This is a genomic window from Jezberella sp. (assembly GCF_964834465.1).
On the sequence record NZ_CBAZRM010000002.1, the window covers coordinates 1 to 57440 of the forward strand.

Here is a 57440-nt window from a genome sequence, read left to right on the forward strand (position 1 = left end):
ACTCGATAACCGTCGTGAAATCATGCTACGGCGCCCTTGTTGAACGTCTAACAGAGCGCTACTGCCAGTGACTGGTTTTTTACTTCGTACGGGCAGGGCAAGCAATACTTGACTATAAATCAAGTCCAAGTGCTGCTGTGGGATTGACCCGATATATGTCGTTCTTAACGCTATTCGCGTTTGTCTTTGAAAACGGCTTACCAGACAGCCTTGTCATAATCAGCAGAATGCCTGCTCGCGGTGTTGGACTGTCTGATCATCTGTTTTGAAATACCCTGTCAAGAGATGGGGGCAATCATCACAATCGTTGTCGAGTTAGTTGAACAGACTGTCAACTTAACTAAAACTCCACAAAGGATTTGCAAGTTAAGTGAACAAAGTTGCAAGTTAAGTGAAACTCTACAAATCGACAACAACAACTACAGAAACTCTACACAATCCCCCCCCTTGCAATCCTCAAAACCGACCTTATAATTAGCACTCGTAGTAGATGAGTGCTAGCAATGCTCTTGCGATCCTTACTACTAACCTTATCTTTAACCTTTTACAGGAGTTCCCTATGGCCCTGCGTCCCCTGCACGATCGCGTGATCGTCAAACGCCTGGATAATGAGCGTAAGACTGCGTCAGGCATCGTCATCCCAGAAAGCGCTGCTGAGAAGCCCGATCAAGGCGAAATTCTCGCTGTTGGTCCCGGCAAACAAACTGAAGATGGCAAAGTATTGCCGATGGATGTCAAAGTTGGCGACAAAGTTTTGTTCGGCAAATATGCTGGTCAGACTGTAAAAGTTGACGGCGAAGAAGTGCTCGTGATCCGCGAAGAAGAAATTCTCGCCGTGGTCCTGTAATACACCCCAGACAGACACGAAGGAAATTAAATGGCTGCTAAACAAGTTCTATTCGGTGATGATGCACGCGTTCGCATCGTCCGTGGCGTAAATATTCTCGCCAATGCAGTAAAAACCACCTTGGGCCCAAAAGGTCGTAACGTGGTCCTCGAGCGTTCTTTTGGCGCGCCAACCGTCACCAAAGACGGCGTATCGGTTGCTAAAGAAATCGAACTCAAAGACAAATTCGAAAACATCGGCGCACAATTGGTCAAAGAAGTTGCTTCTAAGACTTCTGACAACGCCGGTGACGGTACCACCACAGCAACAGTATTGGCTCAGTCAATTGTTGTTGAAGGCCTGAAATACGTGGCCGCTGGTATCAATCCAATGGATCTGAAGCGCGGTATCGACAAAGCGGTCATCTGCGCCGTCGAAGAGCTCAAGAAGCTCTCGAAGCCTTGCACAACCAGCAAAGAAATCGCTCAAGTTGGTTCGATCTCGGCAAACAGCGATGCTTCAATCGGCCAAATCATTGCTGACGCAATGGAAAAAGTCGGTAAAGAAGGCGTCATCACCGTTGAAGATGGCAAATCACTCGAAAACGAGCTCGATGTCGTTGAAGGGATGCAGTTTGACCGTGGCTATCTGTCACCTTACTTCATCAACAACCCTGACAAGCAAGTGTCAGCGATGGAAGATCCTTTCATCCTGATTTACGACAAAAAGATCAGTAACATCCGTGATCTGTTGCCCGTACTCGAACAAGTGGCTAAGTCAAGCCGTCCCTTGTTGATCGTTGCTGAAGATGTCGAAGGCGAAGCCTTGGCAACTTTGGTTGTGAACAACATTCGTGGCATCCTCAAAACCACTGCCGTTAAAGCACCTGGTTTCGGTGACCGCCGCAAAGCCATGCTCGAAGACATCGCCATCCTGACCGGTGGTACTGTGATCTCTGAAGAGACCGGCATGTCACTCGAGAAAGCAACCTTGGCCGAACTCGGCCAGGCCAAGCGCATCGAAGTTGGCAAAGAAAACACCACGATTATTGACGGTGCTGGCGACCACAAGTCGATCGAAGCTCGCGTCAAGCAAGTTCGTGTTCAGATCGAAGAAGCAAGCTCAGACTACGACCGTGAAAAACTACAAGAGCGCGTGGCTAAATTGGCCGGCGGTGTTGCCGTGATTCGTGTCGGCGCTGCGACTGAAGTCGAAATGAAAGAAAAGAAAGCACGCGTCGAAGATGCCCTGCACGCCACGCGCGCTGCTGTGGAAGAAGGCATTGTTCCTGGCGGTGGCGTTGCGTTGATCCGCACACGCGCTGCTGTGTCACAAGTCAAAGGCGACAACGCTGACCAAGACGCTGGTATCAAGCTGGTTCTGCGCGCAATCGAAGAGCCACTGCGTACCATTGTTGCCAACGCTGGTGACGAGCCAAGCGTTGTGGTTAACAACGTTGCTAACGGCAAAGGTAACTACGGCTTTAACGCAGCCACCGGCGAGTACGGTGATCTGGTTGAGCAAGGTGTGCTGGATCCAACCAAAGTAACCCGCACTGCATTGCAAAACGCAGCATCTGTTGCCAGCTTGTTGCTGACAACCGAAGCCGCTGTTTGCGAAGCACCTGAAGACAAGCCAGCTGCTGGTGGCATGCCTGGTGGTGATATGGGCGGCATGGGTGGTATGGGCGGCATGGGTGGTATGGGCTTCTAAGAAGTCAACACCGTAAACAATCCCGATTCGTCGGGTTTGTTGCCCTGCTACTAACGAAGACCTCGAACCCCGTTCGAGGTCTTTTACTATGTGAGTCGCTATTTGTGCAAGCGACAATTGCCGTAGACTATCAACAAAGAAGTCCAGTGACAACGCGAGGCAATTGAGCCAACTTCGGCCCAGGCAAGGATGCAACGATGCACTTATCTGATTTAACGTTTCTTGCTTGGATGCCGATGGATGGCATTCAAATCTTTGCCGTTTTGTTCCTTACCTTTCTCATCGGCCTTCAACGCGAAGGACACAAAGGCAGCACTCAGCCGTTTTCGTTTGGGGGGATCAGAATCTACCCTATTATTGGTCTCGTTGGGTTTGGCGTATCCGTGCTCGCTGACCACGAGTTGATGCCGGTGTTTATTGGTTTTGCTGTGGTGGCTGCATTTTTGCTGATGGCCTACTGGCGCAAAGTATCTGCCTCTGAATACACAGGTGCTACCTCTGAACTGACGGGCTTAGTCACTTATTTGATTGGCCCTCTCGTCTACCACGACCAGTTATGGGTAGCGACTGCTATCACCGTGGCCAGTGTGATGTTGCTTGAGCTCAAAGACTTTCTCGAAAGTCTGGCAAAAAAAGTAGCCGCCTCGGATATCTTGGCGTTCACCAAATTTTTGCTCTTGTGTGCCGTCATTCTGCCCGTGTTACCGAACAAAGCTTACACAGAATTTCAGATCAATCCGTTCAAGACTTGGTTGGTCGTCGTTGCCGTCAGTGGGGTGTCCTACGCCAGTTATGTTCTACAACGGGCCACCAAGGGGCAAGGGGGTACTTTACTGACTGCTCTGCTGGGCGGTGCCTACTCATCCACCATTACCACCGTTGTGTTGGCTCGCAAATCAAAGGCCGTGGCACAAGACAGGGTTTTCTCAGGTGGGATACTGATGGCGTCTGGCATGATGTATGCGCGCGTCGCGATTCTGTTAGCGATCTTTAACCACGACTTGATGGCTCGACTTGCACCCTCTTTCGCGGCGTTGGCTGGCGTTGCCATTATATTTGGGGCGGTATGGGCACGCACTGACTTGAACGTCAACAGTGCCCCACCTGATGACAATAGTATAAAAAACCCGCTCGAAATGCGCACCGCCTTCGTCTTTGCGGGCATTTTTCTCGCCATGATCATCTTGACTTATTTTGCGGTCAGATATCTCGGCACAGCAGGCATGTACGTTCTTGCGGCGGTGATGGGCGTCACCGATGTAGATCCCTTCATCATGAGCTTGACACAATCGGCATCGACCACCGTTGCACTGGGGCTCACCGCAAATGCCATCTTGATTGCGACCGCCAGCAACAACCTGGTGAAAGGGATATATGCCTATACGCTCTCGTCACGCAAAACAGGTCGACAGAGTTTGACCTTTTTACTTGTCCTGTCGGCACTTGGCTTGATACCCTTGCTATTTGGCTAAGCTGTCGGTACCCTAGCTTACATGGTTGATATCTAGACTCAACTGGCACTATTTGCCGACGCACACTAACCTCAGAGGTAGCGCAATGGCCACGATTCTGGTTGTTGAAGATAACGAACTTAACCTCAAGCTCATGGTAGATATTTTGACCATACAGGGCCATCAGACCTTATCTGCAGGGTCAGGTGAGTTAGCGCTCGAGTTGCTCGAAACACTGACGCCAGATCTCATTTTGATGGATATTCGGATGCCAGGGATCAGCGGCATCGAAGCATTGGGGTTAATCAAACTCAACAGCCGCTTTGAAAAGATCCCGGTGATTGCGGTAACAGCCTCGGTGATGAAACACGACAAACAGCAAATCTTCGAAGCTGGATTCACAGACTTTCTGCAAAAACCCATTGAAATCCCGCTGTTTATCGAGACCGTCCGTCAACATCTGGATAATCAGAGCGCCAACTAAGTCGTCGTCAAAGCGATGGGGATAGAAAAGTAAAACTTCGAACCAACACCGACTTGTGATTCAACCTTAAGCTGTCCACCATGACTCTCGACTAGCCGTCGCGAGATCGACAAGCCCAAGCCCGTGCCCTGAAACAATCGATTGGGCACATTGTCGATTTGCCTGAACTCATCAAAAATGCCTTTTAAGTCGGTTTCGTCCATCCCGATACCGGTGTCGATGATGGCAAATTGCATCCATTCATCGTGAGACGTTACTTCGAGGGTGACACTACCGTAGGATCTGGTGTACTTGATCGCGTTTGAGAGCAAATTGATCAACACCTGACGAAGTTTGGTTTTGTCTGCTCGGCACAGACTTTGCGTCTGAATGCTCACACGTAACTCAACGTCTTCTTTGTCAGCACGATCTTGAACCATGATCATGGTGTTCTCGACGAAATCATCCAGCGCAAATTCCGTCATATCCAGTTCAAGATGGCCTGCCTCGATTTTGGCGAGATCCAGGATATCGTTAATCAGAGTCAGTAAATGTTTACCAGACATATGAATATCGCCAACATACTCAGCCTGTTTTTCGTTTAATGCCCCAAAGAACTTTTGCTGCAAAATTTCTGAAAACCCAATAATCGCGTTGAGCGGGGTACGCAATTCATGCGACATGTTGGCCAAAAATTCTGACTTGGAGCGGTTGGCAGACTCAAGTTGATGATGACTCCAGAGCAACTGTTCATGTTTCTCGGCAATTTCTTCGGTTCGCGCGATCACCTTGGCTTCAAGCTCTTTATTCTGCCTTTCAACCTGTTCTTTGGTCTGTAATAGCTCGATCTGTATCAGCGCTCTCTGATAATAGTTATTACTGATTTGAGTGTCTTTTCTCAAAAAAGATTTAATCGCGAACAGCAATAAACAGACGATAAAAAAGGCAACTAAGAAGATAGGCGTCAGCAAGCGGTAGTAGGCGTCAAGGTAAATATCACTACCAAGCGACACTTCAATATAAAACGGATAGTCGGCAATTTTAGTGATCGCGACCAGCTTCTTTGCCTTTGACGTAGCCTGAGCCGATTTATCTGTTGTCGCAACAAATACAGACACGTCATTAAAACCTCGAATACTGGCGTTTTCATCAACCTCACTCTGTTTCATGTGTGCAATGAGCGCCTCGTTGTGCGGCCAAGAGGTCACGATAGCGCCGTCGCTGCGATAAAGCAGAATTTGAGCCGAAGGCCCCATATTCGAAAAAATCGTTCGATAAAAGTCTGAAAAGTTATCAATTGATATACCCACCGACAGGATACCAAGAAATTGTCCAGTCGATCCCTTCAACGGCTGAGTCAGGTAAAACGTCCATTTGCCCAAGCTATTGCGAACGGGTTCGCTGAAGAAAACGCTGCTGTCCTCAGTGGCCTTCCACCGTTCGAACAACTCTCTGCCCCTGATATTGATTGGATTCGGTGGATAAAAGCGCGAGAAATTAATGATGTTTCCGTCAGCATCAGCGATAGCAGCAACATCAATCAGCGGATTACTGTTTGTTTTTCGTGTCAATGAGTCGAAGACGCCGCGACTTCTCAGCTCAGCTTGAAAGCTGGCTTGAGAGTCAAAACGACGCGTATCTAACTCTTCAGACAACGCATTCAATAACACCGTTGCAGAAAAAAGAGATTGACTGGCGTGAGCAGAAATCGACAAGGATAAATTCTTGATATTTCGTTTCCACTCAATCTCAGCCTGATTATGTTCAACATAGGCCAAGAGAAATGCCAGCACCGTGACGATGAAGGCACCAAGCACCCCGCCGCTCAGAATCACCCCTCGATTACTAATCGATAGGGGCTTTTCTTCGGCGGCAATGGCTGGCATGGTTTACTTCCGGTCCGCCTGACGAGCGGCCTTCTTGGCCATGAAGTCGTTGACAATGACGGCGTGTTCTTCGGTTTTGTGAACAATGGCTTGATAGGCTGCTGATAACTCAAGCAGATTCGCCAACGAACTCGTTTGGCCTTCGCGCAACAGACGCTTGGTCATCCGAACCGCATGCGGCGAATTCACGGCCATCTTTCTCGCCAAGGTTTGTGCGGTGGCCAGCAAATCATCCTGGCTCACGACGCGTGACACCATGCCCCACTCGAGCGCCGTTTTGGCGTCGATTGGCTCGCCGGTAAACGACATTTCAGCGGCGCGCGCCATCCCAATCACGCGTGGCAAAAACCAAGCCCCGCCGTCGCCTGGGACAATACCGACTTTAACAAAACTCTCGGCGAACGTCGCTTTTTCTGACGCCACCCTAACGTCACACATGCACGCGAGATCGCATCCAGCGCCGACCGCAGGGCCATTGACAGCAGCGATCACTGGCACCTCGATTTGATGGATAGCCAGCGGCAAGCGCTGAATGCCATGACGATATTCTTGACGCAACACGGCACTGCTGAAACCGGGGCCAATCTGGCGTTGCATCTCGTCGATTTTGCCCCCCGAAGAAAACACCGTCCCTGTGGCGGTAATGATGACTGCCCGCACGCTTGGATCGTGCTCAATCCGTTCACAAGCGGCTAACAAACCCTCTGTAATGCCAGTGCCAGTCAGGGCATTACGTGTTTCAGGGTGATTGAGTGTCAAGGTCACGACACCCAAGTCGTCCTGCTCATAGTTAACAACTTCAGTCATTGCTGTTCATCCTAAAAATGTGTCTTCTGCTGCGACCTGATTGGATAAATTCAATGCATGCCGCGCGCGCGTTTAAAATAGGTAAGATCTCTTGCCTTACCGCCCCCTTTCTTATCATTTAACCCTGTTCACGTCCATAATCCAAGTTCTATCTGGTATCAGACTCAATCCACATGTCATTCATTCAAAAACTCACTCGCGCTTGGTCCGAATCAAATTCACTTTTGATGGTTGGCTTAGACCCAGACACAACAAGATTGCCCGTTGAAATCAAAGAGCGGCCTGATGCCATTTTTGAATTTTGTCGGCGCATTGTGGATGCAACTGCGCCTTATGTGTGCGGTTTCAAGCCGCAAATCGCCTATTTCGCTGCGGCAAGAGCGGAGGGTCAGCTCGAAGATATTTGCGCCTATATCCGTGAAAATCATCCCAAATTGCCCATTGTGCTGGATGCCAAACGCGGCGACATTGGCGCAACCGCGGTGCAGTACGCCAAAGAGGTCTTCGGTCGCTACGGTGCAGATGCGGTGACGGTCAGTCCTTATCTGGGTGCTGACTCTGTCGAGCCTTATCTCGATTGGGAAGGCAAGGGGGTCATCGTCTTGTGCCGTACCTCAAACGCTGGGGGATCGGATTTGCAATTTCTAGAGACAGACGGTATCCCTTTGTATATGCGTGTGGCTGACTTGGTCGCCAACAAATGGAATCGCGACGGTCAATGCGGTTTGGTGGTCGGTGCGACCTACCCCAATGAACTGGCCGCGGTTCGTCAGGCGATTGGCGATGAGGTACCTCTCTTGGTACCAGGCATAGGCGCACAGGGCGGCGATATTGCGGCAACGTGCGCTGCAGGGTGCAACTCAAACAAGCAGGGGATGATGATTAACTCGTCTCGTGCCATTTTGTATGCTCAAGGCCCCGGTCACTGGACGGAAGCTGCCTCGCTTGCTGCTCGCGAAACGCGAGATTCAATCAACGCCCACCGTTAATAGCGCTGAGCACCTCAAAGACGGTATCAAGTGCAAATTTGACGGATGCCTCGCGCACCGCTTGGCGATCACCTGCAAACACCCGTGACTCGGTGCCTACCTGCACTTCACCCGTTGGGTATCGTTGAGCGAAACCAAAGCATACAAAACCAACAGGCTTGCCAGGTGAGCTGCCGCCCGGGCCTGCAATCCCGGTGATGGCGAGGGCCAAGGTGGCTCGGGGTGCGTGGTTGAGAACACCCTTTGCCATTTCTGCTGCAGTCTCTAGGCTCACTGCGCCGTGCGCGCTCAGCGTCTCGGCGGCTACCCCAAGCTGTGCCTGCTTAGCGGCATTGCTGTAGGTGATCCACCCTTGATCGAACCAGCGACTTGATCCTGCAATAGCCGTCGCGGCGGCCGCAACCAGCCCACCTGTGCAAGACTCTGCGGTGGCCAGCCAGCCCTTGCGCTCGAGCAAGGCGTAACTCAATCGGATAACCGAAGTTTCGATCGCCGATCGTTCGTTCATTGGTTGACCGATCATGTCGTTGGCCTTTTCATTCACCGTTTCACCCATCATTTCGCCCCAAACTGTACCAACACCGCAATGACTATTAGGGTATAGGCTGCCGCGACAAGATCATCGACCATGACACCGAGACCACCTTTAATTCGTGCGTCAATCTGTTTGATGCCTCCGGGTTTGACGATATCAAAAAAACGAAATACCCCGAACGCGATTAACTGCAACCACCACGTGCTTGGCGTCAGCCACAGGACCAGCCAAAATGCCACGATTTCATCCCAGACAATCCCGACATGGTCGTGCACCTTGAGTGACCGGCAGACGCGACCAGCAGCCCAAGAACCATAAACAAACCCCAGTATCAACACGAGGATCACTCGTTGATCGGTCAGATAGGGGGTCGCGATGCTCCAGATAAGCCAGGCGGTTAAAGTGCCCCACGTGCCTGCACCGGGTCGCAATAAGCCCGAGCCAAAGCCAAACATCAGCCATCGCTCGGGAGAACTCAGGACCCATTTCAGGCTCGGCCAAACGGTGCGATGTCGCACTGAAACACCAACCACTTGGTGATCATCGGGGCTAGGGTTCACAGGCGTCCCTTAAAGTGATCGAAACTCTCGGGCAATTCAGTCAAGGCCTGTCCAGTGTCATCGAGTACGGAAAGCGACGAACCTTCCGTGATTCGGCCAATCCTCGTCAGCCGCACACTGAGTGACGTTGAGAGTCGTTCAATGGCCTCGCGTTGGGTGGTCGCTGCGGTAAAGCAAAGTTCATACAAGTCACCGCCCGCCAGACTTGCTTGTCTTTGGGCGCATCGCGAAAGATGTTTTACGACAGGGTGGACCGGTAAGCGCGCTTCTTCAAGCACTGCACCCACTTGGCTTTGTTCGAGGATATGACCTAGGTCTTGCAGCAGACCGTCTGACACGTCGATGGCGCTATTGGCCTTGCCCAGTAAGCCCTGACCAAGCGCAATGCGTGGGGTAGGTAGCTCAAGCGCTTCGCGCGTGGCGACAAGCCAATCGGTTTGCTGCGGCAGATCGCCACTGAGCATACGACACGCCATATCTGCCGCACCCAATTCACCCGATATCCAGATATCGTCACCGACCTGCGCACCACTGCGCTTGAGCACAACGGTTTCGTCCACTTCGCCAAAGACCGTGATACTCAGCATGATGTCCTGTCGACTGCGGGTCGTGTCGCCACCGATCAAGGGGCATTGGTAACGATCCGACACGTCATAAAACCCACGAGCAAAGGCTTCAAGCCACGAATCAGACCAGCTTGGCAGACCCAAGCCGAGTAAGCAGGCGATGGGCTTGGCCCCCATGGCAGCGAGATCAGAGAGATTAACCGCCAGGGCCTTGTGCCCAAGTGCGAAGGGATCAACGTCAGAAAAAAAGTGCCGCCCTTCAAGTAACAAATCTTTACTAACGGCAAGCCTTTTACCTGGTGCCACTGACAACAAAGCGCAGTCGTCCCCGCCCCCTAACAGAGTGGGGTCGACTGGCCGTTTGAAATACCGACTGATGAGATCAAATTCAGAGGCCATCTCGAAGCCAATCCACGCTATCGACGGGCCGAATAGGCCGCCACCTCGACAGACCTGACTTGTGCTGCCAATTTATCCAACACGCCATTGACGAATTTAAACCCGTCAGTGCCACCAAATGATTTGGCGAGCTCGACCGCCTCGTTGATGGCCACTTTGTAAGGCACATCGATCTGATGAACCAGTTCAAAACTACCAATCAACAAAATCCCGTGCTCGATCGGCGACAGCTCGTCGAGCGGGCGATCAATGAAAGGGACGAACTGTTCACGAAGTGACGCAGCATCTCTGATTGAGCCATGCAAGATCGTTCTAAACCAACGCGCATCCGCTTGATCAAACTCTTCTTCGTCGCGCATGTGCGCTTCGATTTCACCGGCATTTACCTGACTATCGGTCTTGCTCAGCAGCCACGCATAGACGCCTTGCAAGGCGAGTTCGCGCGCGCGACGACGAGCGCTGCGCGGTGGCCCACTGGCGGATTGCTCTTGACTCATTCTTCGTCTTCTTCGTCTTCATCTGACTCGGGTTCAAGTGCAGAAATCAAATTAGCCATTTCAACGGCACAACGCGCGCAATCGCGACCTTTGTCGCCTGCGCGTTCTTCTGCTTGCTCATCGGTATCGGTCGTCAATACGCCATTGGCAATCGGGATGCCTGTCTCGAGGGCAATACGGCTGATCGCCGCAGCGCTTTCGTTGCTGACGATTTCGAAGTGATACGTCTCACCACGAATGACGGCGCCAAGCGCGATCAACGCGTCAAACTCTAGTGTTTCGGCCATCCGAGCCAAGGTGACACCTAGTTCAAGCGCGCCTGGCACGCTGATGACCATGATGTCGCGTTCATCAACACCTAGATCTGACAGTTCTTGCAAGCAAGTGTCGAGCTCCATCATGCCGATGTCTTCGTTAAAGCGGGCGCGAACAATCCCGATATGCAGGCCTTCACCGTTCATATCAGTGGGAAGCGTAAATGGGCTCATGGGGCGTATCCTTGGGGTGAGAGGTTATTGAGTGTCAGGCTCGGCATAGCCGTTAATGGTCAGGCCGAACCCGGGCAGAATGCTTGGGATCTTGCGCGGTCGAGCGAGCAGGCGCATCTGACCGACGTTGAGATCTCTCAGTATTTGGGCACCAATGCCGTAGGTACGTAAATCCATCCTGCCGGCTGGCTTGCGGCCTTCTGGCATATTACTCGCATCCCAGGCTTCAATCTGCTCAAACAGCCGATCTTTGGGGCTATTGCAATGCAAAAAAACCATGACACCTGCAGGTGCTGACTTCAATGCGGCGAGTGCACGACCAACCGGCCAAGTGTGGCCGGGACCTTCAAGGTCGAATAAGTCAAGCACGGTCGTAGGCTCATGCACTCTGACCAGCGTTTCACGGGCGGGATCAATCTCACCCGAGATGAGTGCGAGGTGGGGTTGCCCCGCGACGGTGTCTTCATAAGCCACCATCTCGAAATCACCCCAGGCGGTTTTGATTGACCGTTGACCCAGTCGTTTCAGGATGGATTCATGCTGACTACGATAGTGAATCAAGTCGGCGATGGTGCCAATTTTCAACTGGTGTGTTTTGGCGTATTCGATCAGATCGGGTAGCCGCGCCATCGTGCCATCGGCTTTGAGAATCTCGCAAATAACAGCGGCAGGGGTCAAACCAGCCATTTGCGTTAAATCGCAACCCGCTTCGGTGTGCCCAGCTCGAACCAGCACCCCACCGGGGACCGCCCGCAACGGGAAAATGTGCCCAGGTTGAACAAGGTCGGTCGGCTTTGCGTTTTTGGCCACAGCAACCTGAATGGTGCGCGCCCGATCGGCCACCGAAATGCCCGTATCTACGCCTTCGGCCGCTTCGATGGTTACGGTGAAATTGGTCCCGAACTGAGTCCCGTTGCGGGCAGCCATGAGCGGCAGATTGAGCTGCTGACAACGCGCTTCTGTCAGCGTCAGACAGACTAAACCACGCCCATGGGTCACCATGAAATTGATTGCCTCTGGGGTGACAAATTCGGCCGCCATCACGAGATCGCCTTCATTTTCACGATCTTCTTCATCGACCAAAACAACCATACGCCCTGCTTTGAGCTCGTCAACAATCTCGGCAATGGGCGATATGGCAGATACAGCGTGACCAGCACTATCAACAGACATGAGCTCAGCGTCTCTTTAGATCTTAAAACCCCATTATAGGTTCGAAGCCAATCGCTCAAGACCGAATGTTGCATTGGAAGTAAATATCATCATGCACAAATTGTTAAATATTTATGACATGTCATCAAATCAACGGGGGTTTGCACCTACACTCGGCGCAGGCAACAAAAAATATGAGAGAGGCTTCATGGCAGAGCAAGAGCTAAAACTAAGTATTCCTAGACGCTCGAAAAGCTCCGTTGAAAAAGAGTTAGCCCGAGGCACCGTCACCCGCATCCCCTTGCGTGCCATGTATTTTGATACCGAGAACCGCGCCTTAGTCAAAGCCAAGGTTAGTCTGCGTCTTCGACAAGAGGGTCGCCATTGGGTGCAAACCCTCAAAATGCCTGGCGAACATGCATTATCACGCCTTGAACTCAATCACGACCGCTCGGGGCCCATCCTCGACTTAAGCGTCTATGTGGGCACCCCTGCAGAGCCTGCCTTAGCCAGCCTGACAGAGCCGCTGAAAGTTTGTTATGAGACGGATATCAAGCGCAGCCTGCGTAAAATCCGAACAAAACAAGGTTTAGTTGAAGTCGCCTACGACGTGGGCCGGATCCGTGCAGGCCAGCTCGAGTTGCCCGTCTCGGAAATCGAGTTCGAATTGATGTCAGGCGACTTAGCCGCGATCTTTCATCTAGGTAAAAAATGGCAAACGGCGTTTGGCCTGATTTACGACGCTCGCAGCAAAGCCGAGCGTGGTGACCGATTAGCGACGCTAGCTGGCAAATTAGCGGCGACCGCGAACACACCGACCGATGCGTCGGTGCCTGCCCCTGTGATCGATTCGAGTCGCGACATTGCCTGGTTTTGGGCGCAACGTGGCATCAACCCCATCGAACTAAAGCCCGAGATGAGCACCGCGACCGCGCTCTCAAAGGTCATGACAGAATGTCTCGATCAAATTGCCCGCAATGCGGCGATGTTGGCGGAAGTCGATACCGCAAACGTTTGCCGTGCGGGTACACCCGATCATGTACATCAATTGCGCGTGGGGATTAGACGCCTGCGTTCGGCATGGTCGCTCTTTAATGGCCTGACTACCCTGCCACCGCTGGCATTAAGAGAAGAGATCAAAAAGCATTTTGCGCAACTCGGCGGCACGCGCGACGACGATGTTTTACGAGACACTTGGCTGCCAGTGCTCGAAGCGAGCGGGCAACCCCCGATCAGGCTCGATAGCGAAATCACAGCAGACAATGCCGCAGAACTGTGCGCCAGCCGAAGTTTTCAAACCTGGCTGCTAGACATGCTGGCCTGGACGATTGGGGTCGATTTGTCTGCGGCACCAGCAGCCGGGATTAACGTCACAGAGCCTTCGACGAAAACCCATCTTGAACCTGGCGCGACAGCCCCTCACGTCACTAGCGCGAAACCGCTCGATAGTCAGTCGAAGAACCGAGCGACCAGCCAAGTGAACAATCCAGTGAACGCTCACGCCAGCCCTAACACCAGCGCTAACACCAACCCTCACAACAGCCATCACAACAGCGACTACCACGGCGATGACGCCAACGAAAGCGTGCAAGCTCAGATTATCCCGCTGACACCAACAATTGCCGTCGAGTTAACCCTCACACAGACGCTGTCGAACAAGCTAAAAAAATGGCATCGACAAGTCACCCGTGAAGGTCTGATGTTTGACAAACTCGATATCGAGTCTCGGCATGAGCTTCGCAAACGAGCCAAGCGGCTTCGTTACTGCTTGCAGTTTTGTGAATCGCTGCTACCCGTTAACCGTCTCAAACAATACCGCAAGAGCCTCGCGGTGGTCCAAGACGTGCTGGGAGAAATGAATGATCTGGCCGTGGCGAGCGAGCGTTTTGAGGGCTTAAAAACAACACAACCGCACGCCTGGTTTGCCGTAGGTTGGATTGCGGCGAGACTAGAGGTGCTAAAACTGGATGCCATGAAAGCGTTTAAAGCTTTGTCACAGGCCGAACACTTCTGGCGCTAACTTAGGTCGGGCTCAGCCCGACCAGCGCTTGAGCAAACTCGCTCGCCACGAAAGGTTGCAGATCTTCGATCGCCTCACCAACACCTATCCAGTAGACAGGGATTGGCCTCACCCCTTGGCTAGACGCTGCGACGGCTGCCAGCGTACCGCCCTTAGCGGTACCGTCAAGCTTGGTCACAATCAACCCAGTCAGCCCAATCGCCTCATCGAACGCTTTGATCTGCGACAGCACGTTCTGGCCAGTGTTGCCATCGACCACCAGCAGTACTTCATGGGGTGCCTGTGCATCCGCCTTACCGATTACCCGACGAATCTTCTTCAGTTCATCCATCAGATGCAATTGAGTCGGCAGGCGGCCCGCCGTATCCACCAACACGACGTCCATCCCGCGTGCACGACCCGCATTAACAGCATCAAACGCAACAGCGGCGGGGTCACCCCCCTCTTGAGCGATTACGGTGACTTGATTGCGGTCACCCCATTCAACGAGTTGTTGCCGAGCCGCCGCCCGAAAGGTATCGCCAGCGGCGAGCAGCACTTTCGCCCCTTGCTTTTGCAGGGTAAAAGCTAACTTACCGATCGAGGTCGTTTTGCCCGCCCCGTTGACACCCGCAATCATGATGACCATTGGCGCGACTTGACCAACCACGAACGGCTTTTCAAGCACCCTGAGATGATCCGCGAGAATTTGTGCAAGGGCTTGTCTGACCTGACCCGAATCTTCAATTTTGTCTTGCTTGACACGGGCACGCAGCAGCTCAAGTAACCGGGCCGTTGCAAGTGTGCCTGCATCTGCCATGAGCAATGCGGCTTCGAGTTCTTCGAACAAGGCCTCATCGACACGCACACCGACAAATATCCCGCCAATCGTCTGGCCGGTTCGAGAAAGCCCTTGGCGCAAACGCCCCAGCCACGAGGACTTTGTTTCTGGCAAGACGCTCTGATCGTCAGTGGCCTCTGCCGCTGTCGGGCTATCATCCAACCGTTCGTGCGACAGTTGGTCAACGGGCGTCTGAGATTTTTTCTTAAAGAAGCTAAACATGGGTAAGAAGTATATTCGCATCGTGGCCGGACAGTATCGGCGCACACCCATCGAAGTGGTCGATGCTGAGGGGTTGCGCCCCACCCCGGATCGTGTCAGAGAAACATTATTCAATTGGCTGACCTATTTCTGGGGGGGCGAATTCGACGGCAAACGAGCGCTCGACTTGTTCGCCGGCAGTGGTGCTTTGGGTTTTGAGGCAGCCTCAAGAGGCGTCGCGCGCGTGCAGCTTGTCGAACAAGATCGCCACGCACTTGCCGCACTTCGAGCCCTAAAAACAAAACTACGAGCGGATAACGTCGATATTCACGCCGGCGACGCCTTGGCGTTTGCCGACAAAGTACCCGCCTCACGTTTTGACCTGGTTATGCTAGACCCACCTTTTAACGGCGATTGGCTCGATAAACTCTGGCCCATCGTGCCAAAGTTGCTTGCAACCGACGCTTTGGTCTATGTGGAATCGGGAAAACCCTTGGAAATCCCCGACAGCTTCAAGATATTGCGCCAAGACCGCGCAGGAGTCGTACACTACCAACTTATCCAGTTTGTTGCACTGCAAAAATGATCACTGCTATTTATCCTGGTACTTTCGACCCCCTTACCCGTGGCCATGAAGATCTTGTCCGGCGAGCGGCCAGTTTGTTTGATCAAGTGGTGGTGGGGATTGCTCACAGCCGCGCAAAAAAACCGTTTTTCTCGGTGGAAGAGCGCGTCGAGATTGCGTCAGAAGTACTTAGCCACTATCCGAACGTTCGGGTTGCCAGCTTTGCAGGGTTGCTCAAAGACTTTGTACGCGAGCAAGATGGGCGAGTGATCGTGCGCGGCCTGCGCGCCGTATCGGATTTTGAATTCGAATTTCAAATGGCCGGGATGAACCGTCATCTGCTGCCAGAAGTCGAAACCTTGTTCATGACCCCTTCTGATCAATATCAGTTCATCTCAGGCACCATCGTGCGAGAAATTGCCATGCTGGGCGGTGATGTCGGCAAGTTTGTGTTCCCGTCGGTTGAACGGTGGCTGCAAGCCAAGGCGAAAGAACGCAAAGAGCAAAGCTGGCCGCAATAAAGCGGTCATCGCTTCAAGAGGGTAGTCATGGCGCTTCGCATCACGGACGAATGCATCAACTGCGATGTGTGCGAACCGCCTTGCCCCAACCAAGCGATATCAATGGGCGAGTCGATCTACGAGATTGACCCCCTCAAATGCACTGAGTGTGTGGGCCACTTTGATGAGCCACAGTGCAAAGTGGTGTGCCCAGTCGACTGTATTGAGATTCACCCTGACTGGAAAGAAGGCCAAGACGTATTAATGGCGAGATACAAACGCCTGACCGGTCAAGCCTGAGCGTGATCTGTTCAGTCAGCGGTTGTTGAACGGTCTAAGCATTTGACAAAGCGGCAAGGCTCGCCCAACACGTTTTCAAACCAGGCGGCCGCTAGCTCGCCTTCATCGACGACCTTAATCGGTGAACCATTCAGATAAGCGATGGTTTGCACACTTTCGTCGTCTTCGATGACGTCAAGCATGATATCGAGGCGCAACATGCCCTTGGCCGTGAGTGCCAGAAACCCAAATTTAATGTCGGCCGTCACGGTTTGTAACGCTGCGTGATCAGCACTGGTGAGTGCGTTGCCTTCAACATCAGTCAAAAACCAGCGGGCATCGTACGGACGAGCGGCGTCGCGTGTGGTGCCTTGACAGCCGATGACAGGGTAGTAAGTTGTCGTGGTCATAGTCGGGGGATGGCAGTGATGCTCGAAACATGGTGACAAGGATCGAAGGATAACGCACAATCGACTTCGTTGACTTATCGTCGTTGAGAACGATAAGATCCACCCATAAAAAATTAAAAATCATCCTCAGGAGACATCACATGACCCTAAAGACGAAAGGCACGCCCTCGCACCTCTCGCGCCGAAAAATGATTCAAGGCGTTGGTGCTGCCGCAGGTCTTGCCACGATTGGATTGCCCGCCATTTCTTTTGCCGACGACAAACCCATCAAGATCGGTATGCCGACGATTTTGTCGGGCCGCGTTGCCACGCTCGGTATCTCTTCGCGCAATGCGGTTTTAATGGAAGTTGAGAAATTCAATGCCGCTGGCGGTTTTGGTGGCCGCAAGATCGAAATGATCGTGCGCGATTCGAAAGGGGCGCCACAAGAGGCCGCACGCATCGCACGCGAGCTGGTCAACAGCGAAGGCTGTGAACTGCTGATCGATGGAGAAGCATCAACAGGCTCATTCGCCGTACAAGAAGTCGCCCGCGATCTGGGGGTGTTTTGTATTCACACCTGTTCAGAAACCTCTTCACTCAGTGCAGATCCAAAGATTCGTGCACCTTATAGCTTTAGATGTGCGCGTCAGGGCATTCATGATGCCGTGATCGGGGGGTCATACGCGGCAGGGATTGCCAAAGCGAAAGGATTGAAGCGCTGGATGACGATCTCTCCAGACTACGCCTATGGTCGCGATACCACCGCCGAGTTCATGGAATACCTGAAACACTTTAATCCCGATATTGAAGTCATCGGCGAAGTCTGGCCCAAGCTCTTTCAGCCCGACTACACCGAATCGATTACCCGCCTGCAACAGGGCAAACCACAGGCGGTGTATTCCTGCTTATGGGGTGGTGACTTGAGCGCCTTCATTGATCAAGCCAGCATCTACGCCTTGTTCAAAGACATGCCATTCTTTGCCGTTGCGATGGCTGACTACACCGTGTTGACTGCCATCAAGGCCGTACCGCAAAACCTCTACTCATGTAACCGGTATTTAAAGAGCTATCCCAACACGGCAGCTAATACGAATTGGGGTAATGAGTATTTTGCTAAATACAAAGAATACCCAACCAACTGGTCCTGGCAAAATGCAGCAGCGGTGAGCTTTGTGACCACCGCCATGAAGAAAGCCAACAGTGTTGACAGCAAAAAACTGTCTGAAGCCTTGCGTGGCATGACGATCGACTCGCCTTTTGGTGCGAACGGCAAAATCACGATGCGCGCTGAAGATCAAACGATTGTTGAATATGCAGATGGTTGGGGTGCGCTCACGAACAAAGAGCCATACATGCCCACCCCACTCTCTGGCGATTGGAAAGTCGTCTACGAGCTAGAAACAGAGTGGAAAAAACGCAAAGGCTATCTCTGATTGCATTGAGTTTGTCGTGGGTCGGTGATTGCATCACCGACCTCAACCGGAGAAGTGCTTGGATCCCAACGCGTTAATTGAATGCTTTAGTTCGATGTCCTGCATCGTGACTCAAACGAGTGCTGGCCTGATTGTCGGGTCATTGCTTTTTTTAGTTGCTGCTGGGCTGACCTTGATTTTTGGCGTCTTGAAAATCGTTAATTTTGCGCACGGCTCGCTTTATATGCTGGGTGCCTATTTCGCCCTGAGTGCGTTTCGAGTAACCGACAATTTCTTCCTTGCCGTGATCGTCGCAGGCCTGGGCGTCGCCATTTTCGGCGTCTTGTTCGAACGATTTCTCATGCGCCGTGTCTACAACGCCGACGTGTTGATGCAATTACTGGTCTGCTATGCCGTTGTGCTCATCATGGATGATGCGGTCAAGATTATCTGGGGGGCAGAATTTCAATCCATGGGGATGCCCGCCGACTTTCAGTTACCCCCCTTCTTTATCGCGGGCGGCGTCGTGCCCGTGTTTTACCTTTTCCTCATCTCTGCAGCTGCAGTGATTGCGCTAGCGCTCTGGTATGTATTGACGCGCACTCGGATGGGCAAAATTGTGCGCGCTGCCGCCCACAATCCATCGATGACGTCTGTCCTGGGGTTGAATACCAGCTTAATTTATGCGGGCGTTTTCGCGATTGGCGGGTTGCTGGCGGGTCTTGCGGGTGGTCTAGCCGCGCCGGTGCGATCGATGTCCGCGGGGATGGGCTTTTCAATTTTGATCGAATCCTTCATCGTGACGGTGATCGGCGGCATGGGCTCGGTGATGGGCGCACTGGTGGGTGCGCTGATGATCGGGTTGGTGAGGTCTTTTGGCTCTATTGGTTTCCCGCTGTTTGTCGAGGGGTTGATGTTCTTGGCGATGGTATTGATTCTGGTCTTCAAACCAAGTGGCTTGCTCGGCAAGGAGACCCGTTTATGACGCAGCGTGTCAAGTTCAAACGCGAATGGTCGCTTGCCATCATCACACTGCTGGTGCTGGTTGCCTTTCCCTATTTCACGGGCTCCCGGACCGCGCAGGATTTTGTCATCCGGCTGGCTGCCTACGGCGTTTTCGCCTCTTCACTGAATATTTTGGTGGGCTATGGGGGCATGGTGTCTTTTGGTCATGCCATGTTCTTTGGCGGCGGCGCTTATGCATTTTCACTCTTGATGCAAAAAGCTGGCACTTCCATCCCCGTCGGCATTCTCGGTGCGATCGCCTTTTGCGCACTGTTAGGGCTCGTGGTCGGATCGATCTGTGTCCGACTGAAAGAAATTTATTTCTCTTTCATTACCCTTGCCTTTCAAATGCTGGTTCACAGCGTGATCCTGACTTGGACATCGCTGACGGGCGGCGACCAGGGCCTCATGGGTGGTGTACCACGCCCCGTCTTTTTAGGCATGAATTTGGCCAACAACACGACGCTTTACTTTTTTGCGGTGAGTGCCGGTGTCGTTTGTCTGTTGTTGATGAGGTATATCTTGCAGTCCCCTTATGGTTACACCTTGCGCATGGTGCGTGACAATGCAGATCGAGCAAGATTTTTGGGGATTGATGTCTGGCGGGTCAAACTTTACGCCTTCATGCTGGCAGGGGTCTTTGCCGGAATCGGCGGGATCATCATGGCCTTGTTTGTTTCTGGCGCTTACCCCGACTTCAGCTATTGGACAGTTTCGGGCGAAGCAGTCTTCATGATCATGATGGGTGGTCTACATGTGTTTATTGGCCCCTTGGTCGGTGCTGCGTTGTTGCTCTTGTTCAACGACGTGATCTCACGCAACACTGAGTTTCACGGGATGGCTTTAGGGATCATCGTGTTGCTGTTTGCGCTGGGCTTCAAGCGTGGCATCACCGATTTCGTCCTTCAGGCCCTCGCCAGACTTAAACACAAAAACAAGCACAAGCAGGCACCCTCATGCTAAGTGTTGAGCACCTTTGCAAATCCTTCGGCGGCGTGGTTGCAACTGCCGATGTGAGCATTCACTTTCCCACAGGGTCTTTAAGTGCCGTGATTGGCCCGAATGGTGCCGGCAAGACGACATTCTTTAATCTGATTTCCGGGGCCATCCCACCAAGCGCTGGTCGCATTTTGCTCGACGGGATGGATATCGTCGGAAAATCAAGCAGTGAGATCGTCAGACTCGGGATTGGTCGGGCCTTTCAAGTCGCCAAACTGTTTAAAACCTTGACAGTCGAGCAGTCACTGCGCGGCGCCTTGCAGTCCCCCTTGGGTCAATCGTTACAGATGCGCGGTCGGTTTCCACTTCACCACACCAGAGATCGCGCGCATCAGGTCATGGAGCAACTCGGTTTGCAATCCAAGGCTGATGTAGTCAGTGGCAACTTATCGCATGGCGATCAGAAGTTACTCGACATCGCGCTGGCCTTAGTCTTGGACCCAAAGGTTTTACTGCTCGACGAACCCGTCGCAGGCATGGGGCCGGAAGAGCGCGAACAGATGATCGAGACCGTCTATGGCCTTTGGCAGCAAGGTGGTCTGACGGTCGTGTTGATCGAGCATGACATGGATATTGTTTTCAGGATTTCGCAGCACATTCATGTGTTGTCCTACGGCAAAGTGCTAGCACAAGGGAGCGCCGAAGAAATACGCAACAACCCTGCCGTTATCGAGGCCTATCTTGGCACACCACAGGGGGCCCACGCATGATCAAGCCCGTGCTCAATGTCGATAGAATCAATGTGTTCTACGGCACGAGTCAAGTGCTCTTTAATCTATCCTTCGACGTGCAGCCCGGTGAAACGCTTGCCTTACTCGGGCGTAACGGTGCCGGCAAAAGCACCACCATGAAAACCATCGCTGGGGTGCTAAAGGCCAAGAGCGGTGACATCACCCTTAACGACGCCTCGATTACGCAACGTCCATCGCATCTGATTGCGCGTGCAGGTATCGGTTTCGTCCCAGAAGATCGTCAAATTTTTCCTGATCTTACCGTTCAGGACAATCTCGATATTGCGATCAAACGAGGGGCTAAGGGTCAGGACGACTGGAGCCTAGATCGGGTCTACAGCATGCTGCCGTTACTTGAGCCATTGAAAGATCGCTTGGGTGGCCAGTTATCGGGCGGTGAACAACAGATGCTGACCGTCGGTCGCGCCCTGATGGGTAACCCGGATGTACTGCTGCTGGATGAACCGAGCGAAGGGCTTGCGCCCATCATGGTTCAAAAAATTGGCGATTTGATCCACGCATTGAAACAACTCGGTAAAACCATTGTGCTGGCCGAACAAAATTTGCACTTCTGTTTAGGCTTGGCCGATCGGGCAGTGGTCATCGACAAAGGCATGGATGTCTTTTGCGGCACCATCGCAGAACTGAACACCAACGCTGACATCAAACAACGTTATCTGTCAGTGTAGAATCCGCGCATAGATCCTGCTGACAGTAGCAGCAGGTCGTGTGCGACGAGTCAGAGGCGGCAGATGACATCGGGATTGTTCATGTTTGTGGTGGGCCCCAGCGGCGCAGGCAAAGACAGCTTGATCGACGGTGCCAAAGCCGTGCTTGATCCTGACAGATTTGTCTTTGCGCGCCGCGTCATCACTCGACCGAAAGACTCGGTCGGTGAAGACCATGAACCGAGCTCTGTGGATGCCTTTCATGCACGGGTGAGCGCTGGTCAATTTCTCGTGTCATGGCAGGCTCACGGCTTGAGCTACGGACTACCCTTGAATCTGCTCGATGTTGTGCAACAAGGCCAACACGTGATTGCCAACGGTTCACGCAATCTGGTCACTGAATTGGCAAACAAAATTCAGTCATTCGTTGTCATCGAGATCTCGGCACCACCCGCCGTGTTGGCACAGCGCCTTTCTCTGCGAGGCCGTGAAACCCAAGACGATATTGCCAAACGATTAAACCGTATCGTGACCCCCTACCCCCCTGGCGTCAAGGTCTGTCATGTCACGAATGACCAAACACTCGAGATCGGTATCGAGCGTTTTTTAGCAACAATCAGAACGTTGACAAAGGCCTAGTCGCCGAACCCATTGGCGACGATGACCTCAACCAGATTGGGTTGACCACTTTGAACAGCACGTTTGAGCACCAAAGCCAATTGGGTCGGATCCGTGACTCGCTCAGCCGCCATGCCCAACCCATTGGCCACACCAACGAAATCGATCGCGGGATCATTCATATCCATCGCGGTGAAGTGATCCGTGCCGCGCATCGCCAACAAACGCTCTTTAATGATTCGATAACTGCGATTGTTGATGATGACGTAAGTGATAGGCAGCTTGAAATGCGCGGCTGTCCACAGCGCCTGAATGCTGTACATGGCGCTGCCATCGCCAATCGTAGCGACGACAGGCCTGTCAGGCTGGGCCATGCTCACCCCAATCGCCCCTGGCATGCCGAAGCCCAACCCGCCGCTGGCCAAGCTATAAAACGAGCGTCGATCATCGGCCGCAAACATCATCGCGATGCCAGCCGAGGCGGTCAAGGTTTCATCCACCAGAATGACATTATCTGGCAGCACATCAATCAATTCAGACGCCAAGTAGCGTTGATCGATCGGCGTCGTGTGTGCAGCGGTAGCAACCTCTTTTTTAGCAAGCGCCCGTTTGGCTGACCAGTTCGATGTTGACAGCGATTGAAGACGCTCGGCGGCTGCTTGCGCATAGGCTTGAGTGCGCAAGCTTTTAATAACGGGCAATAAGGCTTTGATGGTTTCGGCGACATCGGCCCGCACGGCGATATGGGTAGGATAGTTTTTGCCAAGTTCCCAATCGCGTTCGCTGATATGCATGACGGGCATCCCGTCGGGCAAAGGCTCAACATCATTGCGCGGCGACATACGCAGCAGATCAGCCCCAAGACATAACAAGTGATCGTACTGCGAGAGCGTCTGGCGGATCTTGACTTGGTTGCGTGTCAGATCGCCCATATTGCACTGATGCGAGGCGGGATATCTGGCGTTGTAGGGAACTGACTCTAGATAGACGGCCGCCCCCAACAATTCGGCTAATTCAGACGCTTCACCGAACACGTCGCCATCCGCAATCTCTTTGCCGGCAATGATGACTGGACGTCTCGCACCCAGCAAGGTCTCTGCGAGACGCTTTAGCTTGGCATCGCTGGGACGATTGCCCGTATCTACACGGGTGACAAAACCGAAGTCAATCTCTGCTTCTTCATCCAATACCGAACCTGGCAAACTTAAGAACACAGGCCCCATGGGTGGCGTCATGGCAATTTTTGCAGCTCGCCTCACAATACGGGGTAGATCTTCGATACGCTGAACTTCGAACGACCATTTGACCAGAGGTGCGGCAATCTCGACCAAGCGGTCGTAAAGCAAAGGCTCTTGCAAGCCGTAACCGACCTCGTACTGACCTGCCGTAATCAGCAGCGGCGAGCCTGAAAACTTGGCGCTGTAGATCGCCCCCATGGCGTGGCCTAACCCTGGCGCGCAGTGCAGATTGCAGGCAACTAGTTTGTTAGAGGCGCGCGCAAACCCATCTGCCATTGCGACAACAATAGACTCTTGTAAGCCCAGCACGTAGGTAAGTTCCGGGTACTTAGGCACGGCCTCCATGATGGCAAGCTCGGTGGTGCCGGGGTTGCCGAACAAGTGGGTCACCCCTTCATCCAAGAGCAGGCGGATGAACAAATCCCGACCGGTCATTCTTTCAGCGGCCATCGTTATAGCCCAGCCAATCGGGTCATTTGGTCGGCATCGAGCCCGAGCTTGGTCGCCGCGGTCAGCAAGTCACGCCAGGTGTTTGCATCGACGGGAATGCCCTCTGCCAAGCGCTTGGCGCGCGAGACGCGTTCTGGTTCTCCAGCGAGCTTGACACCATCACTACCTGGCATGGCGGGCGACGCTTTCACCCATTGCACAAAGTGATGCATCTCTTCTTGAAACAAAGCCCCTTGCCCAAACTTTTCGGGATCAAAAATAATCGTGAACATGCCATTCAGAATTTCTTTGCGGCCATCAGCGGGGGTGCGGCACGTCATACCCGCAGCCAATGCCCCACCCAGTAGTTCACAAATCAGTGCCATACCAAACCCTTTGTGCTCACCAAAAGTACGCAACGCACCATAGGGCTCGATCACGCCAAAGCGGGGGTCGGTGGTCGGATTGCCGTGATTGTCGAGCATCTGCCCAGGAGGCAATTGCTCGCCTTTATTATGAGCAACCCTTGTCTTGCCTTGTGCAACAACGCTTGTCGCAAAATCCAGCAATATCGGCTCACCGCCTTTGACAGGGATACCGACCGTAAAGGGGTTAGTGCCAAACCTCGCGTCAGCACCTCCCCAGGGGGCAACGATCGGGCGGGACACCACGTTCACGAAATGCAACGAAATGAGATTCTCTGCCACTGCCATTTCGGCCCAGGCGCCAATACGACACAAATGGTGCGAGCTACCCAAAGCGACCATGCAGCTGCCGTATTGTTTGGCTCGTTCAATGCCGAGCACCATGGCCTCATGACCAATGACCTGACCAAAACCGTGCTGGCCATCGAGCGCCAACATGGCGCCACCATCCATACGCATCTGGATGTGGGCATTTGCTTTCAAACCGCCCGCCAGAAACGCCTCGGTATAGCGTGGCAACATGCCAACGCCGTGCGAATCGTGACCGGTGAGATTGGCCTGTACGAGATTCTCGGTCACCAGTTCGATCTCGCGAGCTTCGCTGCCATACCCTGCGACCAGATATCGCACAGCGGCACTGAGTTTATCGGCGGGTATCAGGTGCATGACTGCCATGAGGTCTCCATTGATCGACTTAAGGTCATTATTTTTTGGTTATCAGAGCATAGCGCAAGGCGGGTCAGCAATCCAACTGAGCCGACGGCAAGACCGGGGTTTATTGTGACGGGTCGGTGGCAGAGGTTTGCGTTATAAGATTGCGCTGATGGGATTGCTTTGGTTGCGAGAGCGTTGCACATGAAGAAAAAGAATGTATTGATGATCGTCGTCGACCAATGGCGCGGGGACACCTTGGCCAAATTGGGGCATCCGGTGATCAAAACCCCCAACATTGAAGCGCTGTCTGCCGAGGGCGTCACGTTTGCCAAGCACTACACACAAGCCGTGCCTTGTGGCCCGGGCCGAGCATCATTGCTGACCGGTCTTTATATGATGAACCACCGCGCAGTGCAGAATACGATCCCCCTTGATGCCCGCCACACTAACTTGGCATTAGAGGTGCGTAAAGCGGGTTACGAGCCCGCCCTGGTGGGCTATACGACCACCACCCCTGACCCCCGTGCGACGGCAGCGCAAGACCCGCGTTTCAAGGCGCTGGGCGCCGACATGGAGGGCTGGCATGCCGTGGGATCATGGGGTCTCAATAATGAAGCCTACTTTGCCTGGGTCGCCACGACAGGCTTTGAGGTGCCTGCGAATCCCTATGATATTTGGGCCCCGCTTGGCGTCACTGAGGGCGAGATTGGTGCCACCAATCGAGCGGCCGTGGTGCCCGCTGAGCTCTCGGATACTAACTGGTTTACCGACAGAGCCCTTGAGTTTCTGCAAGGTACACAAGATAGGCCCTGGTTTCTGCATTTGGGCTACTACCGCCCGCACCCGCCGTTTACCGCTTGCGCGCCGTATCACGACATGTATCGGGCAGAAGATTGCCCCTCAGCCATTCGCGCAGCGTCGCCAGCGGCAGAAGCCAGCCAGCATCCGTTACTGGATTTTTATATTCAAGCCGGTCAGCGTCGCAAGTTCTTTCAGAACGGTCAAGGCAAATCGGCGGAGATGGACGACGCCGAGATTCGACAAATGCGCGCGAGTTATTACGGGATGATGCGCCATGTGGATGATCAGCTCGGGCGTGTGTTTGAATTTTTGAAAAAAACGGGTCAATGGGACGACACGTTAATCGTGTTTACCAGTGACCATGGTGAACAATTGGGTGACCATCACTTGCTGGGCAAAATTGGCTATTTTGACCAGAGTTTTCATATCCCCATGATCGTTCGTGATCCCAGACCTGAAGCGGATGCGACCCGTGGTAGCGTCGTGCATTCGTTTACCGAGACGATCGATACGATGCCGACCATTTTGGATTGGTTGGGGCTCGCTACGCCAAGGGCCTGTGATGGCCGATCATTAATGCCATTTGTTGAAACAGGCGATGCCCCCGACTACTGGCGCACCGAAGTTCATTACGAGTTTGATTTCAGAAACATCTTTTACTCAAAGCCAGAGGAGTTTCTTGGTATCAATATGGATGAAGCCTCGCTGTCGGTCATCCAGAACGAACACTACAAATATGTTCATTTTGCGGCGCTTGCACCGCTGTTTTTTGATCTGAAAAAAGATCCGGGCCAATTCAATAATGTTGTCAACGATCCCGCCTACACGACAGAAGTGTTAAAAATGGCCCAGAAAATGATCAACTGGAAGATGATTCACGCTGACCGCACCCTGACCGGATACGCGGCTTCACCTGAAGGCCTCACGTCGAGACAATGATGCAAGCAAAACAAGTACTGAGCGAATATCAGTCATTGATCTTTGATCTCGATGGCACCTTGATGCACACCGAGCCGGACATCCGCAAGGCGATCAATGGCGCGTTGCGGGATTGCGGCTATCACGAACTGCCCGAGACGTTGGTGCTACCCAATCTGTACAGCACCTTGACCGATATCATCTCTGAAGCGACCGCGACCATTGGCGTACCTGCGTCAGCGATCTCCGAGCTGCATGACGCTTATCGAGTGCACTACAGCGAGCAAGCACATCGCCACTCTGCGCTTTATCCAGGGGTGATGGATTTTTTAAAAGCGTGTGCGACGCGCGGTTGTGTCATGGCGGTTTGCACCAATAAGAACGAGGCTTTCGCGCTTCAGGCACTCGAACGGACAGGTGTGTTGGATTTCTTCGTTTGCGTCACGGGGGGCAACACCACAGAACACTCGAAACCACACCCATTACCACTCACGCACACGCTTGCTAAGATGGGCACTCGCGCCGATGAATCGATGATGCTGGGAGACACTCACGTCGATGCCGCTACCGCACACCATGCGGGCGTCGCCTTTGCCTTATACAAAAATGGGTATGGCGGGTCTCGCGTGCACGACTACCCGGCGCGCACCAGTTTTGAGAGTTATCTAGACCTATAGGCCGTCGCTCAGGCAGCCTTGCCCTTTCTTAGAAATCAACCGGGACTGAAAAGATCGCTTTGACCGTCCACGAATCGCTCGACGAATTAAGCCCACGCCCGATGCCAAACTGAAACGGCACGAGCCCTGCATCGACATAGGCAACCGCAAAGACGGTTTGACCGGTGGTCTGCAAGTTAACGGGATAGGCGAGCGACCCTAGGTTTGAATAATACTCGGCGCCCAGAGAGAAATCTTTGGTGATTTCTCGCGACACTCTCAACGCGAAGTTGAACATGGGATTTTGGTTGGTGTAGGGCTGGCTGAACTGAAAATCAAAAATCGGGTTCGCGACCACCAGCCATTGGTCAAAATGCTTACCAATGATAAAACGCGCCTCGCCCGAGTAACGCGATTCCTCGTACTGGTAAAGCGTATTGGATAGTTCAACATTCACGCCAGCAAAAAATTCATCGCCTTTTTTTTCTTGAATAGGTAGCCACTTAATCCGACCCTTAAAACCAGCGTAGTTCCAGTTACTGCCGACCACCACGCTATTGACGTACAGGCCTAGTTCGATGTCGTGACCGATACCGTAGGCAAATTCTGGGGTGATGCGGGTATTACCTTGGTTCATGACCTCCCCGTGATAACTTGGCGAGGTGACGCCAGATGGTGTCGTGTTGACGTGCATTTCGAGACTGTATTCTCCACGAGCATTGATCTCATCGTCGTAGACTTGAATCTCATCTTGCAAGACCGCATGGCTCGCGCTCATCCACAAAGCAAAAAAAACCAAGGCAGTGCCGCAGCAAAACGTCTTTAACTGGAGCCGCATCGGACGAAAGTTCAGTGGCATAGGCTTACGCATGATCGTAGACTTTCATAAAACCAAGGGATAACCCTTTACTTATAACCGATTAACTGACCTCGAAACTGATATTTGCATCGCTGCTCAAGCGTCAGCATCTCGACTGATCAGGGTTTCAAGCAGTTCGATGCGGTGTCGATGAGGGATGGTGATGGCGAAGAAACGCTCTTGCAACTCAGTCGAGTGGCCCACTGTTACCAACACACCCGCTCGCAACTCATCTTGCACCACCACCTCGGGCAGCACGGTGAGCCAACCGCTGTCGCGCGCAATCAAACGAAGCATCGCCATGTCATCGACCTCGGCTCTCAGCCTTGGCTGTATACCTGCTGCCGTGCAGAGCGCATCAAATTGACCACGCAGCGCATGTCGAGGCCCGGGCAGTGCGATTTCCAACCCATCCAGATCCTCAGGTATTCGCAGGCTTTGTGACTGCCAGCGGCTACTCGGTCCGACCAACGAGATGGGCTGACTTCCCAGAAAGCGACAATGCAACGGACGGTCGGGATCGGCGGGGACGGTTTCATTGGCGAGCACCACATCCAGTTGATGTTGCAGTAACCGTGCGATGAGCCCTTCTAACAGACCGGATTCGAGAGTCAAGACGACACCGGGGTCAGCGAGCAAGGGGCGGATCCAATTCTCTTGGTAGTTGCGCGATAGGGTGGCCACGCTGCCGACACGCAGGCGGGTAACGCCCGCCGTACGGCCCTCTAGTCGACCTAACATTTCTTGCCCAAGACCGAAGATATTCTCGCAATAAGCAAAGACGAGCTGCCCCGTATCCGTCAACGTCAGTCGGCGGGCTTCACGCGTAAATAGCTCTTCGCCAAGCCGCTGTTCTAGCTGACGGATCTGTGCAGAAACCGCCGATTGTGACGTGTGCAACGCTTGGGCGGCACGGGTGAGATGACCTAGCTTGGCGACCCGCCAGAAATAGAGCAAATGATGAAAATTCAGTTGATCTAGGCGCATCGTTCGTTTTTTGATATGAATTGGTTCTAATCAATGTAATTTACAAAACGAATCCGTGCAAGCATCATCTCTAGCGTCAGGTTCAACATAAGGTCAAACAATGGCTATCGCTCAGGGTTGGCACATCAGTAGCGCATTAGCACCCATGATCCTCATGGTGGCGACGATGTTATTCGCTCAAATCAACGGCCTCTCAGCGACAAGACGGTGGGGTGTCTTTCAAGCGATGTCTACCGGCGCGCTCATCTTTAGCGTGATCGCTCTCGTGGGACAGCCGGCCGACTTGGGCGGATTTTCTGTCTTGCAGGCATCGCCTTTGGGGTTGACCTTGGCCGTGCTCGTGCAGGTGCTAGGGACAGTCATTGGTAGCTTTTCGTCTCGCTACTTAGCAGGTGAAGCTGGTCAACAACGTTACGTGATCGCGCTTGCAGGCGTTCTGGCCAGTGTGCACTTACTGCTGATCGCCAATCATTGGTTAGTGCTCATCGCGGCGTGGGCTTGTATTGGCGTCGCTTTGCAAGGTCTGTTGTGTTTTTACCCAGACCGCCCTTTCGCCAGACTCGTTGCGCACAAAAAACAGATTGCGGATCGGTTAGCCGACCTGCTTCTGCTGATCGCTGCCGGGTTCGCCTGGGCAAGCGTCGGTAGTGGCTCATTATCTGCACTCTGGGATCATCTTGCTCTGTCTGGCATGTCTGCCTCGTTGCAAACCAGTGCTGTTGCGCTGACACTTGCTGTTGTCTTGCGTTGCGCCTTACTGCCAGTGCATGGTTGGTTAATCCAAGTCATGGAGGCACCTACGCCCGTGTCTGCGCTTTTACACGCTGGCGTTGTCAACCTGGGCGGCTTTGTGCTGATTCGTTTCGCCCCATTACTTGAGCAGGCTACGTTTGCGCGCGCGTTGCTACTATGCTTTGGGTTAACCACGGCGTTTTTGGCAGGCATGGTGATGTTGACTCGCATCAGCATCAAGGTGAGGCTCGCCTGGTCAACGGTGGCGCAGATGGGTTTCATGCTGCTCGAATGTGCCGTCGGTCTTTACACCTTGGCAGCACTGCATCTTATCGGTCATTCGCTGTACAAAGCCCACACCTTTTTATCGGCATCGACGATCGTTCGTCAGACAAGTCTGCGCGCGTTACACCAAGGCACGTTACCCACGACAAGCAGCGTGGTCGCAGCACCGCTATTGACCATCCCTTTGGTGTTATTGATTCAGTCGCTCTCTGACGGTGCCGCCTGGCCTGCCTGGTGGAGTGTCGTGTTAGCGCTTGCGTGGGCACCCTTGTTATGGTGGGGGGAGTCGGCTGAGCAAGGGCCCGCCCGTTTGAATAACCGCTTGTCTGGTCTGCTACTCGTGGCTGGGCTCACAGCGATCACCTCAGTTGCACACGGGTTGCCGCTCGGCCTTCAAAACGCACCTCACCAGTGGCTTGGGCTGGTTGCGCTGTTGGGCATGGGTGCACTGTATCTGGGGCTTGCCGTCTTGCAAAGGCAACCAGCGATGCTATCGCGCTGGCGACGCTGGAGCTACGCTGGGTTTTATCTGGACGAAGTCTACACCCGACTAGCCTTGCAGCACTGGCCCACCCACTGGTTACGTGGCTCCCACAGCACCGCTGCCATCCAATCCGGAGAACGCCATGAATGACCTCCTCGACAGTGACACCGATCAAGTGCCCCTGGTCGCCCCAAACGCGCAGTCTGACAACGCCCAAGACCCCGCGTGGCAAGGGCTCATTGAAGCAGCGTGTCACGCCGCCTGTGGGGCAATTGCCCCAGCGTGGCCACTTGACCGTGCCATTGCGGTCAATCCCCACTGGTCACGCATCAGCCTGCCTGTAAGGCGGGTTGCGGCACGGATGGCTGTGCTTGGCGGCATTCAGGTGTTCCCCCCGAGACCTTTACAACAACAGGCCTGGCTTGCCGAGCGGATCAGTGCCGCTGATTTGCAACAGGCAATCGGTCGATTGCCAGAAGCGACGGCGCTTGGTCTGACACCGCAGGACTGCATTGACGCTTTACCAACGCGGGCAAATATTGAACAACTGCCGCTGCTCATTGACGCGCTTGATAACGACCCACAGCGGCATACACGGCTATCCTGGCGACAAGCCCTCACCCATCAAGTCAGTCAAACGTGTGCTGCGTATTTCGACGAACAGCAGGCCGATTGGCAACCGACGCGTGACCAGGGCTTGTATGCGTTCTGGCGAGAAACGCTGACGCATGATCACGGTATCGGCCTGCTAATGGGCTTGCCCCAGATCGGCTCAGCCGTTGAGGTGCTTCCAGCCACGGCTGGCGATGCAGAGCGCTGGGCACTGAAGCGACTTGGCTTGCCACCAGCAGTCTGGGCAGACTATCTAGAAGCTGTCCTTCTGACGGTCAATGGGTGGGCCTCATGGTGCGCCTACTTAAACTGGCAAGCGAGCTTGGAGGCCCGCACCGACCGCCACCTGCGCGAACTCTTGGCGATCAGGCTAGCTTGGGGCGCGCTACTGGTGCAGTGCAAGGACGATGTCAGTTCAAAACAAGCATTCGATCAGCTGCAACAAGCCTGGCAACACGCACCCTTGACCTTGCAGCAGGCCGAACAGGCATTATTGATCGATGAGATTTGGCAAATAGCACTTGAGCTTGGCTATCAAAAGACCTTGGGCAAGCAGCTGCTTGCTGTCGGCACCGTGCCCGACTCACCCGGTGCTGCACAGCCAGACGTCGAGGTTCAGGCGGCCTTTTGCATTGACGTACGCAGTGAACGCTTGCGTCGAGCGTTAGAAGCAGCCTTGCCCACGATCCAGACGTTGGGGTTCGCAGGTTTTTTCGGTCTGCCGATCGCTTACACACCGCTGGCAACCCATGCACGTCGTCCGCAATTGCCAGGCTTGCTTGCGCCGTCAATCGAAGTAACCGACTGTATCGCTCAATCAAATCCGTCTGCACGCGAGACCGATGCACAGGCCAATCTGCTGGCCGGACAGGCTCGCCGAACACGTCTGTCCAGGATAAATCAATGGCATGCTGCAAGCCGTTGGCCCGGCGCCGCCTTTTCGTTCGTCGAGGCGGCAGGCCTGGGATATCTTGGCAAACTAAGTCAATGGCTCTTGCCGAGTAAAGCACCCCGCGCACAGGACAACCTCGCTGGCATACCGAAACGCTACCGCTCGGTGTGCCGACCACAACTGATTGGTTTAGATGTCGACAGAAAAATCTCACTGGCAGCGCAAGTGCTACACGCGCTGGGCCTCGATCAGCACCTAGCGCCCCTTGTGCTATTCGTGGGACATGGCAGCCAATCAGCCAACAACGCGCAGGCGGCAGCACTCGATTGTGGCGCTTGCTGCGGTCAGACGGGGGAAGTGAATGCTCGCAGTTTGGCTCACTTGCTCAACGATCAGTCCGTGCGCCAAGGCCTCGTTGCCAAAGGGATCAACATCCCGGACAGCACAGTTTTTATTGCAGCCATGCACAACACGACCACCGACGAAATCGAAGGTTTCGACCTTGACTTACTACCCGCACCTGCGATCGACAAATGGGCGAAACTGCAACCAGCACTCACTCAGGCGAGCCACAGCGTGCGCCGCGAACGGGCACCCAGCCTTCGACTCAAGGCTGATGGTGCGGATAATCACTTGCTCAACCAGTTGCGTCGTCGTGCCAACGACGGTGCACAGACTCGACCAGAGTGGGGCTTGGCGGGCAACGCTTCTTTTCTGATTGCCCCTCGACAGCGAAGCAGTGGCTTAACACTTGCTGGTCGTAGCTTTCTGCATGATTACGATGCCAGTCGAGACAAGGATGGGCAGGTACTAGAACTCTTGTTGACCGCACCGATGTTGGTCACCCACTGGATCAACTGGCAATACCATGCGTCTACCTGTGACCCTAGTCGCCTGGGCAGCGGCAACAAGGTATTGCACAATGTCGTCGCGGGAACCCTAGGGGTCTTTGAAGGTAACGGCGGTGATCTGAGGATAGGGCTTTCACACCAATCTCTGCACGACGGCCGACAGTGGATGCACGAACCCTTACGTCTCACGGTCATCGTCGATGCGCCCAGAGAAGCGATCCAAGCTATCATCAACAAGCACCAAGTCGTCAAACAATTGCTTGACAACGATTGGCTTCACCTCTGGCGCTTCAAACCTTCAGGTTTCGAGCGCTATCACCGTGGCGAGTGGTCGGCGTGTGATTTGACGTAGACCGAGGCTGATGCATTGTGCTTAGCCATCTGAGCACCTATCATTGCGTTGTTGTTCATGCGATTGACTACAGGTACCCGATGAAAAATACTCGTGAGCTTTCCTATGCGCATCGCTTTCATTAAACGCTTGGTAGTGCTGTCGCTTGGCTCACTGAGTTTATTGGGTGGCTTTTCTGCCCATGCGGATGATTTAATCGTTTCTGCCGCGGCCAGCCTTACCAACGCATTTACTGCGCTAGGTCAATCGTTTGAAGCAACGCATCCCAACACAAAAGTTATTTTAAATTTCGGTGCGTCAGACATGCTGATGACACAGATGTTGAATGGGGCGCCAGCTGACGTTTTTGCCTCTGCCGACCAGATCGCCATGGATCGGGCAATTGCACAAAAAATAGTGACCGATACCAGTCGCAGAGATTTTGCGAAGAATCAGGTCGTCGTGATCGTGCCATCAGACAGCCAAGTGCACATGACTCAGCTCAGCGATCTGGCTGATGCAGCGATCAAGCGGGTGACCTATGGCAATCCTGCTTTTGTCCCTATTGGACGTTACGCAAAAACGGCGTTAGAAGCTTCTGGGCAATGGGCAAACATTTCTGCGAAAGCGGTTCTTGCGCAAAATGTTCGGCAAAGTCTGGATTATGTCGTTCGTGGTGAAGTCGATGCGGGCTTTGTCTTTGCGACGGACGCAGCCCTTGTCAGCGACAAGGTTCGCGTGGCTTATCGAGTCATCTCAAGCGCCTCGGTCAGCTATCCAATCGCCGTGTCTTCTGAAACGCGGCGAGCTACCACCGCACAAGCGTTTATCGATTACGTCTTATCCGATTCAGGGCAAGTGATTCTTGCAAAATATGGATTTCTCAAGCCTTAACGACCGACGTAGCCACCATGAAAAAACGCCTGACGACCCTCGAAGGCAGAATGGATCAAACCGCGCATTGAATTGATCGCCCAGATTGATTAACTGATCAGACGTTAAACAAGAAATTCATCACATCGCCGTCCTGCACGATGTATTCCTTGCCTTCAGCACGCATTTTGCCGGCCTCTTTGGCACCTTGCTCGCCTTTAAAGGCAACAAAGTCTTCATACGCGATGGTCTGAGCGCGAATGAATCCACGTTCAAAATCGGTATGAATAACGCCGGCTGCCTGCGGGCCAGTGGCACCAATGGGTACTGTCCAGGCACGCACTTCTTTGACGCCTGCCGTAAAGTAGGTTTGCAACCCGAGCAATTTAAACGCACCTTGTATCAAGCGGTTTAAGCCGGGTTCGGTCATCCCCATATCGGCCAAGAACACGCCTTTATCTTCATCTGGCAAGTCAGCGATCTCGGCCTCGATAGCCGCGCAAATGGCAACCACGGGGGCATTGCGCTCTGCGGCATAAGCCATCAATTTGTCGAGCAGCGGGTTGTCAGTAAAACCGCTATCACTCACATTGCCGACATACATGGCGGGTTTGGCCGTAATGAAACACAGCGGGGCGAGCAACGCCATGTCTTCGGCATCCAAGCCAAGCGCACGAATCGGTTTCGCCAAATCAAGTTGAACAATACACTTTTCGATCAGACCGACCATGCGCTGAGCGTCTTTATCGCCCGAACGCGCTGTCTTTTGAAACCGGTGTAAAGCCTTTTCTGCGGTCTGCATATCTGCCAGCGCTAGCTCTGTTTCAATCACTTCGATATCAGAGATGGGGTCGACTCGGCCAGCCACGTGAATGACGTTGTCATCTTCAAAACACCGCACCACGTTCACGATCGCATTCGTCTCGCGAATATGCGAGAGAAACTGGTTGCCCAGACCTTCGCCCTGACTGGCACCGGCGACTAAACCAGCGATATCGACAAACTCAACTGTCGCATGCAGGATACGCTCTGGTTTGACGATTTCTGCCAGCTTGTTGAGCCGGGTATCAGGTACTTCGACCACCCCTACATTGGGTTCAATGGTACAAAAAGGGTAATTTTCAGCGGCAATGCCAGCTTTAGTAAGCGCATTAAATAAGGTTGATTTACCGACGTTGGGCAGACCAACGATGCCACATTGCAGAGCCATGAAGATTCCAGATAACTTTTAACCGAACGAGAGTTTAACCGTTATGCGTGACCAATCTGGGATAAGCGCCATCTAGCGTGCGGATCAATGGCTTTAAAATGGCGAATTGGCTACTCGAGCCCCGCCTTTAACGCTAGCCAGACGATGGTCAGTGGCCCAAGATTGAACATTGCGTGCAACAACATCGACGCCACGACCCCGCGTTGAACCCTCGTCCACCCCAGTACCAAGCCCGTCAACCACTGTGGCGTCACCAAAATCATCATCATCCACCATTGCACCTCAGTGAATACAAAGTTGCGCAGGTGCACGGCGGCAAAGCTCAAGGCGACCAGGTGAAAAACCCAGGGAAACACACCACGATAGCGGCGCCCCCATCTAAAAGCCCAGGCTTTAGGGGGCTTGGTTACATAGCTGAGCAACACCGCTAAGCCCACGGTGAAAGCCAACAACCACGACGCCCAGGTTTTCATCCCAAACACGAGAACCACTGACATCAACGGCGTCACCCAGATGAAGCTCAACGGTCGTCGCAGGCAATATCTGAACAAAAGCTCTTCAACCAGCGGTGCCCATAAAATTGCTTGCAACCACGGCAAGTCGTTCACATTAAACCGATGAGTCGCCCCGCTTGCCTCAAAAGCCTCAAGGACGAACGGGCCTAAAACGAAAATATTCAAAACCCAGAGTGTCACAGCCCACCCGAACAAACGCCCTAAGCGAAAAGACGGTATCCAGTCACGCAAACGCCCTATGCTGGGGGGCGCGGCGTGAACTACGCGCTGCAACCTTGGCCGGCGAACGAACCGCCAGCATAGGGCCCACTCGTCACGCAATCGCTGCTTCATCATGCGGGATTATCGCGATGTAATTGTTCGGTTGCTTTGACAAAATCCCCGGCAAGTAACAGTGGCATCACTGCACGAGAGCGGGTAACCGCGTCGTCGATCATGGTTTGATCTTCTCGGCGGGGTGGATGCAACACAAAGTCAGCCACTTGCTGCTGCAGGTTGAGCGTTCTAGGATGTCCAATACCCAGCCTCAAGCGCCAGAAACCCAAGTCACCTAAGGTGGCTGCAATATCCTTCAGACCATTGTGCCCTGCGTGGCCGCCACCGAGTTTAAGTTTGACCTGGCCCGGCAATAAGTCAAGCTCATCGTGCAGAATCAAAATCGACGCTGGGGCAAGCTTGTAAAAGCGTGCCAACGCGCCAACGCATTGCCCAGATCGATTCATATACGTTTGCGGTTTGACAATAAACACCGGTTCACCCTGCACTCGCGCTTTCGCCACCAACCCAGCAAAAGACTTTTCTAGAGCAAAGGAGGCTTTGAGATCGATGGCAAGCTCATCGGCCAGCCAAAACCCGGCGTTATGCCGAGTGCGGTCGTAATCAGGCCCCGGATTACCGAGACCGACGATGAGTTTGATTGGGGTTGGCATCACGTAAGGCTGCTTAAAAAGTCAAAACCTCATCCAAGCGATGCCGGGATGAGGTTTTGTACACCACTCAGATCGATGCTTTAGGCAGGTGTGTCGCCAGCAGCATCGTCGCCCTTAGCACCACCTTTAACAATCGCTGTCACGATCACAGGATTCGTTTCAGTGCCATGGGGTACAAAGGTAACGCCTTTTGGCAAAGTGATGTCAGCCAAGTGGACTGACGCGCCGCCGATTAACTTGGACAAATCCACTTCAATGAACGACGGCAGATTAGCTGGCAAGCAAGCAATCGAAAGCTCGTTATAGACGTGAGAAATAATCGCTGCACTCAGTTTGACCGCAGGAGACATCTCGACGTTGATAAAGTGCAGGGGCACTTTCGTATGAAGAATCTGATCAGCCGAGACACGCTGAAAGTCAACGTGCATCACCAATTGCTTATAGGGATGCCATTGCACAGCACGCAGCAGCACTTGCTGGTCGTGACCCTCAATTTTCATATCCAGAATGGATGAGTGAAAAGTCTCTTTGCGCAGGGCGTGATAAATTTCGTTGTGATCGAGTTCAACGTTCAGGGGCTGGTCTTTACCACCGTACACGATGGCCGGAACACGGCCCGCGTGGCGCAGGCGGCGGCTCGCACTCGATCCCTGTACGCTACGTAATGTTGCATTGAATTGCATGTGAAGTACTCCAAAAATAAGCGCTAGTGCGCCAGTCGTTTACACAACGCCTGAAAGCCAGACGCTGTCATGTCGGTTCGCCGCGACCAGCAAACCAGGCATCTTATTAATCTACAAACAATGAGCTCACCGACTCAGCGTTCGAGATTCTCAAAATCGTTTCACCCAATAACGCAGCGCAAGACAGCGCGCGGATTTTGGGACAAGCCCTCGCCTCTTCAGACAGAGGAATGGTGTCAGTCACCACGAGCTCATTGAGCTCTGATGCAGCGATACGTTCGACCGCCCCCCCTGACAGCACCGAGTGGGTACAGTAGGCGTAGACCGCGCCTGCACCGCGCTCTTTCAATGCTTGTGCCGCTTTACAGAGCGTCCCGGCGGTATCGACCATGTCGTCCATGATGAGACAAGTACGTCCATCAACTTCACCGATGATGTTCATGACTTCAGAAACGTTCGCCCGAGGACGACGTTTATCGATAATCGCAAGATCTGCCTCAAGCTGCTTGGCCAAGGCGCGGGCTCTAACCACACCACCGATATCCGGTGAAACCACCACCAAGTTTGACAAATTACGCCGCCAAATGTCACCCAACAGGATGGGGCCTGCGTAAATATTATCAACTGGGATATCAAAAAAACCTTGAATCTGGTCGGCGTGTAAATCCATGGTCAACACTCGGTCGACCCCGACCACTTGCAGCATATTGGCAACAACCTTGGCCGAAATTGCCACGCGTGCAGAACGAGGACGACGATCTTGGCGAGCATAACCAAAATACGGGATCGCTGCCGTGATACGGCCTGCTGAGGCTCGTCTCAATGCATCTACCATGACCATGACTTCCATCAAGTTGTCATTGGTCGGCGCGCATGTTGGTTGCAAGACAAACACGTCTTTGCCACGAACATTCTCATTGATCTCAACCATGACCTCGCCATCAGAGAAACGTCCAACGGACATTTTCCCGAGCGACATGTCAAGATGGTTGACGACATCCACAGCCAGCCGAGTGTTGGCTGTGCCGGTAAAGATCATGAAACTATCAGTACCCATGGTTCAGGCAATCGCAGACAGTGAAATAGCATCAAAATGAAAAAGCTGCTGAACCTACCTATGCGATACAGGCCTTATGTCGCCTGACTCGCCGAGTTCAACAGCTTCGCAGTGTGGGCTGGGGAAGAAGGATTCGAACCTTCGCATGCCGGAATCAAAATCCGGTGCCTTAACCAGCTTGGCGACTCCCCAACTAACTTTCTAACCAATGCCGCAGAGGATGTTCAGTCAACCCGCGACAAGCAAATATAGCCTGTATCGGGACTTGCTGAATACCACCTGCCACAGCGGCAACTTCTTTACGCAACGCATTATCCATCATCTGGCGCGCTGCTTGAGCACCTTCAAGGGTTTTGAATGCCTTGAAGTAACAAGCCCCCGACCCTGTCATGCGGGCATCAAAACCGACTCTTTCGAGCCAATCGAGTGCCTCTTGCATGCGAGGATACATACCCAGAACAACCGGCTGAAGATCATTACGACCAAATACAGCCAAATCGTCAGAGAAGTCCGTTATTTTGACCTGTGGTGTGTTTCTTGTCAAATCGGGAGACTGGAAAACCCCTAAGGTCGGCACATTTTGTGACGGTTGAATCACAACATACGCCTCAGACGGCAGGTCAACGGCCGCTAATTGTTCGCCAATCCCCTCAGCAAATGCATTTTGCCCAAAAATAAAGACGGGCACATCTGCCCCAAGTCCAAGACCAATTTGCATTAAAGCCTCACGACTGAGACCCGTTTGCCAAAGCCGATTCAGTGCAATTAACACGGTGGCGGCATCGCTTGACCCCCCACCTAAACCCCCACCGGTGGGAATTTTTTTATCGACAGCAATCGCGGCACCACGTTTTACGCCCGTCGCCTGCTGTAAGGCTCGAGCAGCTTTGACAACGAGGTCGTCATCCGGCAAGACCCCTGGCATATCGCTCAACCGACCAATGTCAGCCGATTGCGTCACGTCAATGTGGATGCTGTCTGCCAGATCGATAAATCGGAAAACCGTCTGCAGCAGGTGATATCCGTCGCTGCGCCTGCCAGTCACGTGCAGGAACAGATTGAGCTTAGCGGGGGCGATTAGATCGTAAAGCATATCGGGTCAGCGCCATCAACCATGAACCAAGGCTATTGATCGATCACAATTCGAATAGAAACGTCTTGGCCTGCCTCTGCACGCCTGAGTGCCAGCGCACGCGGCCCAAACTCATCGTACCGTGACAGGGTCACCTGCCAACCGTCTTGCAAGAACGCCGTGAGTCGCCCCTGCTCGTCTCGAACCAAGTTCGTCGTGGCGCGAGGCAAGGCCTCTTTGGCATCCCCCGCAAGCGGGCTTAATCGCCCTCTCAACCAATCGCGCAAGCCTGAGACAGGCATCGGCTGCCCAATGGCCAGCTCAATCAAGGCATCAGGGCTTTCAGCTTTGATTTGCTCGCCGTTAGCTCGAACCAGGGTCGATGCCTGGCGCTCAACGGTCACCCGAGCAAGCGTGCCCCCCACTGGCGACGTTAAATCCAGCACCAGCGCGGCACCACGGTCTTGCCAAGAAAACCCGCCTTGCGTATTTTCGGTGTTTTGATTAAACCGTTGCGCCTGAAGAGCAAACCGCCCCACCCGTACAAAGTCTGACTCAGACACCGAGCTGGGCGCCGGCGGCGCCACACACCCCGTCAGCACCGCCACCATTGCACTGGCGACCAACCACCGGATCAAGGCTGTACCTTGAAACGTTTGAGTGTATCGACGAGCGTGACATTGTCGGCCTCTTTAGCCTGACCTTCACGCCACAGCGCGCGCGCCGTGTCTTGATCACCCATCGTCCAATACACCTCGCCTAAATGCGCTGCGATATCAGCCTCTGGACGCTTGGCGTAAGCCCGCTTCAAAAAGCTGATGGCCGCTGGATAATCGCCAAGTCTAAACTTGACCCATCCCATACTATCCAGGATAAACGGGTCGTTGGGCGCAAGCTCTACTGCCTTCGTGAGCAACTCCAAGGCATCCTGCAGGCGAATATTGCGATCGGCCAGTGCGTAACCCAACGCGTTGTATGCGTGTGCATGACGTGAATCCAAAGCGATCACTTGTCTGAGCAATCGTTCGGTCTCTGGCAAATTATTCTTCTGTTCGTATAGCATCGCCAGATCGTATTTGATGCCCTTTGAATTTGCTCTGTCCTGCTCGGCGGCAGCTAGTCGAGCGATAGCCTCATCGATTCGCTTCGCATTTCTCAAGACCTGGCTCGCCGTCAGCAGCGCCATTTCGGTTGCTTCGTCGTCTTCGGCATGCGCAGCATCAATAATCGCCAATGCCTCATCGACTCGACCTTGCTTGCCCCGAATGACTGCCTGGCGCATTTGCGCCGAAAAAACGGCTGTCGCTGGGTCTTTGATCGAGGCAAGATCGACGAAAGCACCTTCTAAGTTGCCGAGTTCTTCTAAGATGCCCGCTCTGAACTGATAGGCATCAGATAGAGCAACACCCGCATCTGAGGAGCCTTCTGGCCCAGCACTCTGACGCTGACGTTGAACATTGATGAACTGATCGATAAATGCCTGCGCATCCGGCCAGCGCTTGGCACGGGCCGCCAACTGTGCCTGTACAAACAACAGTTCAAAATCCTCAGGGGCCACGCGCAGCATGCTTTGCACCTCTGCTGTCGCCTCGTTGTAACGACCGCGTTCGGATAGCTGTCCTGCTAAGAGCAACCTCAGCCGCCGAGCCTTAGGGTGTCGTTTAGCAAAGGACATCGCATCCGCAATCGCAGCGTCCGGATCAACCAAAAGGCCATATTCCAACACTCGGACAGCAGCATCTTCTGCGTTCGGGCTAGCGCCCAGTGCTATGCGGGCCTCAGTAAGCGCCTGTTTAGCGTCGCCGGACGCCTGCGCCAGGTCAGCCAGTGCGAGCCGTGCAGCCGGCAAATTTTTGACCGAACTTTTATTGATCGCCTCGGACAAAATACTGAATGCCTCTTGTTTGTTCGGCACTCTGACGACCGTGGCGACCGCTTGATTGATGGCGGCTGCCTTATCGGTCGCTTTGTCGATACGTTGACGCAGCGCTTCGGCCAAGCCAGTCGTTTGACCTGCTGCCGCCCCAAGCGCCATTTCGGTGGAAATCGCCTCTTCATCCGTGGGTGAAATACGCAACCAGGTGCGGCTAGCGTCGAGCGCCCCCGTCAAATTGCCTGCGGCCAAATAAAATTCAAGCGCTCGCCGAGCAAGCCGCGGATCTGCCGTCTCGCGAGCCAAATCTGCCATGGTGGTGCCGGCAGCCATCAAATTGCCTCGCTGCGCTGCAATCTCAGCGGCAAGAATCCTGAACAAGAGCGTGCCTGTCAGATTAACCTCAGGCAGTTTGCCGCTTTGCAGCCGGATCACCTCTGTCTCAGCGCGACCGCGTTGAACTTTAGAGGAGGTCGATTGCGCAAGCACCTCAAGGGACGGACGCGCCGCCGAGACAGCTGCGCAACAGAGCATGGCAATCGCGCCAAAAAAAGCCGCAGAAACGCTAACAACGCCGATGGATTTGGGGATGAACTTCACGCGAGAAGACCGGTTGATGGCACAATGAATTGACATAGTCTTTGGATGTTAGCACTTACCCATGCCTGAACTGCCAGAAGTTGAGACCACCCGACGCGGAATAGATTCCATTGCAACCGGTCATCGGGTGCTAGAAATGGTTGTCCATGAGCGGCGTATGCGTTGGCCTATCCCCCTCGACTTGCCACAGCTGGTTCAAAACCAGACCGTGCGAGCCTGCCACCGGCGGGGCAAATACCTGCTGCTCGAGTTCGATTCAGGGACGCTCATCATTCATCTTGGCATGTCTGGATCCATCAGAAGCGTGCCAAAAGGCGAACTGCTTCGCACGCATGATCACGTTGAATGGCACTTTCTGCACAAGACGTTGCGGTTACACGACCCACGACGTTTTGGGTCAGTCCTTTGGCATCCTAAAGACGCTGGCCCCGTCGACGGACACCCTTTGCTTGCCAAGCTGGGGATCGAACCTTTCGACCCTCGCTTCGACGGCTCTTGGCTGCACCGAGGCTTTGCCAAACGCCAAATGCCCATCAAACAAGCACTATTGGCAGGCGATGTCGTTGTAGGCGTGGGTAATATTTACGCCTCTGAAAGCCTGTTTCAAGCGCGTATTAACCCAAAAGCCAAAGCAGGCCGACTGTCACTCACGAGATGCGAACGTCTAGCAACCGCCATCAAGAACACCCTGAACGACGCCTTAAGCTCAGGGGGTAGTACCTTACGTGATTATGTCAACGCCACCGGCGAGCCTGGCGCGTACTTCACGCTACACGCTGCAGTCTATGACCGCGCGGGTGAGCCTTGTCGGGTCTGCGGCACGCCGATCAAAAAAATCGTGCAAGGTCAGCGCGCGACCTACTACTGCGGTGTTTGCCAAAAAGCCTAAACTTGTTTCAAACTCGCGACACGCCACCCTAGCCTCAGTCTTGTAATACCTTACCAGGATTCATTAAATGGTTTGGATCAAGGGCGTTTTTAATGCGCTTCATCAGCGTTAATTCAAGCGCTGACTTATAGCGAGGTAACTCATCGCGCTTGAGTTGACCCACACCGTGCTCAGCACTGATCGATCCGTGGTGCGCATGCACGCTATCGTGCACGATTTGGTAGACCTGCGCTTGCTGACTTAACAAATCAGCCTCGCTCTGGTTGGGCGCGCGCGCCACGTTGTAATGAAGGTTACCGTCACCCAAATGACCAAAGATGATGTGCGCAATGCCAGGAAACCGCGCTTGCAGTGCTGCGTTAGTGGTTCGGACAAACTGGGCGATTAGCGAAATCGGGATCGAGACATCGTGTTTGATGCTTTTACCAAACTGCGCCTCAGACAAGGGGATGCTCTCACGCAAATGCCACATCGCTTTGCTCTGGGCAATATTTTCGGCAATCGCCGCATCGGTGATCAACCCATCCTCAATGGCCGAACCTAAGACTGTCTCGAAACGTTCTTGGGCGTGCTCGGCACTTTCACTATCGGAGAGTTCAAGCAATGCAAACCAAGGGGACTGCGCTGAGGGGCCCTCGAAAGGGATTCTTTGCTGAGGATATAAGCTCACCACACCTTGCAGCACATGCCCCTCCATGACCTCGAAACCCGTCAGCGAGGCGCCAAACCCTGCACGAGCACGAGACAGAAACGCGACCGCGTCCTCCATGCTGTTTAACGCCAGCATGGCGGTCCGTTGTGCAACCGGCAAGGGGTAAAGCTTAAGACAGGCCGCAGTGATGATGCCCAGAGTGCCTTCGCTTCCAATGTACAAATCACGCAGATCGTAGCCGGTATTATCTTTGCGCAACCCGCGCAAGCCATGCCAAACCTCGCCTTCTGCAGTCACCACTTCAAGGCCTAAGGTGAGTTCACGGGCATTGCCGTAACGTAACACTTGAGTACCACCCGCATTGGTCGACAGGTTACCGCCGATGGTACAGCTGCCCTCAGCCGCCAAACTCAGGGGAAACAACCTGCCCGCCTCGCGAGCGGCCTCCTGCACCTGCTGAAGAATGCATCCAGCTTCAACGGTCATGGTGTCATTGTCGGGGTCAATGGAACGCACCTGATTCATACGGGCGAGAGAAATCACGATGGCCTGCCCCGACTGGTCTGGGGTTGCCGCGCCACAAAGGCTGGTGTTGCCGCCGGAAGGGACTATTGGCACGCTGTAAGTGACACACAATTTAACGACTTCGGCGACCTCGCCAGTGCTCGCGGGCCTCACGACAGCCTGTGCATTGCCTTGAAAACGGCCTCGCCAATCCGTCAAGTAAGGGGCAGCAAGTTGCCCTGTCAATACATGATCGGGACCAAGCAAGGCTTGCAATGACGCTATTAAACTCATGTCCACCTCTCATCAAAATCTGATTGCAATCGCTGTTTGAGCGGCGATGTATGGCAAAATTGATAGCTTGCCAAGCCCGCACCCGTCTATCTTTGGAGCATGCACGTGCCTTTCGAAAAGTCGTTTCCAGCAGCAGCATTTAAAGCCTATGATATACGAGGCACCGTCCCTGACGACTTAAACCCATCCTTTGCACGCGAGCTTGGCCGAGGGCTTGCCGCTCGCGCTCATCAGGCGGGGGTCACCACCATGGTCGTTGGCCGTGATGGCCGACTCAGTAGCCCCGTGTTGGCCGAAGCTTTGCAAGAAGGCATGCGAGCAGGGGGCATCAACACGATCGATGTCGGCCAAGTCCCGACCCCACTGGTTTATTTTGCTGCACACACCCTCAAGACCGGCTCAGGCGTCGCGGTCACAGGCAGCCACAACCCGCCGCAATACAACGGTTTCAAAATGATGATGGGGGGCAGCTCGCTGCACGGCCAAGCCATTGTGGGATTGCGCGATGAGGTTCGGGCAGGCCCGGCAAGGTCTTCGACGCCTGGCACGGCCGAACAAGTGGATATTGTTACCCCTTATCTGGCGCGAGTGCTTGGGGATATCAAACTGGCACGTCCCATGAAAATCGCCGTTGATTGCGGCAACGGTGTCGCTGGTGCGATTGCACCGAAATTATTTCGTGATATGGGTTGTGAAGTCACTGAGCTCTTTTGCGAAGTCGATGGCACCTTCCCCAATCACCATCCAGATCCAGCCGATCCCCATAACCTTGAAGATTTGATTCATTGCCTCAAGACCACAGATTGTGAAATCGGTTTGGCCTTCGATGGTGACGGCGATCGATTGGGCGTGGTCACCAAACAGGGTGAAATTATTTGGCCTGATCGTCAACTCATCCTGTACGCACGGGATGTGCTGGATCGTGTGCCTGGCGCCACCATCATCTATGACGTGAAGTGCAGCCGACACGTGGCCACCGAGATTCGCCGCGCAGGGGGGCAACCGCTGATGTGGCAGACAGGGCACTCATTGATCAAAGCCAAGCTCGCAGAAAGTGGTGCCCCGCTCGCCGGTGAAATGAGCGGTCACGTTTTCTTTAAAGAGCGTTGGTTCGGCTTCGATGATGGGCTGTACACCGCGGCCCGTCTCCTCGAAATCCTCTCACGTTCGAGTGATCCTTCAGCGATTTTGTCGGCTTTGCCTCAAGACGTATCAACGCCAGAGCTGAAACTTGAGATGAAAGAAGGCGAGCCTCACGCCTTGATCAAACGGTTACAGCATGAGGCGAGGTTTGAGGGGACCACGGACATCATTACGATCGACGGGTTAAGGGCCGAATTTGCTGACGGTTTCGGCCTGGCTAGAGCGTCCAATACAACACCCGTGGTTGTGCTGCGCTTCGAAGGCGACAGCGCCGAGGCACTGGCACGCATACAACAAGCGTTTCGAGAGCAACTATTAGCGCTCGCACCAAACGTCAAACTGCCTTTCTGACCCAAGAGAGAACAGACCGTGGCTTCGTTAGCGAACAACCCTCTCTGGCAAACATTTTGCGCCGCTGTGAACGCGAGTGGGATTGGCACTGACACGCTTCGTGTTCTCGACGCGGCCGGTCTCTCGATTGACTTGAGCACGCAACGCTACTCATCGAGCATGGCGTTGGCGGCAGAGCAGTTACTCACGGCCCAAGGATTTGAAGCTGCCCGCGCCCAATTGTTTGATGGCAGTCACATCAACTGGACTGAAAATCGTGCGGCCTGGCACACCGCGTTGCGGGCGACCAATCCCCCCCTTGACGTGGCCGAGATGATCAAGCGCGAACGCGAGCGCATGCTTCACTTCGTTGAACAGGCGAACGCTAAGAACCAATATCGCAATGTGGTGCATTTAGGCATTGGGGGCAGCGACTGGGGCCCAAGATTGGTGGTCGAGTCGCTGACCGGGCTGACGGGACGGCGAACCATGCGTTTTGCCTCGAATGTCGATGCACATGCCATCACTGCCGCCTTGGATGGGCTTGATCCACACGACACGCTCATTATCATTGCGTCAAAATCCTTTACCACCACCGAATCACTGGCAAACGCCGCTTGCGCGGCAGACTGGTTGCGGGCAGGCGGCGTCAAGCATCCTCTCGATCAGTTTGTCGCTATCACTGCGAATGTCAAAGCTGCGCGTGATTACGGCATAGAGCCCGAGCGTATTTTTCAATTCTGGGATTGGGTGGGGGGGCGCTATTCACTTTGGTCATCGATTGGCTTGCCAATCGCTTTAGGCCTAGGCGCAGATATTTTTCAGGATCTGCTGGCAGGTGCTGCTGCGATGGACGAGCACTTTCTCAATGCCCCCATCGACCAAAATGCACCGGTCCAAATGGCGTTGAGCGGGGTTGCTAACCGAAGCGTGCTTGGCTACGCCTCTTTTGCGCTGTGCCCCTACGATGCACGCCTGAGGCATCTGATCCCTTGGCTGCAACAACTTGAAATGGAATCTCTAGGCAAGTCAACGACGCGCGACGGGGATACGTTGGATGTTCCGAGCAGCCCGGCGGTGTGGGGGATGCCTGGCACAGATAGTCAGCATACTTTTTTCCAATGGCTGCATCAGGATAATGTTGGCGCACCTGTCGACTTCGTGCTGTGCGCCATCCCTGATCATCGCTACAACCGGCATCATCGATTGTTAGTTGCGAATTGTCTCGCGCAACGTGCCGCACTCTGGCAAGGCAAGTCGTATGAGCGTGCGCTTGAAGAAGTTCAGCGCAAAGAAAAAGACCCGCTCAAAGCCGCAATTCTGGCTCGGCACCGCGTGCACCCTGGGGGACGTCCTTCCACACTGATTGTGATGCCGCGTCTGAATGCAAACTCTCTGGGCGCCTTGCTCGCCCTGTATGAGCACAAAGTCTTCACTGAGGGGGTCATTTGGGGGATCAACCCATTTGATCAATGGGGCGTCGAATTCGGTAAACAGGTGGCGAGCGATATCGAGAGAAGGTTGGACGCCCTTGGCAGTGACCCAGAAGTCAGCCCCTACGATGCATCGACGGCTTATTGGGTGAAGAAATTAGCGGGCGGTTGACAAGAGGGCTTCGTAAACCATGATGTGAGCCCCCATCACATCGCCCACGTCAAAGACTCGCTCGGCCAACGACCGACCCGCAGCACCCATCTTCAGGCGTTTATCGGGATCGTTCGCCAGATCCCTCACCGCATCAGCCAGCGCCTGTGCATCCCCCACTGGCACCAATAGACCTGTGACATTCGGCTCGATCGCATCGCGACAGCCTGGTACATCCGTCGTGACAACGGGTCGACCACACGCAGCCGCCTCGATTAAGGCGCGGGGCAACCCTTCTCGATATGAAGGCAGTACCGCAATGTGCGTCGACGCGTAGAGTGCGGCGATATCGGTTCGTTCACCTAAGATGTGAAGTCCTTGTTGGCCCTTCCATGTTTCGAGTTCGGCCGGTGTGATCGATGCCGGATTTGCCGCATCGGGACTACCGACCAACCACCACTGTGTCTTATCGCCGCGCTGTGCTGCAAGGCGCGCGGCCTCCACAAATTCGAGCACCCCTTTATCGCGCAACAGTCGGCCCACCATCAAGGCAACCACTTCGCCTGCTGGTTCTGGGGTTGGGCTGTAATGGTCGAGATCAACGCCTGATCCGCGGATCAGCACGGTATTTTTCGCTCTGACCGCTTTAATCTCTTGCAAGACTTCAGCATCATTGTCATTCTGCACAATGACCATGCTGTGGTCGTGGCCCAGGGCTAAGCGATAAAGTATCGTCACCACCCAGCGCAACGGATCGAACAGTCTGGGTGCTCGCATGAACACATACCCAAGGCCAGAAATAGCAGCCACAACACTCGGCACGCGGGTTAGCCGTGCGGCTAACCCACCGTAGAGCACCGACTTGATCGTGACCACATGCACCAGATCCGGCCTTAATTCAAGCATGACCCGACATAAGGCCCAGATACTGCCGAGCTCTTTAATGGGATTGCGCCCAGTGCGTGTAATGGGCAAGGCGTGATGCGTAATACCATGGGCTCTCAATTCGGCAACGCCCGGGGCATCCATGGTTGCGGCATGCACTTGATAGCCTGCCCGCTGTGCCCCAAGAGCGACGGGTAAGCGATGCGATACCAAGAAGGCTGGGTTGGTGACGACAAACAACAGTTTGGGGGCCAACAGGGCGCGCCACGCCGCCACGTAGGCGTCTACCATACCGTCGATCCAAAATTGACGCTCAACGCGTTGATGCGTTGCCGCTCGGCAGCGCTGCAAGCCACCCTCTGCCTGTCTGGCGACGTCCCACGCTTCATAGGCCGACTCAATACCACCACTCAACGCCTCAGCTTGCTGTGGTTCAACGACCCAACCCGTGTCCCCGATAATTAAGGCAGCATCACCGACCTGAGTGGATACACAGGGCGTACCGCAAGCCATCGCCTCACCCAATACGTTGGGGAATCCCTCTGCACGGCTCGGCAACACATGCACATCAATCGCATTCATGATCGCGGGCACGTCGTGACGTTCGCCCAGCAGCAAGGTGCGATCAGCAATGCCATTCTGCACCAGCATCGCCATCAGCGATGTGTTCTGTTGATCAATTCCCGGCCCGACCAATACCAGACGCCATGGTCGATGTTCGTGTTTCTGCGCAAAATGCGATAACGCCTCACAGAGATTGGCGTGATCTTTCAAGGGATTCCAACGAGCGACACAACCAATCAACCAGGTCTCGGGCGGAATGCCCCATTCACGGCGCAACGCATCACGCGCCGCTGTGTCTTGGCGCCAGACAGCTAAATCGTAACCATTCGTGATGACCTGCATTCGTCGTTCGTCATAGCCAAGCTGAACGTGACGCGCCGCTGAACTGTGCGAGCACACGAGCATGGTTTCAGGCAACCATTTCGATAAACGTGCACACAAGACGCGAGCCACCCGAGACAAACCACTGGCTCGCTTTAAATCCTCACCCGCATTGCGAATACCCCAACTGATACGGCGGATGCCAGCGAGCTTAGCTGCAAGACCACCGAAAAGATCTGCGTTGTACATCCATGTCTGAACAATGTCAGGTTGGGCTCGTCGCATGAGCCGGCTGAGTGTCCAGAGCGCGCTGACGTTAAACCGGCGTGATCCCATCTCAAGCGTATAAACATCAACGCCGGCATCTCTTAGGCTCTGCCCATGCACCCCCAAGTCCGTCATCGAAACCACCGTGTGATGTACGCGATCACGCGATCCGAGGATCAAGCGCGTTAACACGCCTTCGGCCCCACCTTGACCTAAACCACTGATGACATGCATGACTTGAAATGGTAGCGGCTGCCCTCTCATGCTCGATAACTCCTGACATCACCGCGTTTGATACGGTCGAAAACAGCATCCCAATGGCCGATGATCTTGGAAACTGCATACCGACGTTTTACTGAACTTGCACCTCGACGTCCCAGATCAGCGCGAGCTTGCGCGTCATCCATCAAGTGTGTCAAGGCCTCCAAAAACCCCGCTTCGTCGCCCAGCGAAATTAAGCGAGCACTTTGGCCGGCTTCGGACAACTCAGCCGGCCCGCTCTGGCAGTCGTACGTGACACAAGGCAGCCCCAGAGAGAGCGCCTCTAGCAACACATTCGGAAACCCTTCAACACGGGAAGTCATGGCAAAAATTTGCCCTCGCGCAAGCTCCAGCCAGGCCTGAGTGGTTCGCCCAGGCAAGCTCACCTGGGCGGCCAAACCAAGTGCTTCAATTTGGGCTTCTAGCGCTGCGCGTTGCGGCCCATCCCCCCAAATGGTCAATTGCCAATCGGGATACGCCCTGGCCAGTTTGCTGAAAATGCTGATCAACACATCAAACTGCTTATCATTTGATAATCGCCCCATGGCTACGATACGCTTCTGCGCAGGATCCTCAGAGACAGACTCGAGATAACCTGAATAGTTCATCAACTCAACCGGCAAAGGATTGGGAATCACGTCAATGCAATTAAGCGCTGGAACCATTGCCGTGAGCCCTTGAACCGTCTGCTCAGACTGCACGTTCACCCGGGTCGCAAAACGGTAGGTTATTTTTCTCAGAAAATCGAGCACTGGCCCGACGTTATTGACGAGAGAAGGATTCGTTCTCTCGCAAACAATCAGGGGTAGATCCAGCCCTCGAGTAGCCATCAAGGTGGCGACATTCACATTGGTCAAAAAAGAAATAATCACGTCTGGTTCGGCCTGTTTGATCAGCCGACGCAACGTCAACCATCGTTTCATGACAGCCGGTATCCATCGTGAGTTTGAGCGTTGATCAGCCAACCAAACCAGTTCAACCGAGGGATGAATCGAGTAAACACAATCGCCACGACCAGAGTAAGTGATTAGCAGCGTAACCTCATCACCTCGCTCTGCCCAGGCGTTTACCAGCGTCGAAGCGACACGCTCTGCCCCCCCAGCGTGCATGGAGCTGACGATGAGCAAGATTTTCATAAGGACACGCCGGGTGCCTTGCCGTCGTGATAAGTGTCGAGCCATGCTTGTACCATCAGCACGCCCCAGAGCTGAGCACTCCAGTCGCGTTTGCCACTGATATGCTGCTGCCACTTGAACAGGATAGGTTCGACGACAAATAAGCCCTGCTGCCGTAATCGCACAGGTTCAAGCAACGTATCAGCCCAGTCTTTCAAGGGGCCTCTGAGCCAACCGGCCAACGGGACAGCGAATCCTTTTTTAGGGCGATCAACTAAATGAGCGGGCACATGTTTATAAAGCACTTGCCGCAGGATCCACTTGCTTTGCTGCTCTCTGATCTTGTAGATCATTGGCAACCGCCAGGCAAATTCGTACACGGCATGATCTAAAAGCGGCACCCTGGTCTCGAGACTCACGGCCATCGCCGCGCGGTCGACTTTGACCAAAATATCGTCTGGCAGATAAGTCACGGCGTCGAGCTCCATCATGGCTTCAATGGGTTGACCAACGAATCGTGCGCCAAACGGCGTTTCTGGCTCGGTGCCTCCGATCACCATACTGGCAGGATTTAACCAATAAGATACAAATTGCCGATAAAAGTTGCCTTGATCTGTTGCTCGCAGCATGTCGCCCAGTTTGGCGAGTTTGCCGCGCCAGGCACCCGAGCCAGGTAGCGCATTGCTGGCCAACATCAATTCACCCAGGGGGCGCCTGATAACGTCGGGCAATTGCTGGCACTGCTGCCACCACCGCTCTACCCGTTGATACCTCGAATAACCTGCGAACAGTTCATCCCCTGCATCCCCCGACAACGCGACGGTCACATGCTGTCGAGCCATTCGAGCGACCAACGCCGTGGGGATTTGAGATGAATCCGCAAAGGGCTCGTCATACATGTCTGGCAATGTGGGGATGACATTGAGCGCATCACTTGCCGATACATACAGGGAAGTATGACTCGTCCCCAAGTGTTGAGCGATTGCCTCGGCATAAGGCGCCTCGTCGTAGGTTGGATCATCAAATCCAATGGCAAAACTGCGAATTGGTTGCCGGCTCTGTTGCTGCATCAAGGCCACGATCGTGGATGAGTCGACCCCACCTGATAAAAACGCCCCGAGTGGCACATCTGACATCATCTGGCCGTGGATGGCTTGGGTTAACAGTGCTTCAAGATGGTCGACGGCTTCACGATCTGAGCCGAATACAAGGGGATGCTCTCGACCAAATTGTGCCCGATTTCGCGCTGACCAATAGACGACTGGATCAGGCAAAGACTGACCCGAGAGCGTCGCTTGATCAAGCTGTAAGTAGGTACCTGGCTGAAGCTTTTTAATCCCTTCATAAATAGACCACGGTGCGGGAATGTAGTTGTGCCGCATGAACAGCGTCAGCGCCTGCCGGTCAATCCGCTGCCCGAACCCCGGAATCGGCATCATGGCTTTGAGTTCAGAGCCAAACGCGAAACTCTGATTCACGTAGCCGTAGTACAGCGGCTTTTCGCCAAACCGATCTCTGGCCAGCGTTAATCGCTTGGAGGCCCTGTCCCAAAGTGCCAACGCGAACATGCCGGTCATTGCTTTCAATGTATTTTCAACACCCCAGGCAACAAAGGCCTCGAGCACCGTTTCAGTATCAGAATGCCCGCGCCAGTTTGAAACCTTGCCCTCCTGCGACAACTTGGCTCGGATTGCCATGTGGTTGTAGATTTCACCATTCAACACGAGGGTGTAGCGCCCGCAAGCCGAGAGCATGGGTTGTGCGCCTGCTTCTGACAAATCCACAATCGCAAGTCGTACATGACCGAGCGTCAGGGACGCTGCCTGATCCTGCCAAACCCCTCGACTATCGGGCCCTCGATTGCGCATGCGTTCGCACGCTGCCCTCATCAAATCAGTCTGATCAGTTTGGGGGCCCCAGATACCTGCAATGCCACACATACTTAGGCAACCTCTTCTAACAATTGATCCCAACGGCTGAGCACATTGACCAGAGAGAAGCGCTCACGAACCTGCGGGGCTACTGCGCTCAATCGACGCTGTAAGGATTCATCACGGATCAACTCAATCAGGGCTTGGGCCAACGCATACACATCGCCGTTGGGCGTGACCAACAGACCGTCTCGCCCATGAGTAATGATTGACCGAGGCCCGGTATCACAGTCGAAAGAGACCACTGGCAACCCCATGGCCATGGACTCAAGCAACGTGTTCGACAAACCCTCAACGCGGGAACTTAACACATACAGATCAGCGCTTGCATACCAATCGGCCATATTGCCGACTCGTCCGGGCATTGACACTCTGTCAGTCAAGCCCGCGTTGTCTATCTGTGACTGCAATGCGGCACGCGCGGCCCCCTCGCCCAGAATGATGAGATCCCAGGCGGGGCATTGCACCGCTACGTCTTTAAAAGCGTCGAGCAATAGATCAAACCCTTTTTCAGGATGAAGCCTTCCCACGGCAAGCAATCGCTTGCGATTTGTTGTTTTCGGGGGTGGTTGAATAGTCGGCTGACCATTGGCAACAGGCCAAGTCACCGGATTGGGAATCACACACAGCCGTGCTCTCGGTATATGCGCTTTGAACCATTGCGCAGTGCCCTCAGTCAGTGTGACGACAAAGCTGGCACGCGGATAAGCAATTCTGCGTAGTCCACGCCAAAGCGCAGAAAGTGCTTGGTGTGTCGGGTGAGTATGCTCAGACGCAATCACGCTCGCGGGTAACCCCAATGCCGCGAAGACCGCCAAAATGGACGACGTCGTCATAAAGCCAAGCAGCACATCGGGGGCAAGCGATTTAAGGGTTCGCCTCAGGATCAGCACACGCCTCACATTGGACACGATACCGTTGAAGATACCCTTACTTTCGCCTGCCACATCGAGCACGACCCGGGTAACGGCTGGGTGCAGTGCATACGCATCGTCCAGTGCGTGACTCAAGGTGATGATGCTGACCTGATCTCCTCTGCTCGCCCATGAGGCCGTTAGATCAACCAATGTACGCTCGGCCCCACCACCACCCAGCGAGTGAATGACGATCGCAATTTTTCTGGATCTGTTGAGCATATCTTTAGCTGGTTGTCGCCTCTGGCGCGAGTCGTTTTGCAGCAAGCAAGTAGCAAAAATAAGACAAGGCATACATGCAGGCAGTTGCGATCATAATGCCTTGTAACCCAAAATGAGGCGCCAACAAGAAATTCAAGACTGCTTTCAACGCGAAATTCAACACCGCAATCAGTGAGATCAATGCATAGCGTTGCTGACTCGCCAATAACTGAACCAGCACCAGCACGCCAAAGAAGAACGGCACCTGCAGCAAGCCCCACCGCAACACACTGGAGACAATGACCGTGTCGGCGGCGGTAAAAGCGCCACGCTGAAACAGTAACTCAACCCCGATCGGCGTCAGAATCCACGCAACGGCAACGGTGGCGCAACCTGCCGCCAACATCAACACCGACCACTTCAACGCCATGCTTCTCGCACGAACACTGTCGCCGCCACTTTGGATGTCGGCGAGCACAGGCAGTGCCGCACGCCCAACGGACGCGGCGCCTATCCCCAATAACAATGACAGTAAACGAGACGCGTATCCCATGGTTGAATTCGCGTGGTTGCCGATTGTCGCAGCCGCATATTGATCGAGCGGCCCCACGAAACTCATCGCGATCTGTCCGATCAGCATGATGCCCATTGCATTGACCAGGGTAGGCCATTCGGCAGAGCGAAACGACAATCGGATGCTGCCCCAGCCAGCAGCACCCGTTTTAGCGGCCAGCCAAGCGGTCCATCCAGCCTGGGCGGCCAAACCAAGCAACGTCCCCCACAGCAACGGTTCGATCCCACTGTCAGGCCCCGCAGCAAACAACCACAGCAACAACACCAGGGCAGGCAGACTATCGAGTAACGTATTAATGTGACGTTCTTGAGACCTCAGTCGCGCCGCACTAAACCCGACGAACAGGGTCAAGAGCGCGCCCGGGGCGAAAGCCCAGAGCAGCGTCGTGGTCATGCCTTTCACCTCAGGCGTGAGCTTCGCGCCAAGTTGACGCAAGATTTCAGGCCAGACGCAGACGGTTAGCACGACCAAGGCCAACCCCAACATCAGCAACCAGCCTTGAAACTCGTCGATAAACTCGCGCTGTTGGCGAGCAGGCTTTCTTTTCAAGGCCACGAACACGGGGATCAGCACGACTGATAAAACACCAACGACCGTCACCGGTAGCCATGTTGCCAAGGTCATGGTGAATTGGTAAGCGTCAACTTCCGGACTGACGCCGTAACGATAAGCAATCGCCATCTCTTTGAGGGCACCTGCCAGTTTGCCGATCACCAAAAAAAAAGCCACCCGACCGGCGGCACGAGCGATCCGATGGTGATCCTGGTGAATCGCATGAATGCGTGCACGCAGATTCATTAAGCGCGGGTTGCCCGAAGACTAACGCAAAAACTGTGTGTACCAGGGCATCGCAACCTCAAGCCCTTGCAACACATCATGAAGCGGTTGGTAGCCCAACAAACGAGACGCTTTGCTGATGTCTGCCTGTGAATGTCTCACATCACCCGCTCTGAAATCCCGGTAGACAGGCTTTTTATCCACCGCCACGCCATGTTTTGCCAAGGCTTGCACCAAGTGGCCATGAAGATCATTCAACGTGGTGCGGCCACTGACCGCAACGTTATAAATCTGGTTCACCCCTTCGCCTTGGGCTGTTGCAGCCAAAATATTCGCTTGTACCGCATTATCAATAAAGCAGAAATCACGGCTAGTTTCGCCGTCGCCGTTAACAAGGACATCTTCGTTGCGAACCATCGCGGCAATCCATTTCGGGATGACAGCCGCATAAGCACCGCTGGGGTCTTGCCGTTTACCAAAGACATTGAAGTAACGCAGACCGACGCTATTAAACCCATAGGATCGATAGAACACGTCTGCATACAATTCATTCACGTATTTAGTCACCGCGTAAGGTGACAACGGCTTGCCAATCTGTTCTTCAACTTTGGGCAAGGCGGGATGGTCACCGTAGGTCGAGCTTGACGCTGCAAACACGAACCCACTGACCTGCGCGTCGCGCGCTGCGACAAGCATATTTAAAAATCCATGAATGTTGACTTCGTTTGTCAAAATCGGGTCAGCGAGAGATCTCGGCACCGAACCCAGTGCCGCTTGGTGCAAAACATAGTCAACGCCTGCTGCCGCCCGCTGACACGTCTCGAGGTGGCGAATATCGCCTTCGATGAAGGTAAAGCGCCCCCACTGCGCTGCACCGACAATCGTTTTTACTTCATCCAGATTGTGCTGAAAGCCCGTCGAGAAGTTATCAAGACCAACGACATATTGATCGAGGTCAAGCAGTGTCTCGAGTAAATTCGACCCGATAAAGCCGGCACAACCGGTAACCAACCAAGTCTTGGGGTTTTTCACCAATTCGGCTTTGATCTGATCGTATTTCGTTTTCATCAACATCCTTTAGGCCATGTATTTTGCGATGGCAATCCAACTAAATCGATAGCAAACCTATCGCGCACAATTCTTATAGCCTGAGATCAGCTTGATCTGCTGAAAAAACATATTTCAAGTCGTATAGCACATGGGTTGCTTTGCCTAGTCGCCGGATCGCTTCAGCGCCCATTTCAGCAAACTGATGGTGAGCGACTGCGAGGATGATCGCATCATAGGTATCAGGCGCTAAGGTCTGCACCGGGGTGATGCCATATTCATCGACGGCTTCCTGGCTACTAACCCAGGGGTCATAAACATCGACCCGAACGTTATAAGCCTTCAGTTCATTGACGATATCAACGACTCGAGTATTACGCAGATCAGGGCAATTTTCTTTGAAGGTTAGACCCATCACGAGCACCCTTGCATTGAGCACACCAACGTTTTTACGAGTCATGGCCTTGAGTAATTGCGAAACCACATAATTACCCATGGCATCGTTCAACCGACGCCCTGCCAGGATAACCTCGGGCTTGTAGCCCAACGACTGCGCCTTGTGCGTCAGGTAATACGGATCCACCCCAATGCAATGACCTCCCACCAAACCCGGCCTGAAAGGGAGGAAGTTCCATTTGGTACCGGCGGCCTGAAGCACGGCCTCAGTGTCAATACCCAT

At 53.9% G+C, this 57440-nt stretch carries 53 protein-coding genes, 1 tRNA gene and 1 pseudogene (1 of these 55 running past the window's edge); 23 read left to right on the forward strand and 32 right to left on the reverse strand.

Features of this window, described 5'->3' with window-relative positions; all coding sequences use genetic code 11:
- Nucleotides 1-559 precede the first annotated feature (559 nt).
- From groES to AC1W8Y_RS01330, 4 genes are all read left to right on the forward strand, one after another.
- On the forward strand, nt 560-847 hold the full coding sequence (groES, locus tag AC1W8Y_RS01315; RefSeq protein WP_106227491.1) for a co-chaperone GroES: 288 nt from the start codon (nt 560-562) through the stop codon (nt 845-847).
- A 30-nt stretch (nt 848-877) separates the two neighbouring features.
- On the forward strand, nt 878-2539 hold the full coding sequence (groL, locus tag AC1W8Y_RS01320; RefSeq protein WP_482012660.1) for a chaperonin GroEL: 1662 nt from the start codon (nt 878-880) through the stop codon (nt 2537-2539).
- A gap of 197 nt (nt 2540-2736) precedes the next feature.
- Nucleotides 2737-4011: an MgtC/SapB family protein gene (locus tag AC1W8Y_RS01325; RefSeq protein WP_482012661.1), complete on the forward strand. Its 1275-nt coding sequence runs from the start codon at nt 2737-2739 to the stop codon at nt 4009-4011.
- Between the two features lie 85 nt (nt 4012-4096).
- Nucleotides 4097-4474, forward strand: coding sequence for a response regulator (locus AC1W8Y_RS01330; protein WP_482012662.1), 378 nt, complete (start codon nt 4097-4099; stop codon nt 4472-4474).
- Here AC1W8Y_RS01330 and AC1W8Y_RS01335 read toward each other — a convergent pair.
- Nucleotides 4471-6339 carry a sensor histidine kinase gene (locus AC1W8Y_RS01335; protein WP_482012663.1) on the reverse strand — a complete coding sequence of 623 codons (1869 nt, stop codon included), beginning with the start codon at nt 6337-6339 and terminating at the stop codon, nt 4471-4473. The two genes, AC1W8Y_RS01330 and AC1W8Y_RS01335, sit on opposite strands and share 4 nt — an antisense overlap.
- A 3-nt stretch (nt 6340-6342) precedes the next feature.
- A complete protein-coding gene (locus AC1W8Y_RS01340) occupies nt 6343-7146 on the reverse strand; it encodes a crotonase/enoyl-CoA hydratase family protein (RefSeq protein WP_482012664.1) in 804 nt (267 codons plus the stop codon).
- 173 nt (nt 7147-7319) lie between these two features.
- Here AC1W8Y_RS01340 and pyrF point away from each other — a divergent pair, with 173 nt between their 5' ends.
- Complete coding sequence (gene pyrF / locus AC1W8Y_RS01345; RefSeq protein ID WP_482012665.1) at nt 7320-8135, forward strand: orotidine-5'-phosphate decarboxylase; 816 nt, start codon at nt 7320-7322, stop codon at nt 8133-8135.
- Here pyrF and AC1W8Y_RS01350 read toward each other — a convergent pair.
- From AC1W8Y_RS01350 to ribBA, 6 genes are read right to left on the reverse strand one after another with little or no spacing between them, the layout of a single operon-like run.
- Nucleotides 8119-8691 carry a CinA family protein gene (locus tag AC1W8Y_RS01350; RefSeq protein ID WP_482012892.1) on the reverse strand — a complete coding sequence of 191 codons (573 nt, stop codon included), beginning with the start codon at nt 8689-8691 and terminating at the stop codon, nt 8119-8121. The two genes, pyrF and AC1W8Y_RS01350, sit on opposite strands and share 17 nt — an antisense overlap.
- Nucleotides 8691-9230, reverse strand: coding sequence for a phosphatidylglycerophosphatase A family protein (locus AC1W8Y_RS01355; protein WP_482012666.1), 540 nt, complete (start codon nt 9228-9230; stop codon nt 8691-8693). Before AC1W8Y_RS01355 ends, AC1W8Y_RS01350 begins: the two co-directional genes overlap by 1 nt.
- Nucleotides 9227-10195 (reverse strand): thiamine-phosphate kinase, encoded by a 969-nt coding sequence (thiL, locus tag AC1W8Y_RS01360; RefSeq protein WP_482012667.1) that lies wholly within the window; start codon nt 10193-10195, stop codon nt 9227-9229. Before thiL ends, AC1W8Y_RS01355 begins: the two co-directional genes overlap by 4 nt.
- A gap of 17 nt (nt 10196-10212) precedes the next feature.
- On the reverse strand, nt 10213-10692 hold the full coding sequence (nusB, locus tag AC1W8Y_RS01365; RefSeq protein ID WP_482012668.1) for a transcription antitermination factor NusB: 480 nt from the start codon (nt 10690-10692) through the stop codon (nt 10213-10215).
- The gene (gene ribH, locus AC1W8Y_RS01370) at nt 10689-11180 is read right to left on the reverse strand and encodes a 6,7-dimethyl-8-ribityllumazine synthase (RefSeq protein WP_482012669.1); all 492 of its coding nucleotides are present in this window, start codon (nt 11178-11180) and stop codon (nt 10689-10691) included. The genes nusB and ribH overlap by 4 nt, the downstream gene beginning before the upstream one ends.
- Nucleotides 11181-11204: 24 nt before the next feature.
- Nucleotides 11205-12353 (reverse strand): bifunctional 3,4-dihydroxy-2-butanone-4-phosphate synthase/GTP cyclohydrolase II, encoded by a 1149-nt coding sequence (gene ribBA, locus AC1W8Y_RS01375; RefSeq protein ID WP_482012670.1) that lies wholly within the window; start codon nt 12351-12353, stop codon nt 11205-11207.
- A 91-nt stretch (nt 12354-12444) separates the two neighbouring features.
- Between ribBA and AC1W8Y_RS01380 the strand changes: the two genes are divergently transcribed.
- Complete coding sequence (locus AC1W8Y_RS01380; RefSeq protein WP_482012671.1) at nt 12445-14352, forward strand: CYTH and CHAD domain-containing protein; 1908 nt, start codon at nt 12445-12447, stop codon at nt 14350-14352.
- A gap of 1 nt (nt 14353) precedes the next feature.
- Here AC1W8Y_RS01380 and ftsY read toward each other — a convergent pair whose 3' ends face one another.
- Nucleotides 14354-15394, reverse strand: coding sequence for a signal recognition particle-docking protein FtsY (ftsY, locus tag AC1W8Y_RS01385; RefSeq protein ID WP_482012672.1), 1041 nt, complete (start codon nt 15392-15394; stop codon nt 14354-14356).
- Here ftsY and rsmD point away from each other — a divergent pair.
- From rsmD to AC1W8Y_RS01400, 3 genes are read left to right on the forward strand one after another with little or no spacing between them, the layout of a single operon-like run.
- The gene (gene rsmD / locus AC1W8Y_RS01390) at nt 15393-15959 is read left to right on the forward strand and encodes a 16S rRNA (guanine(966)-N(2))-methyltransferase RsmD (protein WP_482012673.1); all 567 of its coding nucleotides are present in this window, start codon (nt 15393-15395) and stop codon (nt 15957-15959) included. The genes ftsY and rsmD overlap by 2 nt on opposite strands.
- Complete coding sequence (gene coaD, locus AC1W8Y_RS01395) at nt 15956-16459, forward strand: pantetheine-phosphate adenylyltransferase (RefSeq protein WP_482012674.1); 504 nt, start codon at nt 15956-15958, stop codon at nt 16457-16459. The genes rsmD and coaD overlap by 4 nt, the downstream gene beginning before the upstream one ends.
- Before the next feature lie 27 nt (nt 16460-16486).
- A complete protein-coding gene (locus AC1W8Y_RS01400; protein ID WP_482012675.1) occupies nt 16487-16738 on the forward strand; it encodes a YfhL family 4Fe-4S dicluster ferredoxin in 252 nt (83 codons plus the stop codon).
- A gap of 11 nt (nt 16739-16749) precedes the next feature.
- Here AC1W8Y_RS01400 and AC1W8Y_RS01405 read toward each other — a convergent pair whose 3' ends face one another.
- Nucleotides 16750-17127, reverse strand: coding sequence for an MOSC N-terminal beta barrel domain-containing protein (locus AC1W8Y_RS01405; protein ID WP_482012676.1), 378 nt, complete (start codon nt 17125-17127; stop codon nt 16750-16752).
- 140 nt (nt 17128-17267) lie between these two features.
- On the opposite strand from AC1W8Y_RS01405, the gene AC1W8Y_RS01410 reads away from it, so the two are divergent.
- From AC1W8Y_RS01410 to phnN, 6 genes are all read left to right on the forward strand, one after another.
- Entirely contained in the window at nt 17268-18542 is a 1275-nt protein-coding gene (locus AC1W8Y_RS01410; protein ID WP_482012677.1) for an ABC transporter substrate-binding protein, read from the forward strand.
- 58 nt (nt 18543-18600) lie between these two features.
- Nucleotides 18601-19506, forward strand: a complete 906-nt coding sequence (locus AC1W8Y_RS01415; RefSeq protein ID WP_482012678.1) for a branched-chain amino acid ABC transporter permease — start codon at nt 18601-18603, stop codon at nt 19504-19506.
- Entirely contained in the window at nt 19503-20489 is a 987-nt protein-coding gene (locus AC1W8Y_RS01420) for a branched-chain amino acid ABC transporter permease (protein WP_482012679.1), read from the forward strand. The genes AC1W8Y_RS01415 and AC1W8Y_RS01420 overlap by 4 nt, the downstream gene beginning before the upstream one ends.
- Nucleotides 20483-21235, forward strand: coding sequence for an ABC transporter ATP-binding protein (locus AC1W8Y_RS01425; protein ID WP_482012680.1), 753 nt, complete (start codon nt 20483-20485; stop codon nt 21233-21235). The genes AC1W8Y_RS01420 and AC1W8Y_RS01425 overlap by 7 nt, the downstream gene beginning before the upstream one ends.
- Nucleotides 21232-21945, forward strand: coding sequence for an ABC transporter ATP-binding protein (locus AC1W8Y_RS01430; RefSeq protein WP_482012681.1), 714 nt, complete (start codon nt 21232-21234; stop codon nt 21943-21945). Before AC1W8Y_RS01425 ends, AC1W8Y_RS01430 begins: the two co-directional genes overlap by 4 nt.
- 63 nt (nt 21946-22008) lie before the next feature.
- Entirely contained in the window at nt 22009-22563 is a 555-nt protein-coding gene (gene phnN / locus AC1W8Y_RS01435) for a phosphonate metabolism protein/1,5-bisphosphokinase (PRPP-forming) PhnN (RefSeq protein WP_482012682.1), read from the forward strand.
- Here the strand turns inward: phnN and AC1W8Y_RS01440 are convergent.
- On the reverse strand, nt 22560-24230 hold the full coding sequence (locus AC1W8Y_RS01440; protein ID WP_482012683.1) for a thiamine pyrophosphate-binding protein: 1671 nt from the start codon (nt 24228-24230) through the stop codon (nt 22560-22562). The genes phnN and AC1W8Y_RS01440 overlap by 4 nt on opposite strands.
- Nucleotides 24231-24232: 2 nt before the next feature.
- Nucleotides 24233-25309, reverse strand: a complete 1077-nt coding sequence (locus AC1W8Y_RS01445; RefSeq protein ID WP_482012684.1) for a malate/lactate/ureidoglycolate dehydrogenase — start codon at nt 25307-25309, stop codon at nt 24233-24235.
- 180 nt (nt 25310-25489) lie between these two features.
- On the opposite strand from AC1W8Y_RS01445, the gene pehA reads away from it, so the two are divergent.
- Together pehA and AC1W8Y_RS01455 are read left to right on the forward strand one after the other, a co-directional pair.
- Nucleotides 25490-27028, forward strand: coding sequence for a phosphoric/sulfuric ester hydrolase PehA (gene pehA / locus AC1W8Y_RS01450; RefSeq protein WP_482012685.1), 1539 nt, complete (start codon nt 25490-25492; stop codon nt 27026-27028).
- Nucleotides 27028-27684, forward strand: coding sequence for an HAD family hydrolase (locus AC1W8Y_RS01455; RefSeq protein WP_482012686.1), 657 nt, complete (start codon nt 27028-27030; stop codon nt 27682-27684). The genes pehA and AC1W8Y_RS01455 overlap by 1 nt, the downstream gene beginning before the upstream one ends.
- A gap of 28 nt (nt 27685-27712) precedes the next feature.
- Here the strand turns inward: AC1W8Y_RS01455 and AC1W8Y_RS01460 are convergent, their stop codons facing one another.
- Nucleotides 27713-28534 (reverse strand): hypothetical protein, encoded by an 822-nt coding sequence (locus tag AC1W8Y_RS01460; RefSeq protein ID WP_482012687.1) that lies wholly within the window; start codon nt 28532-28534, stop codon nt 27713-27715.
- A gap of 84 nt (nt 28535-28618) precedes the next feature.
- Nucleotides 28619-29509 carry a LysR family transcriptional regulator gene (locus AC1W8Y_RS01465; RefSeq protein ID WP_482012688.1) on the reverse strand — a complete coding sequence of 297 codons (891 nt, stop codon included), beginning with the start codon at nt 29507-29509 and terminating at the stop codon, nt 28619-28621.
- A gap of 100 nt (nt 29510-29609) precedes the next feature.
- Between AC1W8Y_RS01465 and AC1W8Y_RS01470 the strand changes: the two genes are divergently transcribed.
- From AC1W8Y_RS01470 to modA, 3 genes are all read left to right on the forward strand, one after another.
- Nucleotides 29610-31160: an NADH-quinone oxidoreductase subunit L gene (locus AC1W8Y_RS01470; RefSeq protein WP_482012689.1), complete on the forward strand. Its 1551-nt coding sequence runs from the start codon at nt 29610-29612 to the stop codon at nt 31158-31160.
- On the forward strand, nt 31153-33717 hold the full coding sequence (locus AC1W8Y_RS01475; RefSeq protein ID WP_482012690.1) for a YbcC family protein: 2565 nt from the start codon (nt 31153-31155) through the stop codon (nt 33715-33717). Before AC1W8Y_RS01470 ends, AC1W8Y_RS01475 begins: the two co-directional genes overlap by 8 nt.
- A 105-nt stretch (nt 33718-33822) precedes the next feature.
- Nucleotides 33823-34590, forward strand: a complete 768-nt coding sequence (gene modA, locus AC1W8Y_RS01480; RefSeq protein ID WP_482012691.1) for a molybdate ABC transporter substrate-binding protein — start codon at nt 33823-33825, stop codon at nt 34588-34590.
- Between the two features lie 97 nt (nt 34591-34687).
- Here modA and ychF read toward each other — a convergent pair whose 3' ends face one another.
- The 9 genes from ychF to AC1W8Y_RS01525 all read right to left on the reverse strand — a co-directional run bounded on the left by ychF (nt 34688) and on the right by AC1W8Y_RS01525 (nt 42544).
- Nucleotides 34688-35779 (reverse strand): redox-regulated ATPase YchF, encoded by a 1092-nt coding sequence (gene ychF / locus AC1W8Y_RS01485; protein WP_482012692.1) that lies wholly within the window; start codon nt 35777-35779, stop codon nt 34688-34690.
- Between the two features lie 110 nt (nt 35780-35889).
- Nucleotides 35890-36630, reverse strand: coding sequence for a CPBP family intramembrane glutamate endopeptidase (locus tag AC1W8Y_RS01490; RefSeq protein WP_482012693.1), 741 nt, complete (start codon nt 36628-36630; stop codon nt 35890-35892).
- Entirely contained in the window at nt 36627-37223 is a 597-nt protein-coding gene (pth, locus tag AC1W8Y_RS01495) for an aminoacyl-tRNA hydrolase (protein WP_482012694.1), read from the reverse strand. Before pth ends, AC1W8Y_RS01490 begins: the two co-directional genes overlap by 4 nt.
- Before the next feature lie 80 nt (nt 37224-37303).
- Complete coding sequence (locus AC1W8Y_RS01500) at nt 37304-37906, reverse strand: 50S ribosomal protein L25/general stress protein Ctc (protein WP_482012695.1); 603 nt, start codon at nt 37904-37906, stop codon at nt 37304-37306.
- Nucleotides 37907-38012: 106 nt separating this feature from the next.
- Nucleotides 38013-38963, reverse strand: a complete 951-nt coding sequence (locus AC1W8Y_RS01505) for a ribose-phosphate pyrophosphokinase (protein ID WP_482012696.1) — start codon at nt 38961-38963, stop codon at nt 38013-38015.
- 118 nt (nt 38964-39081) lie between these two features.
- Nucleotides 39082-39155, reverse strand: a tRNA-Gln gene (locus AC1W8Y_RS01510).
- A 1-nt stretch (nt 39156) separates the two neighbouring features.
- The gene (ispE, locus tag AC1W8Y_RS01515; protein ID WP_482012697.1) at nt 39157-40056 is read right to left on the reverse strand and encodes a 4-(cytidine 5'-diphospho)-2-C-methyl-D-erythritol kinase; all 900 of its coding nucleotides are present in this window, start codon (nt 40054-40056) and stop codon (nt 39157-39159) included.
- Nucleotides 40057-40088: 32 nt separating this feature from the next.
- Nucleotides 40089-40673, reverse strand: coding sequence for a lipoprotein insertase outer membrane protein LolB (locus AC1W8Y_RS01520; protein WP_482012698.1), 585 nt, complete (start codon nt 40671-40673; stop codon nt 40089-40091).
- A complete protein-coding gene (locus AC1W8Y_RS01525) occupies nt 40670-42544 on the reverse strand; it encodes a tetratricopeptide repeat protein (protein WP_482012699.1) in 1875 nt (624 codons plus the stop codon). The genes AC1W8Y_RS01520 and AC1W8Y_RS01525 overlap by 4 nt, the downstream gene beginning before the upstream one ends.
- A 25-nt stretch (nt 42545-42569) precedes the next feature.
- On the opposite strand from AC1W8Y_RS01525, the gene mutM reads away from it, so the two are divergent.
- A complete protein-coding gene (gene mutM, locus AC1W8Y_RS01530) occupies nt 42570-43397 on the forward strand; it encodes a bifunctional DNA-formamidopyrimidine glycosylase/DNA-(apurinic or apyrimidinic site) lyase (RefSeq protein ID WP_482012700.1) in 828 nt (275 codons plus the stop codon).
- A 34-nt stretch (nt 43398-43431) separates the two neighbouring features.
- On the opposite strand, the gene AC1W8Y_RS01535 is transcribed toward mutM, so the two are convergent.
- A complete protein-coding gene (locus AC1W8Y_RS01535; protein WP_482012701.1) occupies nt 43432-44847 on the reverse strand; it encodes an FAD-binding oxidoreductase in 1416 nt (471 codons plus the stop codon).
- Nucleotides 44848-44952: 105 nt separating this feature from the next.
- Here AC1W8Y_RS01535 and AC1W8Y_RS01540 point away from each other — a divergent pair, with 105 nt between their 5' ends.
- Complete coding sequence (locus AC1W8Y_RS01540) at nt 44953-46341, forward strand: phosphomannomutase/phosphoglucomutase (RefSeq protein ID WP_482012702.1); 1389 nt, start codon at nt 44953-44955, stop codon at nt 46339-46341.
- Nucleotides 46342-46359: 18 nt separating this feature from the next.
- Entirely contained in the window at nt 46360-47925 is a 1566-nt protein-coding gene (gene pgi, locus AC1W8Y_RS01545) for a glucose-6-phosphate isomerase (protein WP_482012703.1), read from the forward strand.
- Here pgi and AC1W8Y_RS01550 read toward each other — a convergent pair.
- From AC1W8Y_RS01550 to tviB, 8 genes and pseudogenes are all read right to left on the reverse strand, one after another.
- Nucleotides 47911-49080, reverse strand: coding sequence for a glycosyltransferase family 4 protein (locus tag AC1W8Y_RS01550; RefSeq protein ID WP_482012893.1), 1170 nt, complete (start codon nt 49078-49080; stop codon nt 47911-47913). The two genes, pgi and AC1W8Y_RS01550, sit on opposite strands and share 15 nt — an antisense overlap.
- 96 nt (nt 49081-49176) lie before the next feature.
- A pseudogene (locus tag AC1W8Y_RS01555) lies at nt 49177-50205 on the reverse strand (glycosyltransferase); the annotation flags it as partial.
- Complete coding sequence (locus AC1W8Y_RS01560; protein WP_482012704.1) at nt 50202-51338, reverse strand: glycosyltransferase family 4 protein; 1137 nt, start codon at nt 51336-51338, stop codon at nt 50202-50204. The pseudogene AC1W8Y_RS01555 and the gene AC1W8Y_RS01560, both read right to left, overlap by 4 nt.
- Nucleotides 51335-53257, reverse strand: coding sequence for an asparagine synthase (glutamine-hydrolyzing) (gene asnB / locus AC1W8Y_RS01565; RefSeq protein ID WP_482012705.1), 1923 nt, complete (start codon nt 53255-53257; stop codon nt 51335-51337). Before asnB ends, AC1W8Y_RS01560 begins: the two co-directional genes overlap by 4 nt.
- 2 nt (nt 53258-53259) lie before the next feature.
- Entirely contained in the window at nt 53260-54384 is a 1125-nt protein-coding gene (locus AC1W8Y_RS01570; protein WP_482012706.1) for a glycosyltransferase family 4 protein, read from the reverse strand.
- 4 nt (nt 54385-54388) lie between these two features.
- Nucleotides 54389-55735: a murein biosynthesis integral membrane protein MurJ gene (murJ, locus tag AC1W8Y_RS01575; protein ID WP_482012707.1), complete on the reverse strand. Its 1347-nt coding sequence runs from the start codon at nt 55733-55735 to the stop codon at nt 54389-54391.
- Between the two features lie 21 nt (nt 55736-55756).
- Complete coding sequence (locus AC1W8Y_RS01580) at nt 55757-56782, reverse strand: NAD-dependent epimerase/dehydratase family protein (protein ID WP_482012708.1); 1026 nt, start codon at nt 56780-56782, stop codon at nt 55757-55759.
- 73 nt (nt 56783-56855) lie between these two features.
- A protein-coding gene (gene tviB, locus AC1W8Y_RS01585; protein ID WP_482012709.1) for a Vi polysaccharide biosynthesis UDP-N-acetylglucosamine C-6 dehydrogenase TviB crosses the window boundary here: on the reverse strand, nt 56856-57440 show its 3' end. The gene runs 690 nt beyond the window's last position; 585 of the gene's 1275 nt are visible here — the last part of the coding sequence; its start codon lies beyond the right edge, outside the window — the gene reads right to left on this strand; its stop codon occupies nt 56856-56858.

Coding starts and splice junctions, on each gene's coding strand:
- AC1W8Y_RS01405 (WP_482012676.1), bottom strand. CDS start 17,127: ATGACCACGACAACTTACTACCCTGTCATCGGCTGTCAAGGCACCACA.
- AC1W8Y_RS01465 (WP_482012688.1), bottom strand. CDS start 29,509: ATGCGCCTAGATCAACTGAATTTTCATCATTTGCTCTATTTCTGGCGG.
- groES (WP_106227491.1), top strand. CDS start 560: ATGGCCCTGCGTCCCCTGCACGATCGCGTGATCGTCAAACGCCTGGAT.
- AC1W8Y_RS01420 (WP_482012679.1), top strand. CDS start 19,503: ATGACGCAGCGTGTCAAGTTCAAACGCGAATGGTCGCTTGCCATCATC.
- ychF (WP_482012692.1), bottom strand. CDS start 35,779: ATGGCTCTGCAATGTGGCATCGTTGGTCTGCCCAACGTCGGTAAATCA.
- AC1W8Y_RS01350 (WP_482012892.1), bottom strand. CDS start 8,691: ATGGGTGAAACGGTGAATGAAAAGGCCAACGACATGATCGGTCAACCA.
- AC1W8Y_RS01475 (WP_482012690.1), top strand. CDS start 31,153: ATGAATGACCTCCTCGACAGTGACACCGATCAAGTGCCCCTGGTCGCC.
- AC1W8Y_RS01455 (WP_482012686.1), top strand. CDS start 27,028: ATGCAAGCAAAACAAGTACTGAGCGAATATCAGTCATTGATCTTTGAT.
- thiL (WP_482012667.1), bottom strand. CDS start 10,195: ATGGCCTCTGAATTTGATCTCATCAGTCGGTATTTCAAACGGCCAGTC.
- rsmD (WP_482012673.1), top strand. CDS start 15,393: ATGGGTAAGAAGTATATTCGCATCGTGGCCGGACAGTATCGGCGCACA.
- pth (WP_482012694.1), bottom strand. CDS start 37,223: ATGCCAACCCCAATCAAACTCATCGTCGGTCTCGGTAATCCGGGGCCT.
- ispE (WP_482012697.1), bottom strand. CDS start 40,056: ATGCTTTACGATCTAATCGCCCCCGCTAAGCTCAATCTGTTCCTGCAC.
- AC1W8Y_RS01535 (WP_482012701.1), bottom strand. CDS start 44,847: ATGAGTTTAATAGCGTCATTGCAAGCCTTGCTTGGTCCCGATCATGTA.
- murJ (WP_482012707.1), bottom strand. CDS start 55,735: ATGAATCTGCGTGCACGCATTCATGCGATTCACCAGGATCACCATCGG.
- AC1W8Y_RS01340 (WP_482012664.1), bottom strand. CDS start 7,146: ATGACTGAAGTTGTTAACTATGAGCAGGACGACTTGGGTGTCGTGACC.
- nusB (WP_482012668.1), bottom strand. CDS start 10,692: ATGAGTCAAGAGCAATCCGCCAGTGGGCCACCGCGCAGCGCTCGTCGT.
- AC1W8Y_RS01400 (WP_482012675.1), top strand. CDS start 16,487: ATGGCGCTTCGCATCACGGACGAATGCATCAACTGCGATGTGTGCGAA.
- AC1W8Y_RS01460 (WP_482012687.1), bottom strand. CDS start 28,534: ATGCGTAAGCCTATGCCACTGAACTTTCGTCCGATGCGGCTCCAGTTA.
- groL (WP_482012660.1), top strand. CDS start 878: ATGGCTGCTAAACAAGTTCTATTCGGTGATGATGCACGCGTTCGCATC.
- AC1W8Y_RS01425 (WP_482012680.1), top strand. CDS start 20,483: ATGCTAAGTGTTGAGCACCTTTGCAAATCCTTCGGCGGCGTGGTTGCA.
- pyrF (WP_482012665.1), top strand. CDS start 7,320: ATGTCATTCATTCAAAAACTCACTCGCGCTTGGTCCGAATCAAATTCA.
- AC1W8Y_RS01335 (WP_482012663.1), bottom strand. CDS start 6,339: ATGCCAGCCATTGCCGCCGAAGAAAAGCCCCTATCGATTAGTAATCGA.
- mutM (WP_482012700.1), top strand. CDS start 42,570: ATGCCTGAACTGCCAGAAGTTGAGACCACCCGACGCGGAATAGATTCC.
- phnN (WP_482012682.1), top strand. CDS start 22,009: ATGACATCGGGATTGTTCATGTTTGTGGTGGGCCCCAGCGGCGCAGGC.
- AC1W8Y_RS01440 (WP_482012683.1), bottom strand. CDS start 24,230: ATGGCCGCTGAAAGAATGACCGGTCGGGATTTGTTCATCCGCCTGCTC.
- coaD (WP_482012674.1), top strand. CDS start 15,956: ATGATCACTGCTATTTATCCTGGTACTTTCGACCCCCTTACCCGTGGC.
- pehA (WP_482012685.1), top strand. CDS start 25,490: ATGAAGAAAAAGAATGTATTGATGATCGTCGTCGACCAATGGCGCGGG.
- AC1W8Y_RS01560 (WP_482012704.1), bottom strand. CDS start 51,338: ATGAAAATCTTGCTCATCGTCAGCTCCATGCACGCTGGGGGGGCAGAG.
- AC1W8Y_RS01430 (WP_482012681.1), top strand. CDS start 21,232: ATGATCAAGCCCGTGCTCAATGTCGATAGAATCAATGTGTTCTACGGC.
- AC1W8Y_RS01505 (WP_482012696.1), bottom strand. CDS start 38,963: ATGGGTACTGATAGTTTCATGATCTTTACCGGCACAGCCAACACTCGG.
- AC1W8Y_RS01570 (WP_482012706.1), bottom strand. CDS start 54,384: ATGCTCAACAGATCCAGAAAAATTGCGATCGTCATTCACTCGCTGGGT.
- ribH (WP_482012669.1), bottom strand. CDS start 11,180: ATGAGCCCATTTACGCTTCCCACTGATATGAACGGTGAAGGCCTGCAT.
- asnB (WP_482012705.1), bottom strand. CDS start 53,257: ATGTGTGGCATTGCAGGTATCTGGGGCCCCCAAACTGATCAGACTGAT.
- AC1W8Y_RS01500 (WP_482012695.1), bottom strand. CDS start 37,906: ATGCAATTCAATGCAACATTACGTAGCGTACAGGGATCGAGTGCGAGC.
- AC1W8Y_RS01410 (WP_482012677.1), top strand. CDS start 17,268: ATGACCCTAAAGACGAAAGGCACGCCCTCGCACCTCTCGCGCCGAAAA.
- AC1W8Y_RS01550 (WP_482012893.1), bottom strand. CDS start 49,080: ATGGTAGACGCCTACGTGGCGGCGTGGCGCGCCCTGTTGGCCCCCAAA.
- AC1W8Y_RS01580 (WP_482012708.1), bottom strand. CDS start 56,782: ATGAAAACGAAATACGATCAGATCAAAGCCGAATTGGTGAAAAACCCC.
- ftsY (WP_482012672.1), bottom strand. CDS start 15,394: ATGTTTAGCTTCTTTAAGAAAAAATCTCAGACGCCCGTTGACCAACTG.
- AC1W8Y_RS01490 (WP_482012693.1), bottom strand. CDS start 36,630: ATGATGAAGCAGCGATTGCGTGACGAGTGGGCCCTATGCTGGCGGTTC.
- AC1W8Y_RS01470 (WP_482012689.1), top strand. CDS start 29,610: ATGGCTATCGCTCAGGGTTGGCACATCAGTAGCGCATTAGCACCCATG.
- AC1W8Y_RS01330 (WP_482012662.1), top strand. CDS start 4,097: ATGGCCACGATTCTGGTTGTTGAAGATAACGAACTTAACCTCAAGCTC.
- AC1W8Y_RS01325 (WP_482012661.1), top strand. CDS start 2,737: ATGCACTTATCTGATTTAACGTTTCTTGCTTGGATGCCGATGGATGGC.
- AC1W8Y_RS01380 (WP_482012671.1), top strand. CDS start 12,445: ATGCACAAATTGTTAAATATTTATGACATGTCATCAAATCAACGGGGG.
- ribBA (WP_482012670.1), bottom strand. CDS start 12,353: ATGTCTGTTGATAGTGCTGGTCACGCTGTATCTGCCATATCGCCCATT.
- AC1W8Y_RS01445 (WP_482012684.1), bottom strand. CDS start 25,309: ATGGCAGTCATGCACCTGATACCCGCCGATAAACTCAGTGCCGCTGTG.
- AC1W8Y_RS01525 (WP_482012699.1), bottom strand. CDS start 42,544: ATGTCAATTCATTGTGCCATCAACCGGTCTTCTCGCGTGAAGTTCATC.
- modA (WP_482012691.1), top strand. CDS start 33,823: ATGCGCATCGCTTTCATTAAACGCTTGGTAGTGCTGTCGCTTGGCTCA.